This window comes from Flavivirga aquatica (genome assembly GCF_001747085.1).
Lineage (GTDB): Bacteria > Bacteroidota > Bacteroidia > Flavobacteriales > Flavobacteriaceae > Algibacter_C > Algibacter_C aquatica.
The window spans coordinates 115344-173014 of the sequence record NZ_MDJD01000007.1 but is presented as its reverse complement, the minus strand read 5'-3'; the positions used below and the strand labels follow the sequence as shown (position 1 = coordinate 173014).

The window sequence follows — 57671 nt, the reverse complement described above, 5'->3', positions numbered from 1 at the left end:
TAGCATCTTTTAATTGAGTTTCAGAAATATCAAATTTTTGAATTAATTTTTTATAATGCTTTTTTGTAAATTGATCAAAGGCATTATCAATAATATTAATAGCTAATTCTGTATCTGGTGTTTTATTTTTTCTGTGTAATTGTATACTTAAGCATTCTTGTAAATTTCTAGCTCCAACTCCAGCTGGATCTAATTGATGTACAATTTTTAAAACTTTATAGATGTTTTCTTCTGAGGTATAAACGTTTTGTGTGAATGCCAAATCGTCCATAATATCAATTAAGTCTCTGCGAATATATCCGCTTTCATCTACACTGCCAACTAAAAATTCAGCAATATCACGCTCTTCTTCAGATAATCTATAGGTGTTTAATTGATTTATTAAATGTTGCGTGAATGATGTACCCGCTGCATAAGGCATTGTTTTTTCTTCGTCATCATTGCTATAATTATTGGCTTGCGTTCTGTAATCCGGAATTTCATCATCACTTAAATATTCATCAACATTTATATCATCATTGCCTATAGATTCACTATCATCAAAATCATCAGTGGAGTTATCGAAATCCGAATCAAGTTCACTTTCGCTATTTTCTTTACCACCTTCAAGAGCTGGATTTTCTTCTAATTCTTGCTTTAAACGTTGTTCAAAAGCTTGTGTAGGCAACTGTATCAATTTCATTAATTGAATTTGTTGCGGTGACAGTTTTTGTGATAATTTAAATTGTAAATATTGTTTGAGCATAAATCAATTTTGTTGACTTTAAAATTAAAAAAAAACAATCTATATAAGTCATAAATATAGATGTTTTGGTAATATTGAGAGTTTATGAATCTATTTAATTATAGTAAAACAATTTATAAAAAATAAATCTTTTTATGCTTTCAAAACAATTAAAATTCTGCATTTTGAGGTGTTCTTGGAAAAGGAATAACATCCCTTATATTCCCCATTCCTGTTGCAAACATTACTAAACGCTCAAAACCTAAGCCAAAACCAGAATGTACGGCAGTTCCAAATTTACGTAAATCTAAATACCACCAAAGATCTTCTTCAGGAATATTAATAGCTGCCATTCTTTCTTTTAATATATCTAATCGTTCTTCACGTTGTGCTCCACCTACAATTTCGCCAATACCTGGGAATAAAATATCCATAGCACGAACTGTTTTTCCATCATCATTTAAACGCATATAAAAAGCCTTAATATTTGCAGGGTAATCAAATAAGATAACAGGACATTTAAAGTGTTTTTCAACAAGAAAACGTTCATGTTCACTTTGTAAATCTACTCCCCATTCATTAATTGGATATTTAAATTTCTTTTTCTTATTGGGTTTACAATTGCGTAAAATATCTATAGCTTCAGTATAACTAACACGTTTAAAATTATTATCAGTAACAAAATTCAACTTTTCAATTAAAGTCATTTCGCTTCTTTCTGCCTGCGGTTTAGTTTTTTCTTCATCTTGTAGACGTTTATCTAAAAACTCTAAATCGTCTCTATTATTGTCAAGAATATGTTTTATAACAGATTTCATAAAGTCTTCTGCTAAATCCATATTACCAGCCAAATCCATAAAAGCAACTTCTGGTTCTATCATCCAAAATTCAGCTAAATGACGTGAGGTATTAGAGTTTTCTGCTCTAAATGTAGGTCCAAACGTATATACTTTGCCTAAAGACATGGCATAAGTTTCAGCCTCTAATTGTCCAGAAACAGTTAAGTTAGTTTCTTTTCCGAAGAAATCTTTAGAATAATCTATTTTACCTTCATCGTTTAGAGGTGGCTTTTCTGTATCTAGATTTGTGACTTTAAACATTTCTCCGGCACCTTCGGCATCGCTTCCCGTGATGATTGGGGCATGCATGTAGTAAAATCCATTTTCATTAAAATACTTATGAATAGCGTAAGACAATGAAGAACGTAAGCGCATTATGGCACTAAATGTATTGGTTCTAGTACGTAAATGAGCATTTTCTCTTAAAAATTCAAATGAATGTTTTTTAGGTTGGATAGGGTAGGTTTCTGGATCTGAGTCACCCAATATATCTATTGAGTTTACTTGTATTTCGACTTTTTGACCTTTACCTTGGCTTTCAACTAATTCTCCTTTAATATGTACAGCAGCGCCTGTTGTTATGCGTTTTAAAAGTGCTTCATCAAAATTCTCAAAGTCGACAACACATTGAATATTATTTATAGTTGAACCATCGTTCAAAGCTATAAATCTGTTAGCTCTAAAAGTTCTTACCCAGCCTTTTATGTCTACTTCCGGAATGGTTATGTCTTCTGATAATAACTCTGAAACAGTTCGTAATTTCATGTATTTATATTTATTGTTTTATAAATCTATATACATTGTCTTAATTTCTGTTTTTTAGAAATGTTTCTTAGGGTTTGTATATAGAATAAAATTTACAGTGTAAATATAAAGTTTTCAATCATGAAAATTCAAATTCTAAATTGAATGATCTATAATTTTAACATCATTTAAAGATTTGAATCTTTACTCTCAGTATCATCTTCTTCAGGAATAATATTTATAGGTGGCTTTTTAAGTACTTCTTTATTCGCAATATTTCTTTCTAAAGATAAAAGTAAAGAAGGCAATAATAGTAGGTTCGAAAGCATTGCAAACAATAAAGTGGCAGATACTAATGCTCCTAAAGCTACAGTACCTCCGAAACTAGAAATGGTAAAGACAGAAAATCCAAAAAATAAAACAATTGATGTGTAGAACATACTAACACCGGTTTCTCGTAAAGCACCGTAAACAGAGACTTTAATTTTCCAATGATTTGCTTGTAATTCTTGTCTGTATTTTGCTAAAAAGTGAATAGTATCATCTACAGAAATACCAAAAGCGATACTAAATACTAATATGGTTGAAGGTTTTATAGGAACACCTAAATATCCCATTAAACCTGCAGTTATTATTAAGGGTAAAAGATTTGGTATTAATGATACTATTATCATACGTGCAGACCTAAACATATATGCCATAAATAGGGCTATTAAAAATATGGCTAAACTTAATGATATAGCTAAATTTTTAACAAGATATTTTGTGCCTTTTTGAAAAACTAAGGCTTTACCTGTCATGATAACATTGTACTTTTCTTTTGGAAATAATTTATCAATTTTAGCTTGAATATTCTCTTCTATACGTTCCATTTTATCTGTACCGACATCTTTCATAAAAGTTGTGATACGTGCATATTGTCCTGTACTATCTACAAAATTCTTAAGTAAATCGACATTAGATGATGAATTTTTAGCATAAGATAATATAAAACTGTTTTCCTGCGAAGTTGGTAATTGATAGTATTTGGTATTACCATTATAGTAAGCTTGTTTAGAGTATTTAACTAAGCCAACAACAGAAACTGGTTTTGATAACTCTGGAATTTCAATAATTAAATCTTCCAAAGCATCCATTCGTTTAAGAGTAGAAAGTTTCATAACACCTTTTTTACGTTTGGTATCAATCATGATTTCTAAAGGCATAATGCCATTAAATTCTTTTTCGAAAAAACGAATATCCTTAAAAAAATCTGTTTTTTTAGGCATGTCTTCAATCAAACTACCAGAAATCTTTATTTGGTAAATGCCAATAATACTAATAGTTAGTAATAAAATAGAAGAAGCGTAAATGGTAATACGGCGTTGTTTTACCATGCGCTCCATCCAATTTACAAAACCACCAATCCAGCGTTTATTTAGATGTTCTAAATGACGTTCTTGTGGGTAAGGTAAAAAGGTGTATATAATAGGGATTATAAGTAAGCATAAGATAAAAATGGCTAAAATACTTAACGAAGCAACTACTCCAAATTCTTTTAATAACTTACTTTCTGTAAGAATAAAAGTTGCAAAACCACAGGCTGTAGTAACATTAGTCATTAAGGTAGCATTACCAATTTTTGTGATAACACGTTGTAATGATTTTACTTTATTACCGTGTAATTTAACCTCGTGCTGGTATTTATTTATTAGAAAGATACAATTGGGTATTCCAATAACAATAATTAGGGGAGGAATTAGGGCTGTTAAAACAGTAATTTCATAGTTTAAAAAACCAATAATTCCAAGAGTCCACATAACTCCAATGCAAACAACAACAAGAGAAATAAAAGTGGCTCTAAACGATCTAAAAAATAAAAAGAAAATAAGAGATGTTACTAATAAGGCAGCTAGAATAAACTGACCAATTTCATCAACAATATTTTGAGCGTTTAAAGTTCGAATATATGGCATTCCAGATATGCGAACATTTATATTATTTTTTTCTTCAAAAATTTTAATGCGAGGCATTAATACATCAACAACAAAATCTTTTCTTTCAGATGTATTAACAATATCTTTTTTTAAATAAATAGCAGATCTAATTGTTCTAGTATCCTTATTAAACAAAAAGTTGTCATAAAAGGGGTATTTTTTAAAAAGCTCATTTTGTAATGATTCAATTTGAGATACAGAGGTAATAGAGTCTTTAATGAAAGGTTCTAAATTAAACTTTTCATTTTTAGTGTCTTTTACAAGTTTTTGTAGGTCTTTTATTGAAATAACAGTCTCAACAGCGTCACTTTTTTTAAAATCTTCTGAAAGTTTATTCCATGCATTTAACTTTTCAACAGTAAACAGCGTACTATCTTTTATTCCAAGAACAATAAGGTTTCCTTCTTCTCCAAAAGTGTTTAAAAACTCTTTATAGATTAAGTTGACTTTATGATCGTCTGGAAGTAAATTGGCTTCGGTATATGTAAAGCGCATATTTTTCCAATTTAGACTTAGAAAAAATGTAACTGCTACTATACCAATAAGAATAAGAATTTTATTACGTAAAATTAATCTAGCGGTAACGCCCCAAAAGGCGTTGGTGAAAAGTTTGAACATGCTTAATTTAAAAGATGTACAAAGGTAGAAAAAAGGAGCATATTACCTTATAATGATACATTAAATGTAAACTTTAATGCAACATTATCATTAAAATCAGGCAAATGGTAAGCGCCATAGCGATAAGTAAGGCTTAAACCAAAGCCAAATAGTAATTTATTGATTTCAAAACCAGATTCAGTATAGCCTTTTTTTAGAGAACCAAAAGTTACATTTTGATGTCTTTCTGGGTTTTTAATATCACCAATAGCATAACGTGTAATTAAAACAAGTTGTGGTTTATAACGTTGAGAAATATTAAAAGGTTTTAAAAAGTGTTTTAGTTGAAGTGTAGCAAATTTATCTGAAAAGAATTCATTAAAATACATTGTTTCAAAACTATTTAAGCCAGCAACAGAAAATCGTTGCATAACAGTTTCTTTGTTAATATTATTAGGGTAGGCATGATATAAATGAGTTAGAGGAGTATTACCATTTGTAATTCCTGAAACTAAGGTTATTATTGAGGGGTTAGAATGTTTCCCTTCAATTTTATAAATAGTTCTAAAATCCAATTTTGAAAAACTAAAATCACTTTTAAAAAGGTCATCAAAGCTTTTTGTATATTGAAGTGTAAATTTAGGATAGCCCTTTTTAATTTCTACTAATCTTTTTCTTGATGATTCATATTGGCTGAAAGGACTCCATTGTAAAGAAACTTTAGCAGTAGTTAGATGAAAAGATTTTATAGCATTATTATCATTTAAAATATATTCGTAGCTATAGGTAGGATCTGTATTACTAACAGCTAATTTAGTTTCTGTTAGTATCTTGGGAGTTAATTGATGTTCTATAGTAATTGCTTTTGTAACATGTTTGTGAAACAAATCAATATTTAATAACCGAGGTTCAAAAAATTGAAAAAAACGTTTATCTGTTAAGAATTTAGAACTCCCCGTTTCTTCTAAATCACTTGTGTAAGACAAATTAATCCAAGTATTTGTTCTTTTTGCTAACCTGAAACCTCCTCCAATACTATATTTAAAACGATGATCTCTAAACCCATAAACGCCATAACTATTTATTCTATATTTTTCAGAAAAGGCATTGTTGGTTATACCTCCAAGCCCAGTTCTTACACCTTCGTATTGGTTGTATTTAATTAAATATCTTAAATCAAAATTAAAATACTTAGTAGGTAAGTAGCCATTACCTAAATGTTTTAAGAACTCTGTCTTTTTAATAGAGTCTTGTTTGGGAGCCATTTCTTCTTTAGAAATGGATTGTGCATGAACAAAAATAGCACATAAAATAAAGAAGAGTAGAATAAAGTGTTTATGCATTTACGTATCCAAAATACTGTGAGTTTATAAAAAGAGCGACAATTTTTGTCGCTCTTCAATAAAATTATATTGTCATGATTTCTTTTTCTTTAATATCAAATACATTATCAACTTTTTTAACGTACGTATCTGTCATTTGTTGTACGTCAATTTCAGCATTCTTTTTTAAATCTTCAGAAACATCATCAGATTTTTTAATATCGTTATTAGCATCTTTACGAGCAGTTCTAATACTTACTTTAGCATCTTCAGCTTCAGCTTTAGCTTGTTTTACTAAATCACGTCTACGTTCTTCTGTTAAAGGAGGTACGTTAATAATAATGGTTTCACCATTATTCATAGGATTAAATCCTAAATTAGCATAAGCTATACCGCGCTCAATTTCTTGAAGCATATTTTTTTCCCAAGGCTGAACCGTAATAGTTCTACCATCTGGTGTATTTACATTTGCTACCTGGCTTAAAGGTGTTTGCGAACCATAATAGTCTACCATAACACTACCAAGCATTGCTGGACTAGCTTTTCCTGCTCTAATGTTAACGAATTGTTTTTCTAAATGCTTAATAGCATTATCCATTGATTCTTTTGCTGTGTCTAATATAAATTGGATGTCTTCGTTCATTTTTAAACTTTTTTATCAATCAATATGGTCTTAATAAATATAAATGATGTTACGAATTTGCTAATTCAAAACATAATTATAATGTATCATTTCAAAAATTACGCCAAGTTTTATACGTTTACTTCCGTTCCTATTTTCTCACCAGAAACTACTTTTAGTAAATTCCCTTTTTTGTTCATATCAAAAACAATAATAGGCAATTCATTTTCTTGACTAAGTGTAAAGGCTGTTGTATCCATAACTTTTAAGCCTTTTTGCAATACTTCTTCAAAAGATATAAAATTAAATTTAATAGCTTTATCATCTTTTTCGGGATCAGCATTATAAATGCCATCTACACGGGTTCCTTTTAAAATGACATCAGCTTCAACTTCTATAGCACGTAATACTGCTGCTGAATCTGTTGTAAAATAAGGATTTCCTGTGCCTCCACCAAAAATAACTACACGTCCTTTTTCTAGATGCCGCATGGCTTTTCTTCTAATAAAAGGTTCTGCAACTTCATTTATTTGAATAGCGGTTTGTAACCTAGTTGGTATGTCTGCATCTTCTAGGGCGCCTTGTAAGGCTAAACCATTAATAACGGTCGCAAGCATTCCCATATGATCCCCTTGCACACGATCCATGCCTTTGCTAGCACCAGAAACACCTCTAAAAATGTTTCCACCACCAATAACTATGGCAACTTCTACACCTTTATCTGTAATTGTTTTTATGTCTTGCGCATATTCAGCTAATCGTTCTGGGTCTATACCATATTGACGATCTCCCATTAATGCTTCGCCAGATAGTTTTAAAAGAATTCTTTTGTATTTCATAAATATTTGATGAGATTTCCGTCTAGACGGAAACAAGATTGTGCAAAACTAAACAATTTTTTGGTGTTTACCGAAGACCTGTTTGTCAAAAATAAAATGGATTTGGAGTTATAATAGATTTAAGCTGATGTTTTAAATAAAAAAACCACTATTCAATAAAGAATAGTGGTTTTTTTATAAGATTCCTACTTTAAAGGAATTGTATATTATCCTACGCTAGCTCTTTTGAAACCTGTAATTTCAACATCGCCATAAGATGCTACATATTTAGCAACATTTATTTTTTCATCTTTAATAAAGTTTTGATCTAATAAACATTTCTCTTGATCTAGAGTTGTATTATCAGAAACAAAACGTTCTATTTTTCCTGGTAAAATTTTATCCCAGATTTTTTCTGGTTTACCTTCTGCAGCTAATTGTGCTTTAGCATCTTCTTCAGCCTGAGCTAAAACTTCAGGAGTTAATTGCGCCATAGAAATATATTGAGGAACGTTTTTAAGTGTTTTTCCTAAACGTCCTAACTCAATGTTGTCTTTTTCAATAACAGCAATTCTAGCTTCAGTTTCTGATGCAACAAAAGCAGGGTCAAAATCTTTGTAAGATAATGTAGTAGCGCCCATAGAAGCTACTTGCATAGCTACATCTTTAACTAAAGTTTCAGCATTATCAACTTTAGCAGATAAACCAACTAAAGCAGCTATTTTGTTAATGTGTACGTAAGTACCAACAAAAGGAGCTTCTAATTTTTCAAAAGAAGTGATGTCTAATTTTTCACCAATAACACCAGTTTGTTCGATTAATTTATCTGCAACGGTCATACCTCCAAAATCTGCAGCTAAAAATTCTTCTTTAGTTTTGTTATTTAAAGCGATGTCTGCTAATTGGTTTGCTAAGCTTACAAAGTTTTCGTTTTTACCAACAAAATCAGTTTCACAACCTAAAACAATAGCAACACCTTCAGTTTGGTCTGCATTAATTTTAGAAATAGCTGCACCTTCAGACGAATCTCTGTCAGATCTTTTTTCTGCTACTTTTTGTCCTTTTTTACGTAAAACTTCGATTGCCTTATCAAAGTTACCTTCAGCTTCAACTAAAGCTTTTTTGCAGTCCATCATACCTGCACCTGTAGCTTTTCTTAATTTATTAACTTCAGCAGCTGTTACTTTTACTGTAGTACTCATAGTAATTATAATTTAAAAAAGTCGTTCAATATATTTTCAACAAAGAAAAGAATTAAACGACTTGTTTGTGTTTTGTTAATGTTATTTATTCTTCTTCTTCGGCAGCAACCTTTTTAGCTGGAGCAGCTTTTGCTTTAGGAGTTTCTTCCTTAGCAGATGCTGTAGCGTCTTTTTCAGCTTTACGTTCTGCTAATCCTTGAGAGATAGCAGCTGTTACGTGAGATAATATTTTATCTATCGATTTAGAAGCGTCATCATTTGCAGGGATAACATAATCAACTTGACGTGGGTCAGAGTTAGTATCTACCATTGCAAAAATAGGAATGTTTAATTTTTGAGCTTCTTTAATCGCGATATGCTCACGTTTAATATCTACAACAAATAAAGCACCTGGTAAACGAGTCATATCATTAATAGAACCTAAGTTTTTTTCTAACTTGGCTCTTAAACGATCTACTTGTAAACGCTCTTTCTTAGAAAGCGTCATGAAAGTACCATCTTTCTTCATTCTATCAATGGAAGCCATTTTTTTAACAGCTTTTCTAATAGTAACAAAGTTAGTTAACATACCACCTGGCCATCTTTCTGTGATGTAAGGCATGTTAATTGCACCCGCTTTTTCAGCTACAATATCTTTTGCTTGTTTTTTTGTTGCAACGAATAAGATTTTACGACCAGAATTAGCAATTTTGCTTAATGCAGCACCTGCTTCATCAATTTTAGCCGCTGTTTTATATAAGTTGATAATATGGATACCGTTACGTTCCATATATACGTAAGGAGCCATATTAGGGTCCCACTTACGAGTAAGGTGTCCAAAATGTACACCTGCTTCAAGTAATTCTTTTACTTCTACTGCCATTTTTGTAATAGTTTACGTTCTGTTGAATTAGCAATAATTAAGTGGTCATATTTAAATTCGCCTTAATCATTTAGATGCTAAACTAAATCCTGTTTTTATAAGCAGGACAACAATAACTGTTTTTTATATTGAATTTATTTCAGTATCTGTTTTAATTTAAATTTCAACAAGATTGAGATAACTGAGAAACAGATCCCCAATCGAGTTGAGGATGATATTAACGTTTCGAGAATTGGAATTTCTTACGCGCTTTCTTCTGTCCGAATTTTTTACGCTCAACCATTCTTGGATCTCTTGTTAATAAACCTTCTGGTTTTAAAGTTAATCTGTTTTCAGCATCAACCTCGCACATAGCGCGAGAAATAGCTAAACGAACAGCTTCTGCTTGACCAGTAATACCACCTCCATATACATTAACTGTAATATCAAAGTTGCCGTCATTGTTAGTCAAAACTAAAGGTTGCTTTACTTTGTACTGTAACGTAGCTGTAGTAAAGTAATTAGTTAAGTCTTTTTTATTAATCGTAATGCTACCTTTTCCTGGGGCAACATAAGCACGAGCAACAGCCGTCTTTCTACGGCCAATTTTGTGAATTACTTCCATTACTTGAATTCGTTTAAGTTAATTGTTTTTGGTTTTTGAGCTTCATGAGCATGTTTTGAACCAACAACAACTGTTAGATTACGGAATAAATCTGCACCTAATTTGTTTTTAGGTAACATTCCTTTAACTGATTTTTCTACTACTCTTGCAGGATCTTTTCCGTACAATTCTGTAGCAGTTAAACTTTTTTGACCACCTGGGTAACCTGTATGACGAATGTACGTTTTATCGTTCCATTTGTTTCCAGATAACGTAATTTTTTCTGCATTGATAATAATAACATTATCTCCGCAATCTACGTGAGGTGTGAAGTTTGGCTTGTGTTTTCCTCTTAAAAGTTTTGCAACTTTAGAAGCTAAACGACCAAGCGCTTGACCTTCAGCATCAACTAAAACCCACTGTTTATTCACAGTCGCTTTATTGGCTGAAATCGTTTTGTAGCTTAATGTATCCACACTAATTAATTTTTATTTATTAAACATTCCTCTCTTAAAAAGAGTTTGCAAATTTACGATTATATATTTGATTACCAAATAGAGTAAGAAGTTATTTTTATGCAGATTTACAGGGACTTACAAGAATGTTTTTTTTAAGGCTAACTTTATCATCGTTTTTTACTCTAATTATGTTTTGTTGTGCCTGCCTTTAATGTTAGTTTTGTGACCTTAATAAATTAGATATTATGATTTCAGTAGATGCTTTAGCGGTAGAATTTAGCGGAAATACACTTTTTAGTGATGTGTCATTCACTATTAATGCAAATGATAAAATTGCATTAATGGGTAAAAACGGTGCAGGTAAATCCACTATGATGAAAATTATAGCAGGTGCCCAAAAGCCAACAAAAGGACATGTTCGATTTCCAAAAGATGCCATAATAGCCTATTTACCTCAGCATTTATTAACAGAGGACAATATGACGGTTTTTGAAGAGGCTTCCAAAGCATTTGGTCATGTCTTTAAAATGCGTGATGAAATGGAAGCTATTAATAAAGCTTTAGAAACTAGAACCGATTATGAGTCTGATGAGTATATGAAACTTATTGAGCAAGTTTCAGATTTAGGTGAAAAATATTATGCACTAGAAGATGTTAATTACGATGCCGAAGTGGAAAAGGCTCTAAAAGGTTTAGGTTTTAAGCAAGAAGATTTTGCGAGGCAAACTAGCGAATTTAGTGGAGGTTGGCGTATGCGTATTGAACTGGCTAAGATATTACTTCAAAAACCAGATTTAATACTTTTAGATGAGCCTACAAACCATATCGATATAGAATCTGTAATTTGGTTAGAAGATTTTTTACTTAACAAAGCAAATGCAGTTGTGGTAATCTCTCATGATAAAGCCTTTATCGATAATATAACCAACAGAACCATTGAGGTAACTATGGGAAAAATTTACGATTATAAAGCAAATTACTCCCACTATTTACAATTACGCGAAGAGCGTCGTGCACACCAAATAAAAGCATACCAAGAACAACAAAAATTTATAGCCGATAACCAAGCATTTATAGACCGTTTTAAAGGGACATACTCCAAAACAAATCAAGTAAACTCTCGAGAACGCATGCTTGAAAAGTTAGAAATTATAGAAATTGATGATGTAGATACCTCAGCATTAAAATTACGTTTCCCAAAAACGGTACGTTCTGGAGATTATCCAGTAACGGTAAAAGAAGTATCAAAATCTTATGGCGAACATATAGTATTTAAAGATGCTAGTATGTCTATATCTAGAGGCGAAAAGGTGTGTTTTGTTGGTAGAAATGGAGAAGGGAAATCTACCATGATTAAAGCTATTTTAAATGAAATAGAAGTAGAAGGTGAATGTGCTTTGGGACATAACGTACAAGTTGGTTACTTTGCACAAAACCAAGCTGCGTTATTAGACGAAAACCTAACTATTTTTCAAACCATAGACGAAGTTGCACAAGGCGATGTTAGAAAGCAGATAAAAAATATCTTAGGACGCTTTATGTTTAAAGGCGATGCTATCGATAAAAAAGTAGGCGTGCTTTCTGGAGGTGAAAAAACCAGATTAGCTATGGTGAAGTTATTACTAGAACCTGTTAACTTATTAATTTTAGATGAGCCTACCAATCACTTAGATTTAAAATCTAAAGATGTTTTAAAAGAAGCCTTACAAAATTTTGATGGCACACTCATATTAGTATCTCACGATCGTGATTTTCTTCAAGGTTTATCAAAAAAAGTATTTGAATTTAAAGACCAACGTGTAATTGAGCATTTTGAAACTATCGATGCATTTCTAGAACGTAATCGTTTAGAGAGTATTAAAGCTATGGATTTATAGTTGGAGAGGATCTTTTAGATTGTTAGACTGAGCTTAATTGAAGGTTTTTTGTTGATTCTTTGAATTGTTTATCTGTTTTTGGGCGTTACCCAAGGGTCGGGCTATACGTTGCAAGTCCGCGCGTCGTACCTCCGCTGTGGGCTTTTCACTGCTATCCCTAACGCATATAGCTTTTAATTGAAAAAATGTTTTTATTTTGGGAGAGTATTTGTTTTATGTTTAACGGACTTTGTAAATAACCACAAACTTAAAATTTAGCACAAATACCATATGTTTTTTACAATGTTAGTACATGTTTTTTTATTCCAACTTTAATTGTATTTTTGTAACCAATGTGTAAGGTTGTGTAATATGGTTACAAAAGATTATTATTCGCTAAATGAGGTTTCTGAAATTTTAGGAAAAAGTAAAGAAACTCTCAGGCGTTGGGATAGAGATGGTAAATTTATTGCTATTCGAGAGCCTATTAGTCAATATCGGATTTATAAAAAAGAACAAATTAACTCATTGTTAGAACAATTATCTATCGATTACGAAGATACGGTAGATAATTCTGTTATTCCAATTAAAGAATTTAATGTTTTAGAATTATTTGCAGGAGCAGGTGGTTTAGCTGTCGGTTTAGAAAAAGCAGGTATTAAATGTGTCGCTTTAAATGAAATAGATAAATGGGCTTGTCAAACATTGAGAGAGAACAGACCAAATTGGAATGTTTTGGAGGGAGATATAAAGTCGTTTGATTTTACAGAATATAATAATAAAGTAGATATTGTTACTGGAGGATTTCCATGTCAAGCATTTAGCTATGCAGGAAAAAAACTAGGGCTTAAAGACGCTAGAGGAACTCTTTTTTATGAGTTTGCAAGAGTGGTAAAAGAAGTTAACCCGCCAATTTGCATTGGTGAAAACGTAAAAGGATTGTTGTCTCACGAAAAAGGTAAGACCATCGAAGGAATGATTTCTATTTTAGATGAAATTGGTTATAGTGTTATTCCTGTTCAAGTATTAAAAGCTATTAATTATAGAGTTCCTCAAAAAAGAGAACGAGTTATTTTAGTAGGAATAAGAAAAGACATTAATCTAAAATATGAATACCCAAAACCTCATAATAAAATTTATAACTTAGTTGACGCTCTTAAAAAAGGAGAATTATATGATTGCGATGTTCCAATATCTGAAGGTTCAAAATACCCGGAACATAAAAAAACCGTATTAGATTTAGTTCCACAAAAAGGATATTGGAGAAATTTACCTCTAGAGATTCAAAAAGAATATATGGGGAAGAGTTTTTATTTAGGGGGAGGGAAAACAGGAATTGCTCGAAGAATAGGTTGGGATGAACCTAGCTTAACACTTACTTGTAGTCCAGCTCAAAAGCAAACTGAAAGGTGTCACCCAGAAGAAACAAGGCCATTTACAGTTAGAGAATATGCTAGAATTCAGACTTTTCCAGATGATTGGAAGTTTATGGGGTCAGTTTCTCAAAGATATAAGCAAATAGGAAACGCAGTTCCTTGTAATTTAGGACAAGAAATAGGATATTCTATTATTAACTTTTTGAATGATTATTATTCGAGTTTGTCAAAACCTAAATAGTAACTATAGTTTTCAAAAGTAATTTCGTTTAAAATGCTCCTTTTTGATTTTTCAGAACTTTCAGAGATTTCTTCGAGAGCAGAATTACTTTGGTTTTTTTCGTTCTGTTGCTTACTTAAATAATCAGAAATTGCTTGAGGTAAAACTTGATACAATTCAAAAAGAGCATTTTCGTTACCTGAAAGTAATTTATAAAATTGGTCTCCTGAAATTTTATAAACTCTACTATGACTATACTCTTTTCCGTTAATTTCTCCAAACCATTTTTCATTGAAACTATTTTTTGCTAAAACTTGAACCCAGTAACAATTAGCTTTTTTATATGTGTCTGCATAATTTGCAAGTTTTTGAAATAAACTTTCAGCAGAGCTACTATTCATTGTGTTGTGCTTGTTTTTTATGTCAGCGAATAAAGTGTTATCTGTTGCTTTAATATCAAACCCACTTAATTTTCCCATTTCAAATCCAGTAATGCCACCTAAAATCTGTTCGTGAAAAGTGCCGATAGAATTATTTATAGATTTATCAATTTGACGGTTTATTTCAGTTTTAATAAGTGTTTCCTCATCCAAGTTATTAAATTTAGCATCAAAAGTTAATTTAATTGTATCGATTTTATTTTTGTAGAATTTCTTCTTACTCACATTAGCTTTTGCCTTTAGATATGATTTATGAAGATTTTCAATACAATTTAAAAGATGTTCGTCAGATATAAAACTTAGATATTTATTTGCCATTTTTGAATCCTGTTATAGGTGTAACGAATGTAAAGAATTTTAATGGGTTTTTGGAATTTTCCTCTAATGTGTATTAAGTTAAAGTAATACGAAATCATTTTAATCTTTTATATCCAAAGCAAAGGGCTATTTTAATTTACGGAAATTTAAAATAATCGAAAAAAAGAATTATTTTTTTGTTAAAATCATAAGGTTTAGTAATTGTTAGTGTTTCTAAATTTTAAAAGTGTAGAACTAACTATAATTTGTTACCACCAATTGCAGACAGATGCGTTAGGGATTGATGCGGCATCCTTTTTAAAACATAGAAACTGTAATTTAAGGATGACTAAAAGATTATAGATTGCCATGTCTTGCGGCTTTGTAATGATTATTTTTTAAAAAGATATAGAAGAAAGCCTGACCCTTGGGTAACGTCAATATATTTCCTCCAACCTTTTGATTACCTATAATATAATGGTTAAGCATTATTTTTTGACTATTTTTGCAGCGATATGCAAGAATTAAAACTTTCAGATTGGTTACCTACCACAAACAAAGAGGTTAAAATACGCGGTTGGGAAGCTCTAGACGTTATTTTATTTAGTGGAGATGCTTATGTGGATCATCCATCATTTGGTCCTGCTGTAATTGGCCGTATTTTAGAAAGTTATGGTTTGCGTGTTGCCATAGTGCCACAACCTAATGTGAATGATAATCTTCAAGATTTCGTGAAGTTAGGGGCTCCAAAATTATTTTTTGGGGTTACAGGAGGTTGTATGGATCCCATGATTAGTAATTATAATGCTAACAAAAAACGTCGAGATAAAGATGCCTATACACCTAATGGTGATATTGGTTTTCGACCAGATTATGCAACAACCGTTTATTCTAAAATTTTAAAAGAAAAATGGCCAGATGTTCCTGTATTAATAGGAGGCATTGAGGCATCGTTACGTCGTGTAACGCATTACGACTATTGGAGTGATAAACTTATGCCAACTATTTTAGAAAGTTCTAAAGCAGATATGTTGGTTTACGGTATGGGTGAGCAACCCTTGCGTGAAGTAGTACGTTTAATGCAAAAAGGAGTCCCTTTTAGTAGCATTACAACTATAAAACAAACGGCTGTTCTTGTTGATAAACATGCTAAAATACCTAAGAATAGTAATTGGGAAGATGTTGAAATAGTATCGCACGAAAAGTGTTTAAAGGATAAAAAGGCTTATGCATCTAACTTTAAAATAATAGAGCAGGAGTCTAATAAATTGGCTGCTCGACGTATTTTTCAGAAGGTAGGCGATCGAACATTGATGATTAATCCTCCTTATCCAACCATGACGGAAGACGAGATTGATGCGTCTTTCGATTTACCATATACACGTTTACCACATCCAAAATATAATAAACGAGGACCTATTCCTGCGTTTGAAATGATTAAGTTTTCTATAAATGTCCATCGTGGTTGTTTTGGAGGCTGTAGTTTTTGTACTATTTCGGCACATCAGGGAAAATTTATTGCATCTCGTAGTCAGGAATCAGTATTGCGTGAAGTAGATACAGTTGCTAATATGCCAGATTTTAAAGGCTATTTATCAGATATTGGTGGACCAAGTGCCAATATGTACAAAATGAAGGGGAAGGTGCAAGAGATTTGCGATAAATGTGTAGCGCCTTCATGTATTTCGCCTGTTATTTGTAGTAACTTAGATACCTCACATAAACCATTAACGGAATTATATCAAGCGGTAGATAGTCATCCAAAAGTGAAAAAATCTTTTATAGGTAGTGGAATTCGTCACGATATGTTAGTGCCAGAATTCAATAAAAATGCTGACCCTAAAGAATTAGACGACTATACCGAGGAAGTCATGACAAAACACGTGTCTGGTAGGCTTAAAGTAGCACCAGAACATACTAGTGATCCTGTTTTAAAACTGATGCGTAAACCATCGTTTAGTTACTTCCATAAATTTAAGGAGCGTTTTGATAAAATTAATATTAAGAAAGGATTGAAGTTGCAATTGATACCTTATTTTATATCGAATCACCCAGCATGCGAAGTCGAAGATATGGCAAATCTTGCTGCCGAAACCAAAGATATGGGGTTTCAGTTAGAGCAAGTACAAGGTTTTACGCCAACACCAATGACGGTTGCTACAGTAATTTATTATAGTGGTTACCATCCTTACACGCTTAAAAAAGTAAATACACCTATAACCCGAAAAGAAAAAGATGAGCAGCATCGTTTTTTCTTTTGGTATAAAGAGGAAAATAAAGCGTGGATTAAAAAGACTTTAAATAAATTGGGGCGTCAAGATTTATTGAAAGTGCTTTTACCAGAAAATAACAAATGGCGTAAAAATAAACCAAGCGGTAGTGCTAAGCATACTTTTGATGATGCAGTACCTTTTAATAAACGAAAAAACAAGGCTAAGTTTAAGAGTAAGAAGAAGCGATAGTATTCGAACTCCTTACTCATGCTTGCGCGTATACATAATAGATTAATGCGCCTCCAACCAATTATTACCAGTATCTAAATCAACATCTAAGGGAACTTCTAGTTTATAAGCATTTTCCATTTCGGTTTTTACTAATGTTTTGATGGTGTCTAATTCGGGTTTATAAACATCAAAAACCAATTCATCATGGACTTGTAATAACATCTTAGTTTTATAATTACCAGCTTCCAATTTATTATAAATATTAATCATGGCAAGTTTAATAATATCTGCAGCACTACCTTGTATAGGAGCATTTACAGCATTACGTTCTGCTGCACCTCTTACAACAGCATTCCTAGAGTTAATATCTTTTAAATATCTACGGCGTCCTAAAACGGTTTGTACATAACCATTATCACGAGCAAAATCTACTTGCTCACTCATAAATTTTCTAAGCTTAGGATAGGTTTCATAATATGTGTCTATCAATTCTTTGGCCTCACCTCGAGATAAGTTAGTTTGATTACTTAAACCAAATGCTGAAACACCATAAATAATTCCAAAATTTACTGTTTTAGCATTACTACGTTGTTCGCGAGTCACTTCGTTTAAAGGTACATCAAATACTTTTGAAGCTGTAGAGGCATGAATGTCTTCCCCATTTTTAAAGGCTTCAATCATGGTTTCTTCCTTGCTTAATGCAGCAATTATACGTAATTCTATTTGCGAGTAATCGGCAGCGAGTAAAGTATATTCTTCGTTACGCGGAATAAAGGCTTTTCTAACCTGTCTCCCACGTTCCGTACGTATAGGAATATTTTGAAGATTAGGGTTGTTGCTACTTAAGCGTCCAGTGGCAGCAACAGTTTGCATATAATCTGTATGTACTCTACCTGTTGATTCTTTAACCTGAGTTGGTAGGGCATCTACATAAGTACTTCTTAATTTTGATAAACCTCTAAAATCTAAAATGTTTTGAATAATTTCATGATCTTTAGCTAAGTAACTTAAGACATCTTCAGCTGTGGAATATTGCCCTGTTTTAGTTTTTTTAGGTTTATCTACCAATTTCATTTTATCAAATAGAATTTCACCTAATTGTTTAGGAGATGCTATATTAAACTCTTCACCAGCTTCGATGTATATTTTAGATTCTAGTGATTTTATATCGGTGTTTAAATCTTCAGATAGTGAATTTAAGAAGTCTTTATCTAAATTAATACCTTCCAATTCCATGGCAGCTAAAACACGAAGCAGAGGGATTTCAATCTCATCAAATAGTTTTTGTGTATTAGCTTCTCCTAATTCGTTTTTAAAGTGCTCTTTTAATTGAAGCGTTATGTCTGCATCTTCAACGGCATATTCAGTTTGTTTATCTAAAGGCACATCGCGCATTGATAATTGATTCTTTCCTTTTTTACCAATTAAGGTTTCTATAGAAATAGGGCTATAATTTAAATAAGTTTCAGCTAAAACATCCATATTATGACGCATATCTGCATTAATTAAATAATGCGCTAACATAGTGTCAAATAATTTCCCTTTAACATTAATATTATATTTTGCTAAAACTTTGATATCGTATTTTAAATTCTGACCAATTTTCTCAATATGTTCAGCTTCAAAAAACGGACGTAATTGTTCTATCAAAACTTGAGCTTCGTCTTTATCTTCAGGAAATGGTAAATAAAAGCCTTTATTAACTTTCCAAGAAAATGCAATACCAACTAGTTGTGCTGTTATAGGATCTATACCTGTGGTTTCTGTATCAAAACACACACTAGATTGATTCATTAAATTTTTAATAAATAGCTTGGTCGCCATTCCTGAGGCAATGCTTTGGTAAAAGTGAGAAGTTGTTTCAGCTGTTTTTCTACTAAATTCTGTGACGACTTCAGTTTTAGTTGTCGTTGAAGGATTTGCTCCAAATAATGAAAATTGACCAGCTCCAGCAGAGGTCTCTTCTTTAGGTATAACTTTAGTTTTTTGATCTTTTGAAGTCGTTTCGGTTTGGTTTGTTCCAGATTGTACAGCAAACGCTTTGTTGAAATTATCAATTAATCTACGAAACTCTAATTCTTGAAAAATAGCACTTACTTTTTCGGTGTCAGGTTCAGACATTTCAAAATCTTTAGCGTTAAATTCAACAGGAACATTTAGCATTATGGTTGCTAATTTTTTTGAAAGTAAACCTAATTCGCCATTAGCTTCAATTTTCTCTTTCATTTTACCTTTAAGCTCATGGGTGTTAGCTAAAAGGTTTTCCATACTGCCATACTGTGCTAAAAACTTTTTGGCTGTTTTTTCGCCTACTCCTGGTAATCCAGGGATATTATCACTGGAGTCCCCCATCATACCTAAAAAATCTATGACTTGAAGAGGATCTGTAACTTCAAATTTTTTCTGAACCTCAGGAATACCCCAAGTTTCGTAGCCGCCACCAAATACAGGGCGATACATAAAAATATTTTCGCTAACCAATTGTGCAAAATCTTTATCTGGGGTTACCATAAAAATTTTATATCCTTCTTTTTCCGCTTGTTTAGAAAGGGTTCCAATTACGTCATCAGCTTCATAACCTGCCTTTACCATAATAGGAATATGCATGGCCTTTAAAATATCTTGAATAATAGGCACTGCAATTTTTATAGCTTCTGGAGTTTCATCTCTGTTGGCTTTGTATTCAGTATACATTTCAACACGATCTGTACTCCCTCCTTTATCAAAGCAAACAGCTAAATGATCTGGACGTTCACGTTTTATAACATCTAATAGAGAATTCATAAAACCTAAAATAGCAGAGGTGTCTGTACCTTTAGAATTAATTCTTGGATTTTTTATAAAGGCATAATAACCACGGAAAATTAGCGCGAATGCATCGACTAGAAATACACGTTTTTGATCTGACATTTTATGAGTTTTGATAGAAACTCAAAACTACAAAAAGTTAGGCTTAAAATAAGCATAATTAATAAGGGCATTTTAAAATAGTAATATACCAATAATTATACATATGATATATTTGCATATGTTTTTCATTTAATTTTAATCGAAAGCATGCCCCAAAAATCAATCCTTACTTATCTTTTAGTTTATCATTTTTTTCTCAAAAATCTGCTGAATTTAAATTGAATCAAACTAGTACATCTTGTTTAACAAATTTGCAAAGAAAAGAGATTGTTCAAGAGCTAAAACAAATTGAAATTCTATTAAAGAGAGAAAATAAACTAATAAAAGAAAATAAAAGTATTCTTAATCCATTATTCATTTGGCCTGTTAAAAAAGTAAGTCATATAACTTATAATGAGATTTGGGCTATTTCAAATTATGTAGATCATAATGTTGCGTTCTCTGATGAAATTACAGATTTTAATGGAGGTGCGAAAAGTTATGATACATACAGTGGCTATAATCATCAAGGGGTAGATATTTTCATTTGGCCTTATTCATTGAATATGTTAGAGAATAATGGACTAGAGGTATAGTAGCATCAAGTGGGCAAATTATTTTTAAAAAAGATGTAGAATTTGATGGAAGTTGTGCTTTTAACAGTAATAGATGGAATGCGATTTATATTAGGTATAGTAATGGTAGTGTAGTTTGGTATGGATATATGAAAAAAGGACTGTTAACCACCAAAAATATTGGAGATATGGTTGCACAAGGAGAGTATTTAGGAGTTGTTGCTAGTTCTGGTAATTCATCTGGACCTCATTTACATTTTGAGGAGTATCAAGATAATAGTTATACCAAAGATAAGTTAATAGATCCTTATGCAGGACCAAGTAATAATTGGAACGCTAATTCTTGGTGGCTGTCTCAAAAACCATATAAAAATCCAACAATAAATGCATTAACCACAAATACAGCCAATCCAGATTTTCGGAAGTTGTCCAAACCTATCTGTTACTAATAAGAAAAATAACTTTGCTATTAATGAGCGTGCTTATTTTGTAACCTTTTTAAAAGATTAATTAGGGTTTTACCTTAATTTAAGGGCTTGTAAACTAGGTAATTATTTAGTTTATTAATGGGGTCGTAGTTTAATTCGAGATTTTTCAGCATCATGGAGGTCTTATAATGCAATTGTGGATGTTAATGGACAGTCGAGAGTAGAGGGGAAAAATATTGAAAATGTTAGTATATACCCAAACCCATTTAATAATGAGTTTTTTATAAAATCTAGTACTGCAATTAACACTGCTATTTTAACTGATGCTTTAGGTAAGTTAGTTCTTCATAAGAAATATAATAATACAGGAATTAATTCAATACAAATTGAAAACCGTTTTTAACGGATTATATTTTTTAGAACTCAAAACAGGAGTAAATAAGAGTGAAATAATTAAAGTTGCTAAGAATTAAATAGTTTTCCTGTGCATTTTTTAAGAAAAGAATATGTTTAAATCTTAAGTATTAGTTAAATAAAAATCTCTTATTAAGTATTAATTTAGAATACTGTTATATTTGATAAAAAATATATATGTTACGTTGGGTTATTGTTCTTATTGTTTTTGGAGGTGTAGACCTTTATGCATTTCAAGCTATAAAAACAATATCTAGGGGGCAGTGGTTACTCTGGCTTTATGTAATTATATCTGTATTGATTTATGGTTATATGACTTATGTTTTTTTTAACTATGACAGAAGTATTGGTCCTAATGCTGCAACATTACGTGCTATAGGGCTTTTTTTATTGATGTTTCTTCCCAAAGTAGTCCTTTTTGTTATTATGTTTGGAGAGGATATACTTCGTGTTTTTATTGGAGGATATAACTATTTAACAGACAATTTTTTCTCAGGAACTTCAGAAAAATATATACCTACTAGAAGGCTTTTTTTAAGTAAATTAGCTTTGGGCTTATCTGCTATTCCTTTTGCTTCGCTACTTTATGGAATATTTAAAGGAAAATATAACTATAAAGTTTTAAAGTATACTTTATATTTTGAAGATTTGCCAGAAGCTTTTGATGGTTTTAAGTTAACACAAATTAGTGATATACATTCTGGTAGTTTTGATGATAAAGACGCAATAGAATACGCTGTAGATTTAATTAACGATCAAGATACAGATGTGATTTTGTTTACTGGAGATATAGTTAATACAAAAGCTGAAGAAATGGATCCTTGGATTAATACATTTAAGCGTATTAAAACACCAGAATTTGGAAAGTACTCGGTTTTAGGAAATCATGATTATGGTGAATATGTGTCATGGCCAAGTAAAATTGAGAAAGAAGCTAATTTTGAAGCGATAAAAAATATCCATAATAAAATAGATTTTAAACTGTTATTAAATGAAAGTCGTTATATTGAAAAAAACGGACAGCGTTTAGCGCTTATAGGTGTTGAAAATTGGGGTAAAAGTTTTAAAAAGGCTGGGGATTTAGATTTGGCAACAAAACATATTTCAAGTGATGATTTTAAAATTTTAATGAGTCACGATCCTTCGCATTGGGAGTATGAGGTAAAGTCGCATAAAGAACATTATCATTTAACATTAAGTGGCCATACACATGGTTTACAGTTTGGTATAGAAATACCAGGTTTTTTCAAGTGGAGTCCAGTGCAATATGTTTACAAGCAGTGGGCAGGAATTTATAAAGAGGCAGGACAATATATTAATGTAAACAGAGGTTTTGGTTTTCATGCGTACCCTGGACGTGTTGGGATTTGGCCAGAAATATCAGTTATAGAGCTTAAAAAGGGTTCAGATAATGCATAATTGCTAAGAAATACTATATTTACTATAAAATTTTATACCTTTAGCTAGGGGCATGGTTAATCTACTTTTGCATAATTGGTAGAAAAACAAATAAAAATTGTAGGTTTGTGTAAGTATATTTGGCTAATAAATAATTAAAGTATGTCAAAATTTGGGAAACTAATAGATACAGATGTTCCTGTTTTGTTAGATTTTTATACAGAATGGAATGATGAAACTGAGTCAATGCATCTTACTTTAAGAGATGTAGCTGCTGCTCTGGGCGATAAAGCCAAAGTTATTAAAATTGATGTTGAGAAAAATAAAGAATTAGCTGGAGCTTTACGTGTTAAAGCATTACCAACTCTAATTATTTATAAAGATGGAGAGATGAAATGGAGGCAAAGTGGAGAGCTAGATGCTAATACACTTATAGCTATGATTCAAGAATACCTTTAATTAAAATAAATAATTGTTGTTTTTAGGAGTATAATTACTACTATTAAGAGATTTGAAAACATATCCTTTTTCACTAAAATATTCTAATACTTTTGGAAGTGAGTATTGCATGTTTTTTGAAGCTTTAATGCTGTCGTGAAATACAATAATACTTCCACGTGTTGTGTTTTTAATTACATTGCTTAAGCAAGTTTTTTTATCTACAGTTGCATCCCAATCAAAGGATAAAACATCCCACATAATTATTTTATAACCTAATTTTATTAAGCTTTTACCTTGTTTTGGGGTTATTTGTCCGTGCGGAGGGCGAAAAAAATTTGTAGGTTCACGATTAATAATATTAGAATTTGCTATTTGAAATTTACTATTTGATACTTGAGAATATATTATGTCTTGCGCCTTAGTAATACTTTTTATATAATCGTTAGTTTTTGTTTTCCAGCCTTTAGTATGATTGTGAGTGTGGTTTCCAATATTATGCCCATCTTTTAAGATGTTTTCAAAGATATCTGGGTACTTTTCAATATTGTTACCAATACAAAAAAAAGAGGCTTTAGCATTGTACTGTTTTAAGGTGTTTAAAGTCCAATTAGTAATTTCTGGTGTTGGACCGTCATCAAAGGTTAAATAAATAATTTTATCAGTTGTTTGAATGTCCCAAATATAATTTGGGAACATTCTCTTTACAACTTTAGGTGTTTTTATAGGTGTTAAGGTCATACCTTATACCAAATTAGTTCGTAGTATCATTAGTTATTGGTACGCCGCTATCTACAGGAATATCTTTATCTGTTTTAGGAGCTTGCTCTTCTTCATCTCCACCATAAAAACGTTTAAAAGATCTTAAGTGGTTATTAAATACATCACCTTCGCTTTTAGCAAATTCAATATCATATTCCACTAAGACATCAATCAAACCTTTATAACGTTGAATGTCTGTATAGATGTCTTCAAATAAACGTTCTTGATTGTTAATTTTTAAGCTGCTATAATAGCTAAGGTTTTCTTGATATTTTTTAGAAACGTCTTTAAACAAGCCTCTAGCTTTTTCTTTATTGCCTATTTCATAATAAGCACTAATATAAGGTTCTAGTAGTGTGTAAAAACCAAAATATTCAACAGGCATATTGTTCATGGCAATATCTGCTATTTCTTCAGCTTTGTCTAGTTTTTTCTCGTTAATTAATTGCTCTATTAATCGGGCTAAATTACCTCTATAACTTATTGAGTTTTTACGAGTTTCAACATCATGGTATATGTCTGGACTACCACTATTACCCCAATCCCAGCTTTTAACTTTTTCGTACATAAGGTCGCTATCAACACGTCCCATATCAAAAGGATTAGCTTTATCTACTGGAGTTTTAATAGGAACTAACTTATAGCACATACCGTCTAACTGTAGATAATCTTTCATCCAGATGTAGTCATCGTCTCCAAAGCTACCGCCTGTAAAATAAATAGGGCGATTCCAATCGTTATTTGCAACAATGTCGAGCATTAGTAACCTGTTTTTCATAAGTCCACCTCCTTTTATATTTAGATCAATATAAGGCACTATTTTATCGGCATCTTCAGGTTTTACAATACCAGATTTTAAAGCATTGTTTTTATTTACTGGAACTCTTAAATGTCTTGTAGGTAGGTAGGTCATTTTTAAATCTTGACTTCTTACTTGAGATAAATCGACTCCTTTTTGCTCTAAAATATATTTATATTTTGTTTTTGGATTATTACTTCCAACAAAATCTAAAAATTGTTTAAGGTTTAATGTGTCTCTAATAACTGGTTGTATTAGGATATAGTCATTGGTTCCATATTTATACGAATCATGTGTTAATTGAGATGGTATAGGATCGCTTTCATATGCTTTTCGTTTCATTTGATCGATGTACCAATCTGTTTGAAATAAGCTAGTATTTACTACTCTAACATCTGTCCTATAACCCTCAATTTCTTGCGCATACCAGAGAGCAAAAGTATCATTATCACCAATGGTGAATAAGATCCCATTTTCAGCACAAGAATCAAGATACATTTTGGCCATAGCATTGGCAGTATGTTTACCAGATCTATCATGGTCATCCCAATTGTTAGCCGCTAAAATACTTGGAACTAATATTAAGCAAGCTACAGTGATTATTGGAGCAGCTAATTTTTTGGGTAAGTGTTTTTTTAGGACATCATATATGCCGTAGACGCCTAAGCCAATCCAAAGGGCAAATACATAAAAAGAACCAACAACAGAATAATCACGCTCCCTAGGTTCAAAAGGCCGCACATTGGTGTAGACTTGTATAGCAATTCCTGTAAAAAGGAAAAATACAAGCATAATCCAAAATAGTTTTTTATCTGTATTAAATAAAAAGAAGAAACCAATAAGCCCTAAAATTAAAGGAAGAAAGTAGTAAGTGTTTCTTGCTTTGTTATTTTTAACATCGCTAGGTAAATTGTCTTGCGATTGATCTAAATGCCACTCATCAATGGGTTTTATTCCACTTAGCCAATTTCCATGATTATCATAACGGCCTTGAATGTCGTCTTGTTTGCCTGTGAAATTCCACATAAAATAACGCCAATACATATACCCCAATTGGTATTCAAACATATAGGCTATATTGCTTAGTAATGATGGTTTTTCAATATCAATATATTCTTTAAATTGTTTTAAAAAATTATTATAATCTTCATAATCAACATTGCCTTGTGCTACGTCATTTTTAAATTTGGAAACAGTAGAGCGCAATTCATTTTCCATTTGGTAGTCAGGCTTTAGTTTAAAATTTAAAAACCCAGAAAACATCATGTAATTTTCGGCATGCTCAGAACTCCACATACGCGGTAAAATAGAGGCGTGTTTAGAATTGTAATTTTGTTTGTTATTTTTGTAATCATTAACTATGACATACTCACCTTTGGTTTCGTTTTTTTCATATTTAGGTTTGTCATCGCTGTATGGATTGTTTTCATCAAGTCCAGAATATTGATCAGTAAATTGAGGACCATAAAACAAATGCGTTTCTGGGTACTGTTCTAAATTATAATATGCTAATAACTCTCTGGCGCTAGAAGGATTATTTTCATTAATAACCACATTAGCATTGGCACGTACAGGAAGCAAGAGCCATGACGAAAAGCCTATGATAACAAAAGTTAAGCATAAAACACCTGTATTTAGATGTTTGTATTGCTTTTCTTTTGTATATTTTAAACCATAATAGATTAGGGCTACTAATAAGATACCAGCAATAATAGATCCTGAGTTAAAAGGTAGTCCTATAGTATTCACAAAAAAGATTTCTAGAACACTAAAAATTTTAAGAATATTAGGAGCAAGTAGTTTAAAAACAAAAAGTAAAATACCAACAGAAACAATATTAGCTATAATAAAGTTTTTAATAGTAATGGTTTTGTAGTTTTTAAAGTAATATATAAGTCCAATAGCGGGTATAGTTAATAGCCCCATAAAATGTACTCCAAAAGATAGTCCAATAACAAAGGCAATTAAAATTAACCAACGATTACCTCTAGGTGTGTCCATCTCTTGTTCCCAGCGTAATCCAAGCCAAAACAAAACAGACATAATTAAGGTTGCCATAGCGTAAACCTCGGTTTCAACCGCGTTAAACCAAAAAGAATCAGTAAAAGCAAAAGCTAAACTACCTACTAAACTACTTCCTAAAATAGCCATAGACTTATCTTGGGAAAGTTCTTCATTGTTAGATACTAATTTCTTTAGTAATAAAGAGATAGTCCAGAACATAAAAAGAATAGTGAATGCACTAGCTATAGCACTCATCATGTTCATCATAAAACCAACTTGAGAAGGTTTAAAAGCAAACATAGAAAAGAAAGCTCCAAGCATTTGAAATAGTGGAGCTCCAGGAGGGTGTCCCACTTGTAGTTTGGCTGATGTTAAAATGTACTCACCAGCATCCCAAAAACTAACTGTGGGTTCAACCGTTAGACTGTAGGTGATAAGCGCTATTAAAAAAGAGAACCAACCTAAGATAGTATTCCATTTTTTATAGTTGAAATGTGACATGTATATGTGTATTTATTTGCTTTGGCGAATTTAACAATAAATATGAAATGAGGCGTAACTATTTAGTTAGTCTTAACACAAAAGTATGAAGCCAAAATAATATGTAAAAAAACTAATATAGTCAACTTGTTGATATTGTTACTGTTTTTTAAGTAAACGCTAAATATTTGAAAATATTTTCAAAAAACATTTGCGCAAATAGAAAAATGTTTTAAATTTGCCACCTCGTTACAAAGAATGGCCTATGGTGTAACTGGCAACACGTTGGTTTTTGGTACCAAAGAGTCTAGGTTCGAGCCCTAGTAGGCCAACTCTAATTCAATCCTGATTATGAAAATAGTCAGGATTTTTTATTGCACTAATTTTTGTTGTATGTGCTTTAAGAAAAAATTAAATTTTAAATGTTAGCACAGGACGTTTTGCATGATTAACTAAATCTTCACTTATACTGCCGTTAAAGAAATGAGAAATTCCTTGTCTGCCATGAGTGCTCATGGCAATTAAATCTGCTTGTATCGAGTTTGAGAAATTCATAATTCCTTTTTCGATATTAACATCATTGTAAATATTTATGGAGTAGTTGGAGAAATTGAATGCTCTTGCAAATTCTTTCATTCTGTGTTTAGCATGTGCTGAAGTTATAAATTTATTAGGAGTGTTTACCAATAGTAAATGGATTTTGGCATCTAACTTTTTTGCAAACTGAATAGCTTTTTGGTATGTTATTTTGTTCTCGTCTTTAAAATCTGATGCAAATACGAAGTTGTTGATATTAAATATTTTGTGTTTGTTTTTAATTACTAATACAGGTGTTTCAGAGGTGCGAACTACTTTTTCGGTATTACTTCCTATAAGCATTTCTTTTAAGCCGCTGGCACCATTAGAGCCCATGATAATTAAGTCAATATCATGTTTTTTGCAAGTATGAAAAACACCTTTAAAAATCTCATGAAAGTTAACGTCCTCAATTATCTTAATGTCTTTTAAGTAGTCTTTTTTCTTTAGTTCTTCAAATTGTTTGTGAGCTAGTTTCATAAAATAAACGGCTTCAGGTAAATTGTTGTAGGATTTTAAAGGATCAACTTCGTGAAGAGGTATTTCAAGTATATGTAATAAATAAATTTCACTATTGTGTTTTTTAGCTAACTGTGCTGCTACTTTTAAAGCATTTTCGGCTTGAGTAGAAAAATCTGTTGGGACAAGTATTTTTTTCATATATACAGTTAATTAGTGTTAGGTGTTATTGCGTAATATGGTTTAAATTATAATTTAGTATTTGGGCTATGCTCATCTTGAGATTTATAAGTGTTAAGTTGTATCTAAATTTATAAAATATTCCTTTAAAAATCAATAAAATATTATATATTTGCACTGTTGAAAGACAAAAATAAATAAATGAGGGGACGGAAAGTCCCCTCTTTTTATACTAAAAAATGTTTAAAACTACTGTTACAGATTTACTTGAAGCTGCTCTAAATGATAGGCCAGATTTATTTCTTATTGATTTTTCTATTCAAAGTGATAATCATATAAAGATAATTATAGATGGAGATAATGGACTTCTAGTTGAAGATTGTATGTTTATTAGTAGAGCTATAGAACATAATATAGATAGAGAAGAGTACGATTTTTCTTTGGAAGTTATGTCTGCGGGAGCAACAGCTCCTTTGGTTCATAAAAGGCAGTATAAAAAGAATATAGGCAGAACGTTTAAAGTAAAAACTGCTTCAGATAAAATTGAAGGCACACTTACTAAAGCAACTGACGATAATATTGTATTAGAATGGAAGGTTAGAGAACCTAAACCAATAGGGAAAGGTAAAGTAACTGTAAAAAAGGAAGCGAATATCGCTTACCAGGATATTGTTGAAGCAAAAGTTATGATTAAATTTTAATTTAAAGAGTTATGGAAAATATCGCGTTAATTGAATCTTTTTCAGAATTCAAAGATGATAAGCTTATTGATCGTGTCACGTTAATGGCAATTTTAGAAGACGTATTTAGAAGTGCTTTAAAAAAGAAATTTGGTGATGATGATAATTTTGATATTATTGTAAATCCAGATAAAGGTGATTTAGAAATATGGAGGAATAGAGTAGTAGTTGGAGACGGAGAAGTAGAAGAACCTAATCAAGAGATTTCATTATCAGAAGCGCGTAAAATTGAGCCAGATTTCGAAGTAGGTGAAGATGTATCGGAAGAAGTAAAATTTATTGATCTAGGGAGACGTGCTATTTTAGCATTGCGCCAAAACTTGATTTCTAAAATTCATGAGCACGATAATACTATAATATATAAGCAATTTAAGGATTTAGTAGGCGAAATATATACTGCTGAAGTTCATCATATTCGTCATAGAGCAGTAATTCTTTTAGATGATGAAGGCAATGAAATAGTGTTACCTAAAGATAGGCAAATACCTTCAGATTTCTTTAGAAAAGGAGATAATGTAAGAGGTGTTATTGATACGGTTGAGCTTAAAGGAGCAAAACCAACCATTATAATGTCCAGAAGTTCACCTAAGTTTTTAGAAAAATTATTTGAACAAGAAATACCAGAAGTTTTTGATGGTTTAATTACTATTAAAAATGTTGTAAGAATACCAGGTGAAAAAGCAAAAGTAGCTGTAGATTCTTATGATGATAGAATAGATCCAGTAGGGGCTTGTGTTGGTATGAAAGGTTCAAGAATTCATGGTATAGTTCGTGAGTTAGGTAATGAAAATATTGATGTTATTAATTATACAAATAACTTACAATTATTTATTACGAGATCATTAAGTCCTGCCCGAGTAACTTCAATAAAAATTAATGAAGAAACTAAACGTGCCGAAGTTATATTAAAGCCTGAAGAGGTAAGTAAAGCTATAGGTAGAGGAGGTCATAATATTCGTTTAGCTGGTCAATTAACTGGATATGAGATTGATGTGTTTAGAGAAGGAGCAGAAGAGGATGTAGAATTAAGAGAGTTCTCTGATGAAATTGAAGGATGGATTATAGAGGAGTTTAGTAAAGCTGGATTAGATACTGCTAAAAGTATTTTAGAGCAGGATGTGAAGGATTTAGTAAAAAGAACAGACCTAGAAGAAGAAACAATTAGTGATGTTCTTAGGATACTAAGAGAAGAATTTGAAGAGTAATATTAAAACTATTATGAAATAATATAAAAAATACTTGAATAGATTTTTTATATTTTATGATAGAATTAGTATAATATATATATTTGAGTATTTTAAAGGCAATTATGGCTGAAACAATTAGATTAAATAAAGTATTACGCGAGCTTAACATCTCTTTAGATCGTGCCGTAGAATTTTTAGATTCTAAAGGTGTTGAAATAGAGAAAAGACCCACTACAAAAATTTCAGAAAAGGTTTATGAAATCCTTTCTGATGAGTTCCAAACAGATGCTAGTAAAAAAGTAGCATCTAAAGAAGTTGGTCAGGCTAAGCTAAAAGAAAAAGAAGTGTTGCGTGTGCAACGCGAGCGTGAGCTTGAAGAAAAGCAGAAAATAGTAGAAGCCAAAAAAGAAGAAGTCGTTAAAGCTACTAAAGTACTCTCAGGACCAAAACAGGTTGGAAAAATTGATTTAGACTTTAAGAAGAAGTCTCAAGATAAGCCTGCTACAAAAGCAAAAGAGGTTTCTGTTGTTAAAGAAGAAGCTAAGAAGGAAGAGTTAGTAGAAGTTAAAGAGGTTGAAGTAGTTAAAGAAGTGAAAACTGAAAAGGTTACACCTAAAGTTGAAGAAGAACCTATTCTTAAAAAAGAAAAAGCAGAGATTAAAGAGCCTGTAAAAGAAGAGCCAAAGAAAACTGCACCTGTAAAAGAAGAACCTAAAAAGGAAATAGTAACTACTATTGATGAAGAAGGTAATGTTATTTCAGACGAAAAAGTAAAGACACAGTATAAAAAACTTACAGGCCCAAAAATAGCAGGTGATAAAATTGATTTATCTCAATTTAATAAGCCTAAAAAGAAAAAAGAAGAGAAGAAACCAGATGCGAAGCAAGGTGATTTAGCAAAGAAAAAGCGTCGTCGTATAAGTAAAGCTGGAGCTCCAAATACTGGCGGTCAAAATAGATCAGGAGGAGGGAGATCAGGAGGTAATGACAGGTTTAAAGGAAAACCAGGTCAAGGACAAGGACGTCGTAATATAGTTAAGGAAGAACCTAGTGAAGAAGATGTTAAGAAACAAGTGCGTGAAACACTTGAGAAACTCCAAGGCAAATCTAATAAAGGTAAAGGCGCTAAGTATAGAAGAGATAAAAGAGATCAGCATAGAGAACAATCTGAGATCGATCAGCAAATAGAAGCAGCAGAAAGTAAAATACTTAAAGTTACAGAATTTGTAACAGCAAGTGAAGTTGCAACCATGATGAATGTTGGAGTAACTCAAATTATATCAGCATGTATGTCACTTGGTATGATGGTAACAATGAATCAGCGTTTAGATGCAGAAACACTTTCTATTGTTGCAGAAGAATTTGGTTATAAAGTAGAATTCGTAACTGCCGATATTGAAGAATCTATTGAAGAGGTAGTAGATAAACCAGAAGATTTATTGCCAAGAGCACCTATTGTAACCGTAATGGGACACGTAGATCATGGTAAAACATCTCTTTTAGATTATATACGTCAAGAAAATGTAATAGCAGGTGAGTCTGGAGGAATTACACAACATATTGGAGCTTATGGTGTAGAGTTAGAAAATGGACAAAAAATAGCATTTTTAGATACACCAGGTCACGAGGCCTTTACGGCAATGCGTGCACGTGGAGCTCAAGTTACAGATATCGCAATTATTGTAGCTGCGGCAGATGATGATATTATGCCACAAACAAAAGAAGCAATCTCCCATGCACAAGCAGCAGGAGTACCAATAGTTTTTGCTATAAACAAAATTGATAAGCCAGATGCAAATCCAGATAAGATTAAAGAAGGATTAGCACAAATGAATTTGTTGGTAGAAGATTGGGGAGGTAAAATTCAGTCTCATGATATATCTGCAAAAGTGGGAACTGGTATAAAAGAATTATTAGAAAAAGTATTGCTTGAAGCTGAATTATTAGAGTTAAAAGCAAATCCAAATAAACCAGCTGTAGGTACAGTAGTAGAAGCATTCTTAGATAAAGGACGTGGTTATGTGTCAACTATATTAGTTCAAGCAGGAACTTTAAAAGTTGGAGACTATGTATTGGCAGGTCAACATAGTGGTAAGATTAAAGCGATGCATGATGAGCGTGGTAATGATGTTACTGCTGCAACACCATCAACGCCAGTATCTATATTAGGATTAGATGGTGCGCCACAAGCTGGAGATAAATTCAATGTCTTTGAGGATGAGCGTGAAGCTAAACAAATAGCAGCTAAACGAGCACAGTTACAACGAGAGCAATCAGTTAGAACGCAACGTCATATTACATTAGATGAGATTGGTCGTCGTATTGCACTTGGTGATTTCCAAGAACTAAATATTATTCTTAAAGGTGATGTTGATGGATCAGTAGAAGCATTAACAGACTCATTCCAAAAATTATCAACTGAAGAAATTCAAGTTAATATTTTACATAAAGGAGTAGGAGCCATTACTGAGAGTGATGTATTATTGGCATCAGCATCTGATGCTATTATTGTTGGATTTAATGTGCGTCCTGTAGGGAATGCAAGAATGATAGCAGATAAAGAAGAAATTGATATTAGAACTTATTCAATCATTTATGATGCTATAAACGATCTTAAAGATGCAATGGAAGGTATGTTGTCTCCAGAACTTAAAGAAGAGATCACAGGTACTGCCGAAATTAGAGAAATTTTTAAAGTATCTAAAATAGGAAGTATTGCAGGTTGTATGGTAACCAATGGTAAAATACTTAGATCATCTAGTATCCGCTTAATACGTGATGGTGTAGTTGTTTATACTGGTGAATTAACATCATTAAAACGTTTCAAAGATGATGTTAAAGAAGTAGCTAAAGGATACGATTGTGGTATGCAAGTTAAAAACTACAATGATATTAAAGAAGGAGATGTTATCGAAGCATTCCATGAAGTAGAAGTAAAGAAGAAATTGAAATAAGTATTTCTAAAACTATATTTAAAAGGCTTACTGCATGCAGTAAGCTTTTTTTGTTTTTAAATCATCTCTGTAAAGTTTAAAAGAGGTTTTATATTCAATGATTTTCTCTTAAGTGCTAATTTATGGTTGTTTTGAGAGAGATAGTTTACTATTAAATTAAACTGTCTAGATATAAATGCTCATTGTCGATAAGTAGTATTCTTGCACTTAATATAGCTTATATTTAGAGTATAAACTACTAATTAAATTTAATTAAAAACTCTCAATCATGAAAAAATCAATTACAGTTTTAAGCTTATTTATATTATTAGGTTTTAGTAATCTAGTCAATGCACAAGAACCATTTCTTGCAGAAATAAAAATGTTTGGTGGTAATTTTGCCCCTAGAGGATGGGCATTCTGTGATGGGCAATTATTGCCTATATCACAATATTCAGCACTTTTTTCTCTTTTAGGAACGACCTATGGAGGAGATGGTCGTACTACATTTGCTTTACCAGATTTAAGAGGTAGAGTTGCAATACACCCAGGTAATGGTCCTGGATTATCTTCTTATAGACAAGGACAAAAAGGTGGAGCAGAAACAAATACGCTTACAGTAAACCAAATGCCTTCTCATAGACATTCTGTTAATGCAGTCATGGAAGATGGAAATGAATCTGTTCCAACTAACAATGTGCCAGCTGGAACTAAGGTATTAGATAAAGAATATTCCAGTGATACACCAAATACAACAATGAAAAGTTCAATAATAGGGAATACCGGAGGTGGACAACCTATTAATAACATACAACCCTATGGTACGGTAAATTATATTATAGCATTACAAGGGATATTTCCATCAAGAAGTTAAATCATAATTATGAAAACATACATAGCCCTAGTTTTTTTTACAACATTTAGTTTATTTGGATGGTCTCAAATTACATTTAATGGAGCACATCCGTTATTTGATAATCAAAACTTCACGTTCAACTTTGATAGTGTAGATGGAACAGGAAGAAATATTTATACAACCTCGCCTATTGATGGGAATCAACCTTGTGGGGGTATAGGTGTTTGCGAATTAATGATTGCATGGAATGATATAGATAACCAATGGGAAATATTGGCAGATGATGGTAATGGAGACTTTTTATCAACATTTGTTATATTTAAAAACACAGAAGAATCGATACCTAATCCTCCAAGTATAATTTTAGGAACTTGGGAAGAGAATACAGATCTACTTATTTCTGGTCAAGCAGGAGGAAATTTAACAATGGCAAATACAATTCTAATAGGTGACGTTCAGGATTCCGCTTTAAATGTTTCTAATGAAAAATTTCTCGATTTAATTAGGATATATCCTAACCCTGTGGAAAATATTCTTAATATTAAGAGTAATCAAGTGCTTAAAACTATTGATATTTATGATGTAAGAGGTAAAACTGTTTTAAGTATCTCTAATAATTTAAATGCAATAGACATTTCTAAGTTATACAGGGGGCTTTATTTTCTAAAAATAAAATTTAAAAACTTTGTTATCACAAAAAAGATAATGATAAATTAATTTTAACGTTTGTATAAAATTAGAAGAATTTAAGATCCATTAGGTTAAGATTACGAATATAAACTAAACTACATATTATTTGTTTTAAGCAGAAAGAGCAACCTATATGGATTGCTCTTTTGTGTATATTTAAATAGTTTATCAAACTATTTTTTTTGCTTTTTAGGCTTAAAGATAAAAGCAGAAGGGAACTTTTCTTTAATCTTTTTTAATGCTCTATCCGCTTCTAAACGTGTTTTAAAATTACCAACCCAAATTTTAAAGTTTGGAGTTTCATATTGCATTGAAGGCTGCCAATCAGTAAATTCATTATCGAATTTTGTTTTAGCATTTTGTGCACCAGACCTGTGACCAGAATAAACCTGTATTTTATATCTATCAGAATTATTAACGTCCACTTGCATCTCTTTTTTAAGATCCAATAAAACGGCTATATTTTTATCTTGATTTATAATAACATTACCCTCTTGTGCAAAACAATATGAAGAAGTTAATACAAAACAAAAAAGGCTTAAAAAACTAATTTTCATATCTAATGGTTCTATTTTAATTTAATTTTATACAAATGTATATGTTATAAACTTAATTGAGTGACTTTTTATTATTTAGAATTTCTCTAAATTAGGAATTAACGCTTCTCTAACATTTCTAAAATCGACTTTAAGTATTACTTTTGCGAGAGATTTTTTTAAGTGTATTTTTTTCTATTATTAAATGAAAAAATCATACCAAAGTTTAGAAGTTAATTTAACCAACAATATGAGAAAGGTGATTCACCGAAAATTGAGCATAAACATTCTTCGTTTAGGCTTAATTATATTATTAGCATTTACAACATCGCTTTCGGCTCAGGAAGGAGATTCTGTAAAAGGAAAATCATTGTTTAATGCCAATTGTGCTGCTTGTCATAAATTAGATAAAAAAATGACAGGTCCTGCTTTACGTCATGTGGAAGTACGTTTAGCAAGTGAGGGCTTAGATAGAGAATGGATCTATGCATGGGTAAAGAATAGTTCTGCTGTTATTAAGTCTGGAGATGCTTACGGGAATAAGATATATAATGAGTATGGTAAGGCAGCTATGACGCCATTCCCTCAGTTATCTAATGCAGATATTGATAATATTTTAGCATATACTGCTGAAGAAAAGAAAGTGCCTGCTGTATCGGTTGATACTGCCGCGGTTAGTTCAAGTTCTTCAGATTCAAGTAGTGTTTCAAATGAAATTATTCTAGGTGCGTTAGCATTTTTATTTATGTTGCTTGTGATAGCTTTGTATTCAGTGAAGAAAACATTGCGTCGTTTTGCCGAAGTGCATAATATTGAATTAGAAAATTCTACAGAAAAAACTCCATTATGGAAAGTAATTATTAAGAATCAATTTTTAATGATTGTTGTTGCTATATTCTTTTTACTATCAAGTGCCTATTTTATTTATGGGTATTTATCTCAAATAGGTGTAGATCAGGGATATCAACCAGTGCAACCTATACATTTTTCACACAAGATTCATGCTGGTGATAATGGTATCGATTGTAAGTACTGTCACTCATCTGCTAGAGTTAGTAAGACTTCTGGAATTCCATCGTTGAATGTGTGTATGAACTGTCATAAGTCTGTTTCTGATTATAATGGAGAAACAACAATAGAGCATTCAAAAGAATTTTACGACGGAGAGATTCAAAAATTATATGCAGCCGCAGGTTGGGATGATGCTGACCAAAAGTATACAGGAGAATCACAACCAGTAAAATGGGTACGTATTCATAATCTTCCAGATTTCGCATATTTTAACCACTCACAACACGTTACTGTTGCAGGTGTAGAATGTCAAAAATGTCATGGTCCTGTAGAGGAAATGGAAGTTGTATATCAGCATGCTCCATTAACAATGGGATGGTGTATTAACTGTCATAGAGAAACAGATGTTAATGTGAAAGATAACGCGTACTACACAAAAATACATGAGGAATTGTCTAAAAAGTATGGTGTAGATAAATTAACAGCAGCTCAAATGGGTGGTCTAGAATGCGGTAAGTGTCACTACTAATTAAGTAGCTCTCTTTTCGTGAAAGCGGAAAATTTTAAAAAATAAAATAAGAAGTAATTCAATTATATAATATGTCATCAAACAAGAAATACTGGAAAAGTGTTGAGGAGCTAAACGAAAACAGCTCTATTGTTGAGACGCTAAAACAAAACGAGTTTGTTGAAGAAATCCCTACTGATGAATTTTTAGGAGATAAAGATACATTAGAGGCTACATCAACAACACGTCGCGATTTCTTAAAATATGTAGGGTTTAGTACTGCAGCTGCTTCTTTAGCAGCTTGTGAAGGACCTGTTAAAAAATCTATACCTTATGTAGTGCAGCCAACGGAAATAATTCCAGGGGTTGCTAACTATTATGCAACAACAATTGCAAACGGTTTTGATTTTGCAAGTGTTTTAGTAAAAACGCGTGAAGGTCGTCCAATTAAGATTGAAAACAACACATTAGCAGCCACTAGCGGTAGTGCAAATGCTAGAGTGAATGCTTCTGTTTTAGGATTATACGATAGTTTAAGGTTGCAAAGTCCAAGAAAACAAGGAGAGTCTCTTTCTTGGAATGCTTTTGATTCTGAAACAAATCAAAAGTTAACAGATATTGCTGCTACAAATAAACCTATTGTATTATTAACTCAAACTTTTGCTAGTCCATCAACAAGTAAGTTAATAGCTGAGTTTACCGAGAAGTATGGTAATGTTCGTCATGTTGTTTATGATGCAGTTTCAGAATCTGCAGCACTTGATGCATATCAAGCTAAATACGGAGAACGTGCATTAGCAAATTATGATTTCTCTAAAGCATTGTCTATTGTTTCTGTTGGAGCAGATTTCTTAGGAGATTGGCAAGGAGGAGGTTTCGATTCTGGATACTCTAAAAACAAAGTGCCAGTATATGGTAAGATGTCAAGACATATTCAGTTTGAATCTAATATGTCTCTTACAGGAGCTAATGCAGATAAACGTGTACCTTTAAAACCTAGTGAACAAAAATTAGTATTAGCTAAGTTATATAGTTTAGTTACTGGAGTTTCAGTTTCTACTGGGAAATTACCAGAGCATATAGAGAAAGCTGTTGAAAAAGCAGCTACGCAACTTAATAAAGCAGGTAGCAGCGGTGTTGTTGTTACAGGTATTCAAGATGTAAATGCGCAAACAGTTGTTTTAGAAATTAATGAAGCTTTAGCAAGTAAAGCTTTTGATAAAGCAACACCTATTAAAACAAGACAAGGTAACGATAAAGCAGTTCGTCAGTTAATAACTGATATGAAAGCGGGACGTATAGGGGCTATTATCATGAGTGGTGTTAATCCAGTATATACTTTAGCAAATGCTTCAGACTTCTTAGAAGGTCTAAAAAAGACAGATTTGTCTATTACCTTTTCGATGAAAGAAGATGAAACATCTTCTGAGTCACAATATATTGCTGCAGCACCTCATTACTTAGAGTCTTGGGGAGATGTTGAACTTAAAAAAGGACATTATGCGTTAACTCAACCAACTATCCGTCCTTTATTTGATACAAGACAATTTCAAGAAGCTTTATTAAAATGGACAGGAAACGATGTTTCCTACCATGATTATATAAAGGAAGCTTGGGGAACTGATATTTTAGGAGGTAGTTCTTTTAATAAAGCATTACATGATGGTGTTTATGTTGGTTCAATTTTAACAGAAATAGCTTCAGTAGATTCAGAAGAAATTGAAGAAAAAACTGAAGAACCAACTCAAGTAGTATCAGGTGATGCAGCTAGAGCTTTAGCTGCATCTGGAAAGTCTATAGGAAGTTTAGAATTGACATTATATACTAAAGTAGGTATGGGTGATGGTCAACAGGCCAATAATCCATGGTTACAAGAGTTTCCAGATCCAATTACAAGAGCATCTTGGGATAACTATTTAACGATTTCTAAGGCCGATGCAGATGCGTTAGGTTTAATGAATAAACATGTTGCTACAGGAGCCTTAAATGGTAGTTATGCAAATGTTACAGTTAATGGAGTTACTATAAAAGCTCCAGTAATGATTCAACCAGGACAAGCTAAAGGTTCTGTTGGATTAGCATTAGGTTATGGAAAAACAAAAGGTTTAAAAACAGAAATGCAAACAGGTGTTAATGCTTATGCATTATACCAAAACTTTAATAGTGTTCAAAAGGTTACAGTAGAAGCTGTTTCTGGAGAACATGAATTCGCTTCAGTACAGTTGCATAATACTTTAATGGGGCGTGGTGATATTATTAAAGAAACAACATTAGAAGTTTTTAATACTAAAGATAAAAAGTATTGGAATGCCATTCCAGTAGTATCTTTAAATCATGAAGAAACACCAGTAACATCTCCAGAAGTTGATTTATGGGATGAATTTGATCGTTCTATAGGACATCATTTTAACTTATCTATCGATTTAAATTCATGTACAGGATGTGGGGCTTGTGTAATTGCATGTCATGCAGAAAATAATGTACCTGTTGTTGGTAAAGAAGAAGTTAGAAGAAGTAGAGATATGCATTGGTTGCGTATAGATAGATACTATTCATCAGATGAGACTTTTGAAGAAGATAATTCTAAGAAAGAAGGATTCTCAGGTTTATTTGGAGATAACGGTTCTTTAGGTGGATTTGGTGAAATGGAAAATGCTTCAGATAATCCTCAAGTAGCATTCCAACCAGTAATGTGTCAACATTGTAATCACGCACCTTGTGAAACAGTTTGTCCAGTAGCAGCAACATCACATGGTCGTCAAGGTCAAAACCATATGGCATATAACCGTTGTGTGGGTACACGTTACTGTGCAAACAACTGTCCTTATAAAGTGCGTCGTTTTAATTGGTTCCTATATAATGGAAATGATGAGTTCGATTATCATATGAATGATGATTTAGGACGCATGGTATTAAATCCAGACGTTGTAGTGCGTTCTCGTGGTGTTATGGAAAAATGTTCTATGTGTATTCAAATGACACAAAAAACAATCCTTGATGCTAAACGTGACGGGCGTGTTATTAAAGATGGTGAATTTCAAACAGCATGTTCTGCAGCTTGTAGTAGTGGAGCAATGACATTTGGAGATATCAATGATAAAGAAAGTCAAGTTGCAAAACTTAAAGAAGATAATCGTATGTATCACTTGTTAGAGCATGTAGGCACAAAGCCAAACGTAATGTACCAGACAAAAGTGAGAAATACAACTGAAGCATAATAATTAATTAAGAAACACTTATAAAAGGATTATGGCGTCTCATTACGAAGCACCTATTAGAAGACCTTTAGTTACAGGCGAAAAATCATACCATGACGTAACTCTGGATGTAGCAAAGCCTGTAGAAGGAAAAGCCAATAAGCAATGGTGGATAGTTTTTTCTATATCACTAGTCGCATTTCTTTGGGGAATTGGATGTATATTATATACTATATCAACAGGTATTGGAACCTGGGGTTTAAATAAAACCGTAGGTTGGGCTTGGGATATTACCAACTTTGTTTGGTGGGTAGGTATTGGTCATGCAGGAACACTTATTTCTGCGGTACTATTATTATTCCGTCAAAAATGGAGAATGGCAATTAACCGTTCTGCAGAAGCAATGACAATTTTCTCTGTAGTACAAGCAGGTTTATTCCCAATTATTCACATGGGACGACCATGGTTAGGATACTGGGTATTACCTATACCAAATCAATTTGGATCACTATGGGTAAACTTTAACTCCCCATTACTATGGGATGTATTTGCAATTTCTACTTATTTATCTGTATCATTAGTATTTTGGTGGACAGGTTTATTACCAGATTTTGCAATGCTTAGAGATAGAGCAATTAAACCTTTTCAAAAGAAAATTTATGCATTATTAAGTTTTGGTTGGTCTGGTAGAGCAAAAGATTGGCAACGTTTTGAAGAAGTATCTTTAGTTCTAGCTGGTTTAGCAACACCTTTAGTGCTTTCTGTACATACTATTGTATCATTTGATTTTGCAACATCTGTTATTCCGGGTTGGCATACTACAATATTCCCTCCTTATTTTGTTGCAGGGGCTGTATTTTCAGGATTTGCTATGGTAAACACACTGCTTATTATCATGCGTAAAGTATGTAATCTTGAGGATTATATTACAGTACAACATATAGAGTTAATGAACATTGTAATTATGATTACAGGTTCTATAGTAGGTGTAGCATATATTACAGAGTTGTTTATTGCATGGTACTCTGGTGTAGAATATGAACAATATGCATTCTTAAATAGAGCAACAGGGCCTTACGCTTGGGCATATTGGATGATGATGTCATGTAACGTATTTTCCCCACAATTTATGTGGTTTAAGAAACTAAGAACAAGTATTATGTTCTCATTCTTTATATCTATTGTAGTAAATGTAGGAATGTGGTTTGAGCGTTTTGTAATTATAGTAACATCATTACACAGAGATTACTTACCGTCATCATGGACTATGTTCTCTCCAACATTTGTAGATATAGGTATATTTATAGGAACTATAGGCTTCTTCTTTGTATTATTCTTATTGTATTCAAGAACATTCCCTGTAATAGCACAGGCAGAGGTTAAGACGATTTTAAAATCTTCTGGAGAACGATATAAGAAAATTAGAGAAGCTGGTGATAGTTTAGTTGGTACTGGCGCAGATGAAAGAACATCTGGAAATAATAATAAAGAAACAAAAAACTAAAAGTAGCATATGGAAGCTTCAAAAGTAATTCACGCTATTTATACCGATGATGATGTATTAATGTCTGCTGTTAAAAAGGTAAAAGCAGAAAGACATCATATCGAAGAGATATATACACCGTTTCCGGTTCACGGACTAGATAAAGCTATGGGATTAGCTCCAACACGTATAGCTATAACAGCATTTATGTATGGTTTAGTTGGTTTAACTGTAGCAATAACTATGATGAATTTTATCATGATAGAAGACTGGCCTCAAAATATAGGTGGTAAACCAAGCTTTAGTTATATTGAGAATATGCCAGCATTTGTACCTATTATGTTTGAGTTAACTGTATTTTTTGCAGCCCATTTAATGGTAATTACATTTTACTTGCGTAGTAGAATGTGGCCTTTTAAAGAAGCTGAAAATCCAGATCCAAGAACAACAGATGATCATTTTTTAATGGAAATAGCGGTTCATGGTAACGAAAGTGAATTAGAAAATTTACTTAAAGAAACAGGAGCAGTTGAAATTAATTTAGTTGATAAAGCCCATTAATATAACAGATGAAAAGCTTAATTAAAATATTAGCAATAGCAGTCGTTTTAGTTGTAGTATCATGTAAAAAAGATACAGCACCAAATTATCAATTCATGCCTAATATGTATGAGTCTGCTGGATATGAAACCTATGGAGAAGCAGCATTTCCTAATGGAGTAGAAGCACAATTACCTGCTCAAGGTTCTATAGCAAGAGGCTTTATTCCTTTTGATATAGATAACACAACCGAAGGGTATAACTTAGCAAAGGAAACTTTAAAAAGCCCTTTAGATTCAACTCAAGTTGATTTAGTAACTGGTAAAGAACTATACAATATTTATTGTGGCATATGTCATGGTAATAAAGGAAATGGACAAGGTAATTTAGTAAAACGTGAAAAAATACTAGGTATACCAAGTTATGATGATGCAGGAAGAGCAATAACAGAAGGAAGTATTTACCATACTATTTATCATGGTAAAAATGCAATGGGTTCTTATGCAAACCAATTAAATGAAGAAGAACGTTGGCAAGTAGTATCATACGTGCTAAAGTTAAAAGCAGATTTAGAAAAGTAAGATTGATAAGATTATTATAGATATGTATACATTTTCAAAAAAATTAAAGACATTTTCTATCATTTTAATGGTTTTAGGATTATTAGGTGTAGGATTTGGTTTTATAACATCTCATAAATCTTTTGAACAAGTTGAGCACTTACTTGCAGAAGAGGAATCACATCATGGTGGTGGACATGGAGCAGCATCTCATGAAGCAACTTCAAATCATGATACACATGCTGTCGATACTCACGCAAAATCAGGACATGCTGATGCAGGAGTAGATACTCATAAAAAACATGTGGAGCACGTACAACACCAAATAGCAAATAGACCATGGTCTGCACTTTATGTTGCAGCATTTTTCTTTATGATGATTGCTTTAGGAGTATTAGCTTTTTATGCAATTCAGATAGCATCCCAAGCAGGTTGGTCTCCAGTATTATTTAGGGTAATGGAAGGTATAACAGCTTATTTATTACCAGGAGCCTTGATAGTGTTGGCTATAGCCGTTGCTTCGGGAACAATAGGTCATTATAATATATTTATTTGGATGGATCCTGAGGTCGTTGCAGATGATAAATTAATACAAGGTAAATCGGCATGGTTAAATATCTGGGGTTTTACAATTAGAGGTTTAATCTTCATCGGAGGTTGGAGTTTATATCGTCACTTTGCTAGAAAGTTTTCCATTGCTCAAGATACAGCTGAAGATAAAAGTAATTTCAAGAAGTCATTCCGAATTACAGCAGGTTTTTTAGTATTCTTTATTTATACAGAGTCAATGATGTCTTGGGATTGGATAATGAGTGTTGATCCACACTGGTTCTCTACATTATTTGGATGGTATGTTTTTGCTAGTATGTTTGTAAGTGGAATTACAGTTATAGCTTTAGTGACCATATACTTAAAATCTAAAGGACACTTAGAGTTTGTTAATGAGAATCACTTACATGACGTTGCTAAATTTATGTTTGCAATAAGTATTTTCTGGACTTACCTTTGGTTTTCACAGTTTATGCTTATTTGGTATTCAAATATTCCAGAAGAAGTAACTTATTTTGTAACGCGTTTCCAAGCGTATAAATTACCGTTCTTAGGTATGGTAGTTATGAACTTTGTATTCCCATTACTACTTTTAATGAATGCAGATTATAAGCGTATTCCATGGTTTGTTGTTATGGCAGGTTTAGTAATATTATTTGGACATTACATTGATATATTTAACATGATTATGCCAGCAACAGTAGGAGACAGATGGTTTATTGGTATACCTGAAATAAGTTCAATATTACTTTTTGCAGGCTTATTCATATTTGTAGTGTTTACAGCTTTAACAAAAGCACCATTACTTGTAAAAGGGTACCCTTTTAGAAAAGAAAGTGAAGATTTTCATTATTAATCAAGATATAAATAAAGACGAACGACAACAATGACTGCTTTATTAACAATTATAATTCTAGTATTTATTTCGGTAGCCATTTGGCAAATGGTAAAGATTTTTGATTTAGCTCAAGCTAAAGGCGAAAATTTAGAAGTTGCCACAGATAAAGATAATACCATAAACGGGTATTTAATGATGGGCTTTTTAGCATTCATTTATATCATAACTATTGTATGTTTTGTTAAATGGGGGGACTTACCTTTAATGTCCAATTCGGCATCAGAGCACGGTTCAACTATTGATAACTTGATGATTATTTCAATGGTCATTATCTTTATAGTTCAAGTTATAACACAATTTTTATTACACTATTTTGCATTTAAATATAAAGGTGAAAAAGGTAAAAAAGCATTATTCTTTGCAGATAACAATAAACTTGAAGCAATTTGGACTATTATTCCAGTTATTGTTTTAGCAGGTTTAATTATATATGGATTGAGTACTTGGATAAACATTATGGGGGTTGATGAAAGTGATGATCCTTTAGTTGTCGAGTTATATGCACAGCAGTTTAACTGGAAGGCACGTTATGCTGGAGCAGATAACACATTAGGTAAAGCTAATGTTCGTTTAATTGATATTGATCGTGCTAATATATTAGGTTTAGATGAAGCTGACCCTAATGCACAAGATGATATGATTACAACTGAATTACATTTACCTGTAGGGAAACCTGTATTATTTAAAATGCGTTCCCAAGACGTACTACACTCAGCATATATGCCTCACTTTAGAGCACAAATGAACTGTGTACCTGGTATGATAACGCAATTTGGTTTTACTCCAACAGTAACAACAGCAGATATGAGAGAAACACCTCAAATGCTTGAAAAGGTTGCAAGAATCAATGATATTAGAGTAGAAAAAAGTAAAGTATTAGCTACTAAAGGAGAAGATGCTTTAGAGCCTTATGAGTTTGACTATTTACTATTATGTAATAAAATTTGTGGTAAATCTCACTACAATATGCAAATGAAAATTGTAGTAGAAACTCAAGAAGAATATGATGCTTGGATTAAAGAGCAAAAAGAATTCAAGAACTCTCTAATTAACTAATTTAAAAGATAAACACGATATAAGATTATGTCAGCACACGCAGATACTCACGCTCACGAAGACGACCACGGACATCATCATAAAGAAACGTTTGTAACTAAATATATATTTAGTCAAGACCATAAAATGATTGCTAAGCAGTACCTAGTTACAGGGACTATAATGGGAGTTATTGGGGTTTTAATGTCTATTATGTTCCGTATGCAAATCGCATGGCCAGAGGAACCTAATGTATTGTTTGAAGCATTATTAGGGAAATGGGCACCAGATGGTGTTATGGATGCAGATATTTACTTAGCATTAGTTACTATACATGGTACAATCATGGTATTCTTTGTACTAACTGCTGGTTTAAGTGGTACATTTAGTAATTTATTAATTCCATTACAGATTGGTGCTCGTGATATGGCATCTGGTTTTTTAAATATGGTTTCTTATTGGTTATTCTTTTTATCAAGTATAATCATGGTTATTTCGTTATTTGTTGAAGCTGGACCTGCAGCAGCAGGATGGACAATTTATCCTCCATTAAGTGCATTACCAATGGCACAAGGTGGTTCTGGTATGGGTATGACTTTATGGTTAGTATCTATGGCTATATTTATTGCTTCTTCATTATTAGGATCATTAAACTATGTTGTAACAGTAATTAACTTAAGAACTAAGGGGATGTCTATGACTAGATTACCTTTAACAATATGGGCGTTTTTTGTAACAGCTATAATTGGTATTATATCATTTCCAGTATTATTATCAGCTGCATTATTATTAATAATGGATAGAAGTTTTGGAACATCATTCTTCTTATCAGATATATTCATACAAGGTGAAGTATTACATTATCAAGGAGGTTCACCTGTATTATTTGAGCATTTATTTTGGTTCTTAGGACATCCAGAGGTGTATATTGTAATATTACCAGCGATGGGATTAGTTTCAGAGATTATGGCATCAAATTCACGTAAACCTATATTTGGTTACCGTGCAATGATTGCTTCGATATTAGCAATTGCATTCTTATCAACAATAGTATGGGGACACCATATGTTTATTTCGGGAATGAATCCATTTTTAGGATCTGTATTTACATTTACGACATTATTGATAGCAATACCATCTGCTGTAAAAGCATTTAACTGGATAACAACATTGTGGAAAGGTAATTTGCAAATGAATCCAGCTATGTTATTTTCTATTGGTTTTGTTTCTACCTTCATTACAGGAGGATTAACTGGGATTATTCTTGGAGATAGCGCTCTAGATATTAATGTACATGACACATATTTTGTAGTAGCTCACTTTCACTTAGTAATGGGAATATCTGCTCTTTATGGTATGTTTGCTGGTATTTATCATTGGTTCCCTAAAATGTTTGGACGTATGTTAAATAAAAACTTAGGTTATATTCATTTTTGGTTAACAGCGATTTGTGCTTATGGTGTGTTTTTCCCAATGCATTTCATTGGTATGGCAGGTTTACCGCGTCGTTATTATACAAATAGTAACTTTCCATTATTTGATGATTTAGCTAACGTTAATGTTATCATTACCATATTTGCTATAATAGGTGGAATAGTTCAAATATTATATTTATACAATTTTTTTAGTAGTATATTCTTTGGAAATAAAGCAACGCAAAATCCTTGGAAATCTACTACACTAGAGTGGACAACACCTGTTGAACATATCCACGGAAACTGGCCAGGAGAAATTCCTCATGTTCACCGTTGGGCTTATGATTATAGTAAACCAGGACATGATGTTGATTTTGTACCACAGAATATTCCTTTAAAAGATGGTGAAGAAGAACTTCAACATTAAAATAATATAAATAAATTATAGATTTAAAAACCCACCTATTAAGGTGGGTTTTTTTGTTTACATATAAAACACATTTTGTTTTGTAACTATGTTTTATTTGTAGTACATTGCTTACAATTATTTAAATGCATTTTACTCCTCCTTAAAGCTTAGTATTACCAATTGAAGATGCTTTTTTTATAAAGTCATACATGAAAAAACATCTGTGAAATGCATATTTTATCGATAAAATGAAAAATAAATGAAAATAAATCGATGAAATACAAAAAAATCAGTTAAATTGCTGAAATTGTGAATAACATGTTAATAAGTTTGTTACTGATAAAGTGTCATTCTTGTTTTTATTTTATATAACCAATTTGTCAATTATGAAAACTAAACTAACGTCAAAAAATACATTGTTCAATGTATTTTACATTTTGTTATTATTAGTTGTGGAAAATGAAGCTTCAGCTCAATGTCCAACAATAGCAGACCCAAGTCCACCACCAATATGCGATGCGTCTGGATTTACTTTTAATGACTTAAATGCTTATGCTACGGAAAATGGCGGCGGTATCAAGTGGTACACTAGTCAAATAGGAGGAACTTCATTTACAGGAACACAATTAATTTTGCATGAAGGAACCTATTATGCAGATGATGATTTAGGTTCATGTCTTATAAGACCTTCTATAACTATAAGTTTTGAAGTAGGCGCCTCTAATCAGGTACTAGATGGTATTTATTGTAGTAATGAAGGTCCTTTAGTGCAAGATTATATAAATGAAGTCTTGTTACCTAATGTAACACCTGGTGGATCTGTAGAGCTCTATGTCGATCCTGATTTAACAATTTTGGCAAATAGTTTAGATTTAATCCCTAGTGTCCCTACTAATTATTATGCTGTGTTTATTGATAGTGGCGGCGTGTGTAAAAGTCAAACAGAGATAGGAAGCGTAGCGATTTTCACTTCGCCTAGTGATCCTACACCATCTAATCCACAAATGTTTTGCTCAGATACAAATCCGACTATAGCAGATCTTGACCCTGGAGTGGTAACATCTTTTTTATGGTATCAAAATATTGATGGCTTTGGTAATCCAATACCCCCAGCTTTAATGCCATCGACACCTTTAGTCGATGGTAGTACTTATTATATTCAAGTAACTGTTGGTTTTTGTGAGAGTAACCCAATTCCCGTTACAGTTGCTATTGATACTCCTGTGAATTCCGGAAGATCGGGAACTTTACAATATTGTAATGATAGCTTACCAGTATTAGATTTTAATTTATTTGATGAATTGGGAGGTGTGAAAGATATAAATGGCGTTTGGACAGGACCTGCAGGAATAACAATATCTAATGGGAGCACTGGTACGGTAAATATTTCATCATTAACAAGAGCAGGAACTTATACTTTTAGGTATACTGTTCCAGGAAATGGAGCTTGTTCATCTGCAAGTTCAACAGTAATTATTACAGTTTATGAAACATTAACTTCGGGAATACCTTCTATAGTAGAGCAGTCTTCGTTTTGCGAATCTATACTGCCTTCAACTTTCGATTTGTTTGCTTTATTAGATAACGAGGATCCTGGTGGCCAATGGACACAAGGAACTACGAGTTTAGATCCAGTAATAACATCACCAATTAGCTTGTCCGGGTTAATTCCAGGAGTTTATAATTATACATATACTCAGAATTTATTACCAAACCCTTGTGTAGAAGAATCTACTACAGTACAAGTAACTATTTTAGATGATCCAAATGCTGGACTTGCGGTGAATCAAATATTTTGTGAGAATGATTTAATTGTAAATTCACCTTTTAATTTATTTGATGCTTTAGATGGTTCTCAAGATAATAATGCAGGAACTTGGACAGATGGAAGCAATATATCAATTCCTAATTTTGTAGATATAACAAACTTTACTGTATCGGGAAGTCCATATAGTTTTGCTTATACAGTTGATAATGGCATTTGTTTTGACGTAGAAATAATAACAATAACTATATTACAAACACCAGAATCTGGTATTGTAAATGTACCTGCTGAGTTTTGTGAAGGAGTATCTCCTGTTAGTTTTAACTTATTTGATTTATTAGATGGCGAAGATCAAACCGGATCTTGGTATTTAGGTATAGACAATACAGGTGCAATAGTTACTAATCCAGTAGACCTATCTGTATTAACGGCAGGAATTCATAATTTTACTTTCGATGTTGATGCAATTGGGGTGTGTGATGATGAGTTGGTAACGGTGCAAGTATTGATTAATCCATTGCCTAACACTGGCATAGCAAATAATCCAGCTCCGTTTTGCGAAAATGATCCTGTACTTAATAATTCAACTTTTGATTTATTTACATTATTAAATGCTCCAGTAGATTCACGTGGTAATTGGAATGATGATAATGCTTCAGGAGCTTTAACGGCTAATATTTTAGATTTATCATTATTGGCAATTGGAAATTATAATTTTACTTATAGTATTACAAATGCTAATAACTGTGAAAATAGTACGACAGTTACAATTACTATAGACGATGCCCCAGAGTCTGGGGCAGTAAATAGTCCCGCAGAATTTTGTATAATTGATATAACAACTGCGCAAACAGTTAATTTATTCGACTTATTGGATGATGAAGACCAAACAGGAACTTGGAGTGACGATAATGGGTCTGGAGGATTGTTAGGTAATATAGTTACAATTGAAGGTCTATCAGCGGGTGTTTATAATTTTACATATAATGTTAATGCAATAGGAGCTTGTGACGATGTAGATGTAACTGTAAATATTATAATAAATGATATACCTCCTCCAACAATTTCCTCTCCTCAAGAGTTTTGTGATACTGCAATGATATCAGATTTAATAGTAACAGGAGCTAATACTATTCAATGGTATAATAGTGCCACAGGTGGTATTCCCATAACAGAATCAACAGCTTTAGTAAATGGAGAAACCTATTATGTAACTCAAATAGATGCAATAACAAATTGTGAATCATCATTAAGAACAGATGTGCAGGTGATAATTCACCAATCACCTAATGCAGGTAATCCAAATACAACCTCAATTTTGACTTGTAATGATGTTAATAATATAAATTTAACTCAAGGTTTAGATGGAACACAAGATACAGGGGGCATATGGGAGGATACAGATGCTACAGGAGCTTTAATAGGGAATATTTTTGATGCGACAGGAATTGCTGCTGGAACCTATCGTTTTACATACTTAGTAACAGCTAATACTCCTTGTTTAGATGCGAGTACAACAATAATGGTTACAATAAATAACCCATTAAATGCAGGTACAAATAATACTTTAGGTATATGTAGTAATAATGGAATCGTAGATTTATTTACCCTTTTAGGAACTGCAGATATAGGAGGTACATGGTCTCCAACATTATCTAGTGGCACAGGAGTTTTTGATCCTCTAATAGATACAGAAGGTGTTTACAGGTATACATTATCTAATGCTTGCGGAAATCCAAGTAGTGAGGTTGTTGTAAATGTAACTCAAGCACCAAATGCAGGAATAGATAATTCAGTTTCAATTTGTGTTATAGATGGTCAAACAGATTTGTTTTCTTTTTTAGGTACAGACGCACAAAGCGGTGGAACATGGTTTCCTGCACTAGTTAGTGGTACAGGAATATTTGATCCTGCTAATGATTTAGCAGGGATTTATACCTATACTGTAATAGCAACAGCTCCATGTACTACAGATTCAATTGCTCAAATAACAGTAGCAGTAAATGATACTCCGCCCATAGTTGTATTAGAAACAAACCCATCATTTTGTTTAGCAGATAATCCAAAAGTATCAGATCTAATTAATACTATAAGACCAACAGGTACTGTTACTTGGTATGATGATATTACTTTAACATTGCCATTAAACAATTCTGAAAATTTAGTAGATGGAAAAGATTATTATGCAACCCAAACTAATAGTACAGGTTGTGAATCTTCAATAAGCATTCGTGTTAATGCAATTGTTAATGATGTATTAACACCTACATTAGATGATGTTACTATAGATTATTGTATCAAAGATAGGCCAACAATTAATGATCTATTGATGAATATTACTGAATATGACTCGTTATTAGATAATGTTATTTGGTACGATGAAGAAACAAGTGGTTCCATTATGGGAAAAAATACAATTTTAAGCCATGCTACAACATACTATGCTGTTTTAGTCGATGCTGTAACAGGTTGCGAAAGTAGTGTGCGTTTAGCAGTAAATCCAGACATAACAGCTTGTGGTAAGTTGATAATTCCAGATGGATTTTCTCCAAATGGAGATGGCGTAAATGATACATTTGATATTGATTATTTAGATATTTTACATCCAAATTTTGATATTGAAATTTATAATCGCTATGGTAATATTGTTTATAAAGGGAGAGCGGATACACCGCCATTCGATGGTCAATCAAATCAATCTCGAATACTAGGAAAAGGAGATTTACCTGTAGGTGTATACTTTTATATTTTTAGTTTTAACGATGGAGAAAATAAACCAGAACAAGGACGTTTATATTTAAGCAGATAATTTATAGATGCAATAAAATTTAAGACAATGAAAAAATTAAATATATACCATAAAATAGCTGCTTTGTTAAGTTTGACTCTTATGTCATTACAAGGTTTTGCACAACAGGATCCTCTATTTACACAATACATGTATAATATGAGCGTAATTAATCCTGCTTATGCAACAACAGAACAAGGGATTTTAAACTTAGGAGGGTTATATAGAACGCAATGGGTTGGAGTGGAAGGAGCTCCAAAAACAGGTAGTTTTTTTGCTCATACACCAATAAATGAAAAGATAGAAATAGGAATATCTTTTACTAATGATAATATAGGTGATATTGTAAACGAAAATAATGTATATGCAGATTTTGCTTATGTACTACCTGTAGGTATAGAAAGTAAAATATCATTTGGATTAAAGGCTGGACTTACCTTTTTTGATACGATTTTTAATGGTTTTGTGTTACAATCTGGTAATACAACAACCGATATTGCTTTTAATGAAAATATTAGTGAAGTCTTCCCTAATTTAGGTATTGGCACTTTCTTTTTTACAGATCATTACTATTTAGGTATATCTGTTCCAAATATGCTATCAACAAAACATCTAGAAAGTGAAAGTGGTGTAAAAGCAACAGGAGTTCAAAGTGTTCATTATTTTTTTACAGGAGGCTATGTTTTTGATATTAATAGCAAGTTAAAATTAAAACCAGCTTTTATGTCTAAAGCAGTAAAAGGTGCTCCGTTAGCTTTAGATATTACAGCGAATGCTTTAATTAATAAAAAGTTAGAAGCTGGTCTTGGCTATAGGTTTGGAGATGGTATAAATGCTTTAGTAAATTTTAAAATAACATCAGGATTAAGAATTGGTTATGCTTACGATTATACTACGACGAACTTAGGCGTTTTTAATTCTGGTTCTCACGAAATATTTATTTTGTTTGATATTGATTTATTTGGGTTTAAAGGTGGGTATGATCGCTCTCCAAGGTTCTTCTAAAATTTTAATAATATGAAAAAATATACATACATACTTATATGCCTTTTATTTATTAGTGGAATAACACTGGCACAAAAAAGAAAATTAAAACGTGCAAATAAGCTTTTCGAAATGAGAGCTTATACTGAAGCTGCAGAAGTTTACGAAAATAAAGAGCGTAATCAAGAAGTGCTTCAAAATTTAGCAGATAGTTATTATTATAATACAAGTCTGCAAAAAGCAATAAAAACTTATAGAGAGTTGTTTCTTACTTACGGAGATTCCATTGATGTTGAATATTACTTTAGATATGGACAAGCTTTAAAAGGTATTAAAAATTATAAAGTAGCAGATAAGCATTTAAGCATATATTACAATAAAAGAGTAAATACTAATGCTTTCATTGAAGCCTTAGAAAAAATAACACCTCATACATTCAAATTAGAGCAAATTGATAATGAGAATTCTAGTAATGATTTTGGGTTATCATTTTATGGTAATAATAAAGTAGCTTTTGCTTCGGCAAGAAATACTAAAAACCCATCTTATTCATGGAACAAACTGCCTTATTTAGATTTATATAGTGCAACTTTGACACCTGAAAATGTTTTAGAAGACATAAAGGAGTTTTCAGAAGCTATAAATACAAGTTCGCATGAAAGTAATGCTATTTTTACTAAAGACGGTAAAACAATGTATTTTAATAGGACTAATACAACTCGTAAAAAAACGGATGCAATAAAAATAGCCCATGTTAAAATATATAAAGCAGAATTTGTAGATGGGAATTGGTCAAATGTAACAGCATTACCGTTTACATCTAATGTTTATAGTACAGAGCATCCAGCATTGAGTAAAGATGAAAAAACGTTATACTTTGCTAGTGATATGCCTGGGACATTAGGGAGTTTTGATATTTATAAAGTAGCAATAAATGATAATGGAACATATGGAGAACCAGAAAATTTAGGAACAACAATAAATACAAAACATAGAGAACAATTTCCGTTTATTAGTGAATTTAATGTGCTATATTTTTCATCAATTGGACATGAAGGCTACGGAGGATTGGATATTTTTAGAAGTAATATGGTTAATGATGGTTTTGATAAACCTGTTAACTTAGGAGGTTCAATTAATAGTAATTTGGATGACTTCGCCTATGTGGTAAAAGAGAAAGAAAATAAAGGTTTTTTATCCTCTAACAGAGCAGGGTATGATAGATTGTTTGGTTTTTATAGAGAAGAAAATATGTTAACTAAGTATCAAGTTGAAGGCATTGTACAAGATAAAAATAATGAAGAATTGCTAACAGGCTCTTTAGTAACATTATTTGATGAATCTGGGGCGGTAATTCAAGACACTATAGTAGGAGATGAAGCATATTATCTATTCAAAATAGAACCTAACAAAAAGTATAAGGTTAGAGGATCGCGTAAAGCGTATATTCCTCAAGATGTTGAATTCTCAACAGATAGTAAAGGTAAAGTACGGCATAATATTTATCTGTCTTTAGAGTCTTTTTCAGATGTTGAAGAACGTGTAAAAGAAAATGAAAAAGGAGATGTTAAAGTACAGTTGGATAAGATTTACTTTGATTTCGATAAGTCTAATATTCGTGAAGATGCAGCTGAGACTTTAAATGTGTTGGTAGATTTAATGAAAAAATATCCATCAATGGAAATAGAAGTATCAGCCCATACAGATGCAAGAGGGGCAGATCAGTATAATTTAGATTTATCTAAAAGTAGAGCAGCTTCAACTTTAGAATATTTAGTAAGTCAGGGTATAGATGGAAACCGATTAAAAAGTATTGGTTATGGCGAAATGCAACCCCTTAACAAGTGTGTGAAAGAAGGCATTTGTAATGATGAAGAATATGATATTAATAGACGTTGCGAGTTTACTATTATAAATTAATTAAATTCTTATTAAAGTAAAAACCTTGCTATAAATTTATAGTAAATTTTAAATAATCCTACCATTAATATTAAAAAGTCTTTCTGTTAGAGAAAGGCTTTTTCTTTATATTTGCTTGTATAGATTTATATCATTCCTACAAGACAACTAAAATTGAAACGAAATGTCTCCCTGATCACAATCGAAGGGCTTTAATATGAACGAAAACCTAGATCCAACAGACAATAATTTTTCACCAGAAGAATTAGATGTAGAAAAAAAATTAAGACCCCTAACGTTTAATGATTTTACGGGGCAGGATCAAGTATTGGAAAATCTTCAAATATTTGTTCAAGCAGCCAATTTACGTAGTGAAGCTTTAGATCATACCCTGTTTCATGGACCTCCAGGATTAGGAAAAACGACATTAGCAAACATTTTGGCTAATGAACTAAGTGTTGGTATAAAAATAACATCTGGACCTGTTTTAGATAAGCCAGGAGATTTAGCAGGGTTACTTACTAACCTTGAAGAACGAGATGTCTTGTTTATAGATGAAATACATCGATTAAGTCCAATAGTAGAAGAGTATTTGTATTCTGCTATGGAAGATTATAAAATCGACATCATGATTGAGTCTGGACCAAATGCTAGAACAGTACAGATTAATTTAAATCCATTTACATTAGTAGGAGCCACTACACGATCAGGGTTACTAACAGCCCCTATGCGTGCACGTTTTGGAATTCAAAGCAGGCTACAATATTATAAAACAGATTTACTAACAACTATTGTACAGAGAAGTGCTTCTATTTTAGAAGTACCAATTACAATGGAAGCAGCTATTGAAATAGCAGGACGAAGCCGAGGGACTCCTAGAATAGCAAATGCATTGTTGCGTCGTGTTCGGGATTTTGCTCAAATAAAAGGAAATGGAAGCATAGATATTAAAATATCTAAGTATGCACTTGAGGCACTAAATGTAGATGCTCATGGGTTAGATGAAATGGATAACAAAATTCTAACAACCATTATAGAAAAATTTAAAGGTGGACCAGTAGGAGTTTCAACCATAGCAACAGCAGTAAGCGAAAGCCCAGAAACTATTGAAGAGGTTTATGAGCCTTTTTTAATACAGCAAGGGTTTATTATGCGAACACCAAGAGGAAGAGAAGTGACAGAAGCGGCTTATAAACATTTAGGCAAAGTAAAAGGACCAACACAAGGCGGTTTATTTTAACATTTGTATAGTTTTTTAGGTTTAGAATCTTATAAATAAGGTGTATGACAAAGTATAAATATCCAAATAAACTTCCTTTTTATAAGTTCTTAAAAAAATCAACAGCCATTGCTAAAAACCCCATTCCGTTTCATAATAAATGGTTCAATGAAATAGGAGATACCTTTGCTATTAAATCTCCTTTTTATGGGCATATTATTTTAACGAGAGACGCAAAAATCACGAAGCATATTCTTCAAAAGAAACATAAAAGTTATTATAAATCTAAAATACAAACTACATATTTATCTAAATACGTAGGCTATGGTTTACTAACGTCTAGTGGTGATTATTGGTTAAAACAACGTAGATTAATTCAGCCAGCTTTTCATAAAGAAAAGATTCAGAATTTAGTAGAAATAATAGATAATACTATTAAAAATCAAGTAAACGAGATTAAAGATAACGGGCTTATAGATTTGTATCCAATAATGAATGAACTAGCTTTTGAGGTGGTAGCAAAATCATTATTTAATTTTTCAACCAATACAGACACCTTAAAAAGGCTCCAGTTTATTATTGAAAAACTACAGTTATTTATAGTCAAAGAATTAAGAATGCCTTATAAAAAATTATGGTATATTCTTAAAGGTGATATAAGATATCACATGAAATTGGTAAAAGAAAGTAGAATAATTATCAATACAATAATAAATCAAAGAAGAGATTCTAAAGGTACGCATGATGATTTATTAGATATGTTATTGCATGCTCAATATGAAGATGGCACAACCATGACTAATGAGCAATTAATAGATGAAATACTTATTCTATTTGTAGCAGGACATGAAACAACAGCAAATGCTCTAACATTTACATTAAAATTATTAGCTCAAAACAAGGCAGCTTTATCGAAGGTAGAAGAAGAAATTAGTGTTGTTAGTACTAAAAAAGTAACTCCATTAGAAGAGGTTAGTCAATTAAATTATATAAAATGCTGTGTCGAAGAAAGTTTACGTTTGTATCCGCCAGCTTGGATAACAGATAGAGTGAATATTGAAGATGATGTAATGGAAGAATATAGTTTAAAAAAAGGAACTATAATTGGAGCTTCTATATACGAGTTACACCGTAATAAAAAGTACTGGGAATCGCCAGATGAATTTATTCCAGAACGATTTTTGGAGGAAAATAGAAAGCAGATTATGTCATATTATATGCCATTTGGAGCAGGTCCAAGAATGTGTATTGGTAACAATTTTGCGATATATGAAATGATTTTAACAGTGGCTTCTATTATTAAAAAATTTAATATTTCCACTACAAATGAGGTTATAAAAGTAAACCCTTTAATTACTTTAAAACCAGTTGATGTGAAACTGAAATTTGTAGAAAAGGTATCATGATAAATTCTAAAAGTGATAATGCAAAACTTATAAAAGAGGAAGCTAAACGGCTTGGTTTTTTGTCCTGTGGTATAAGTAAATCACAATTTTTAGAAGAAGAAGCTCCGCGTTTAGAAAAGTGGTTAAATAAAAACATGAATGGGCAAATGCAATACATGGAAAACCATTTTGATAAACGTTTAGATCCAACAAAACTAGTTGAAGATTCCAAAAGTGTGATATCATTATTGCTAAATTATTATCCGCAAGAAAAACAACAAGATATAACAGCTCCAAAAATT

43 protein-coding genes and 1 tRNA gene (2 of these 44 cut by a window edge) are annotated in these 57671 nt (G+C 32.0%); 28 read left to right on the top strand and 16 right to left on the bottom strand.

Going from position 1 to position 57671, the window contains the following annotated elements; genetic code table 11:
• From rpoN to rplM, 10 genes are all read right to left on the bottom strand, one after another.
• Positions 1 to 745: the 5' portion of an RNA polymerase factor sigma-54 gene (gene rpoN, locus A8C32_RS01485; protein ID WP_069828680.1), read on the bottom strand. Its footprint begins 716 nt before the window's first position; the window shows 745 of its 1461 coding nt (coding positions 1-745); its start codon is at positions 743 to 745; the stop codon falls past the left edge of the window.
• A gap of 149 nt (positions 746 to 894) precedes the next feature.
• Complete coding sequence (gene asnS / locus A8C32_RS01480) at positions 895 to 2328, bottom strand: asparagine--tRNA ligase (protein WP_069828679.1); 1434 nt, start codon at positions 2326 to 2328, stop codon at positions 895 to 897.
• 167 nt (positions 2329 to 2495) lie between these two features.
• Positions 2496 to 4901, bottom strand: coding sequence for an efflux RND transporter permease subunit (locus A8C32_RS01475; RefSeq protein ID WP_069828678.1), 2406 nt, complete (start codon positions 4899 to 4901; stop codon positions 2496 to 2498).
• 47 nt (positions 4902 to 4948) lie between these two features.
• A complete protein-coding gene (locus A8C32_RS01470) occupies positions 4949 to 6223 on the bottom strand; it encodes a DUF5686 family C-terminal domain-containing protein (protein ID WP_069828677.1) in 1275 nt (424 codons plus the stop codon).
• A 64-nt stretch (positions 6224 to 6287) separates the two neighbouring features.
• Positions 6288 to 6845: a ribosome recycling factor gene (gene frr, locus A8C32_RS01465; protein WP_069828676.1), complete on the bottom strand. Its 558-nt coding sequence runs from the start codon at positions 6843 to 6845 to the stop codon at positions 6288 to 6290.
• Positions 6846 to 6955: 110 nt separating this feature from the next.
• Positions 6956 to 7663 carry a UMP kinase gene (gene pyrH / locus A8C32_RS01460; protein ID WP_069828675.1) on the bottom strand — a complete coding sequence of 236 codons (708 nt, stop codon included), beginning with the start codon at positions 7661 to 7663 and terminating at the stop codon, positions 6956 to 6958.
• A gap of 206 nt (positions 7664 to 7869) precedes the next feature.
• Positions 7870 to 8844: a translation elongation factor Ts gene (gene tsf / locus A8C32_RS01455; protein ID WP_069828674.1), complete on the bottom strand. Its 975-nt coding sequence runs from the start codon at positions 8842 to 8844 to the stop codon at positions 7870 to 7872.
• Between the two features lie 85 nt (positions 8845 to 8929).
• Positions 8930 to 9706 (bottom strand): 30S ribosomal protein S2, encoded by a 777-nt coding sequence (gene rpsB / locus A8C32_RS01450; RefSeq protein WP_069828673.1) that lies wholly within the window; start codon positions 9704 to 9706, stop codon positions 8930 to 8932.
• 217 nt (positions 9707 to 9923) lie between these two features.
• Positions 9924 to 10310: a 30S ribosomal protein S9 gene (rpsI, locus tag A8C32_RS01445; RefSeq protein WP_069828672.1), complete on the bottom strand. Its 387-nt coding sequence runs from the start codon at positions 10308 to 10310 to the stop codon at positions 9924 to 9926.
• The gene (rplM, locus tag A8C32_RS01440) at positions 10310 to 10765 is read right to left on the bottom strand and encodes a 50S ribosomal protein L13 (RefSeq protein ID WP_069828671.1); all 456 of its coding nucleotides are present in this window, start codon (positions 10763 to 10765) and stop codon (positions 10310 to 10312) included. Before rplM ends, rpsI begins: the two co-directional genes overlap by 1 nt.
• Before the next feature lie 227 nt (positions 10766 to 10992).
• On the opposite strand from rplM, the gene A8C32_RS01435 reads away from it, so the two are divergent.
• Both A8C32_RS01435 and dcm read left to right on the top strand, forming a co-directional pair.
• The gene (locus A8C32_RS01435; protein WP_069828670.1) at positions 10993 to 12624 is read left to right on the top strand and encodes an ABC-F family ATP-binding cassette domain-containing protein; all 1632 of its coding nucleotides are present in this window, start codon (positions 10993 to 10995) and stop codon (positions 12622 to 12624) included.
• Positions 12625 to 12975: 351 nt separating this feature from the next.
• Positions 12976 to 14220 (top strand): DNA (cytosine-5-)-methyltransferase, encoded by a 1245-nt coding sequence (dcm, locus tag A8C32_RS01430; RefSeq protein ID WP_069828669.1) that lies wholly within the window; start codon positions 12976 to 12978, stop codon positions 14218 to 14220.
• Here the strand turns inward: dcm and A8C32_RS01425 are convergent.
• Complete coding sequence (locus A8C32_RS01425; protein ID WP_069828668.1) at positions 14193 to 14957, bottom strand: Eco47II family restriction endonuclease; 765 nt, start codon at positions 14955 to 14957, stop codon at positions 14193 to 14195. The two genes, dcm and A8C32_RS01425, sit on opposite strands and share 28 nt — an antisense overlap.
• Before the next feature lie 494 nt (positions 14958 to 15451).
• Between A8C32_RS01425 and A8C32_RS01420 the strand changes: the two genes are divergently transcribed.
• Complete coding sequence (locus A8C32_RS01420; RefSeq protein WP_069828667.1) at positions 15452 to 17398, top strand: YgiQ family radical SAM protein; 1947 nt, start codon at positions 15452 to 15454, stop codon at positions 17396 to 17398.
• A 42-nt stretch (positions 17399 to 17440) separates the two neighbouring features.
• Here the strand turns inward: A8C32_RS01420 and polA are convergent, their stop codons facing one another.
• Positions 17441 to 20290 (bottom strand): DNA polymerase I, encoded by a 2850-nt coding sequence (gene polA, locus A8C32_RS01415; RefSeq protein ID WP_069828666.1) that lies wholly within the window; start codon positions 20288 to 20290, stop codon positions 17441 to 17443.
• A gap of 251 nt (positions 20291 to 20541) precedes the next feature.
• On the opposite strand from polA, the gene A8C32_RS01410 reads away from it, so the two are divergent.
• From A8C32_RS01410 to A8C32_RS01390, 5 genes are all read left to right on the top strand, one after another.
• Positions 20542 to 20865 carry a hypothetical protein gene (locus A8C32_RS01410; protein ID WP_123803296.1) on the top strand — a complete coding sequence of 108 codons (324 nt, stop codon included), beginning with the start codon at positions 20542 to 20544 and terminating at the stop codon, positions 20863 to 20865.
• A complete protein-coding gene (locus A8C32_RS01405) occupies positions 20862 to 21293 on the top strand; it encodes a peptidoglycan DD-metalloendopeptidase family protein (RefSeq protein ID WP_083253204.1) in 432 nt (143 codons plus the stop codon). Before A8C32_RS01410 ends, A8C32_RS01405 begins: the two co-directional genes overlap by 4 nt.
• Before the next feature lie 175 nt (positions 21294 to 21468).
• Entirely contained in the window at positions 21469 to 21675 is a 207-nt protein-coding gene (locus A8C32_RS01400) for a T9SS type A sorting domain-containing protein (RefSeq protein WP_069828663.1), read from the top strand.
• Positions 21676 to 21863: 188 nt separating this feature from the next.
• Positions 21864 to 23105, top strand: a complete 1242-nt coding sequence (locus A8C32_RS01395; protein ID WP_069828662.1) for a metallophosphoesterase — start codon at positions 21864 to 21866, stop codon at positions 23103 to 23105.
• 141 nt (positions 23106 to 23246) lie between these two features.
• A complete protein-coding gene (locus A8C32_RS01390; RefSeq protein ID WP_069828661.1) occupies positions 23247 to 23543 on the top strand; it encodes a thioredoxin family protein in 297 nt (98 codons plus the stop codon).
• Here A8C32_RS01390 and A8C32_RS01385 read toward each other — a convergent pair whose 3' ends face one another.
• Both A8C32_RS01385 and A8C32_RS01380 read right to left on the bottom strand, forming a co-directional pair.
• Complete coding sequence (locus A8C32_RS01385) at positions 23544 to 24263, bottom strand: polysaccharide deacetylase family protein (protein ID WP_069828660.1); 720 nt, start codon at positions 24261 to 24263, stop codon at positions 23544 to 23546.
• A gap of 13 nt (positions 24264 to 24276) precedes the next feature.
• Positions 24277 to 27588, bottom strand: coding sequence for a glycosyltransferase family 117 protein (locus tag A8C32_RS01380; RefSeq protein ID WP_069828659.1), 3312 nt, complete (start codon positions 27586 to 27588; stop codon positions 24277 to 24279).
• 238 nt (positions 27589 to 27826) lie between these two features.
• Between A8C32_RS01380 and A8C32_RS01375 the strand changes: the two genes are divergently transcribed.
• Positions 27827 to 27899, top strand: a tRNA-Gln gene (locus A8C32_RS01375).
• 79 nt (positions 27900 to 27978) lie between these two features.
• On the opposite strand, the gene A8C32_RS01370 is transcribed toward A8C32_RS01375, so the two are convergent.
• On the bottom strand, positions 27979 to 28803 hold the full coding sequence (locus tag A8C32_RS01370) for a universal stress protein (protein ID WP_069828658.1): 825 nt from the start codon (positions 28801 to 28803) through the stop codon (positions 27979 to 27981).
• Positions 28804 to 29021: 218 nt separating this feature from the next.
• On the opposite strand from A8C32_RS01370, the gene rimP reads away from it, so the two are divergent.
• The 5 genes from rimP to A8C32_RS01345 all read left to right on the top strand — a co-directional run bounded on the left by rimP (position 29022) and on the right by A8C32_RS01345 (position 35215).
• The gene (rimP, locus tag A8C32_RS01365) at positions 29022 to 29483 is read left to right on the top strand and encodes a ribosome assembly cofactor RimP (RefSeq protein ID WP_069828657.1); all 462 of its coding nucleotides are present in this window, start codon (positions 29022 to 29024) and stop codon (positions 29481 to 29483) included.
• A gap of 11 nt (positions 29484 to 29494) precedes the next feature.
• On the top strand, positions 29495 to 30727 hold the full coding sequence (gene nusA / locus A8C32_RS01360; protein ID WP_069828656.1) for a transcription termination factor NusA: 1233 nt from the start codon (positions 29495 to 29497) through the stop codon (positions 30725 to 30727).
• A 104-nt stretch (positions 30728 to 30831) separates the two neighbouring features.
• The gene (gene infB / locus A8C32_RS01355; protein WP_069828655.1) at positions 30832 to 33663 is read left to right on the top strand and encodes a translation initiation factor IF-2; all 2832 of its coding nucleotides are present in this window, start codon (positions 30832 to 30834) and stop codon (positions 33661 to 33663) included.
• A 268-nt stretch (positions 33664 to 33931) separates the two neighbouring features.
• Positions 33932 to 34516: a tail fiber protein gene (locus tag A8C32_RS01350; RefSeq protein WP_165605770.1), complete on the top strand. Its 585-nt coding sequence runs from the start codon at positions 33932 to 33934 to the stop codon at positions 34514 to 34516.
• Between the two features lie 9 nt (positions 34517 to 34525).
• The gene (locus A8C32_RS01345) at positions 34526 to 35215 is read left to right on the top strand and encodes a T9SS type A sorting domain-containing protein (protein WP_069828654.1); all 690 of its coding nucleotides are present in this window, start codon (positions 34526 to 34528) and stop codon (positions 35213 to 35215) included.
• Positions 35216 to 35361: 146 nt separating this feature from the next.
• Here A8C32_RS01345 and A8C32_RS01340 read toward each other — a convergent pair whose 3' ends face one another.
• A complete protein-coding gene (locus tag A8C32_RS01340; RefSeq protein ID WP_069828653.1) occupies positions 35362 to 35745 on the bottom strand; it encodes an SPOR domain-containing protein in 384 nt (127 codons plus the stop codon).
• Positions 35746 to 35974: 229 nt separating this feature from the next.
• Between A8C32_RS01340 and A8C32_RS01335 the strand changes: the two genes are divergently transcribed.
• From A8C32_RS01335 to queG, 14 genes are all read left to right on the top strand, one after another.
• Positions 35975 to 37264 (top strand): c-type cytochrome, encoded by a 1290-nt coding sequence (locus tag A8C32_RS01335; protein ID WP_069829149.1) that lies wholly within the window; start codon positions 35975 to 35977, stop codon positions 37262 to 37264.
• 71 nt (positions 37265 to 37335) lie between these two features.
• The gene (locus A8C32_RS01330) at positions 37336 to 40461 is read left to right on the top strand and encodes a TAT-variant-translocated molybdopterin oxidoreductase (RefSeq protein ID WP_069828652.1); all 3126 of its coding nucleotides are present in this window, start codon (positions 37336 to 37338) and stop codon (positions 40459 to 40461) included.
• A 31-nt stretch (positions 40462 to 40492) separates the two neighbouring features.
• Entirely contained in the window at positions 40493 to 41944 is a 1452-nt protein-coding gene (nrfD, locus tag A8C32_RS01325) for an NrfD/PsrC family molybdoenzyme membrane anchor subunit (RefSeq protein WP_069828651.1), read from the top strand.
• Between the two features lie 9 nt (positions 41945 to 41953).
• A complete protein-coding gene (locus tag A8C32_RS01320) occupies positions 41954 to 42484 on the top strand; it encodes a DUF3341 domain-containing protein (protein WP_069828650.1) in 531 nt (176 codons plus the stop codon).
• 8 nt (positions 42485 to 42492) lie between these two features.
• On the top strand, positions 42493 to 43044 hold the full coding sequence (locus A8C32_RS01315) for a c-type cytochrome (protein WP_069828649.1): 552 nt from the start codon (positions 42493 to 42495) through the stop codon (positions 43042 to 43044).
• Positions 43045 to 43066: 22 nt separating this feature from the next.
• Positions 43067 to 44428 carry a quinol:cytochrome C oxidoreductase gene (locus A8C32_RS01310; RefSeq protein ID WP_069828648.1) on the top strand — a complete coding sequence of 454 codons (1362 nt, stop codon included), beginning with the start codon at positions 43067 to 43069 and terminating at the stop codon, positions 44426 to 44428.
• Positions 44429 to 44458: 30 nt separating this feature from the next.
• The gene (locus tag A8C32_RS01305) at positions 44459 to 45526 is read left to right on the top strand and encodes a cytochrome c oxidase subunit II (RefSeq protein WP_069828647.1); all 1068 of its coding nucleotides are present in this window, start codon (positions 44459 to 44461) and stop codon (positions 45524 to 45526) included.
• A 27-nt stretch (positions 45527 to 45553) separates the two neighbouring features.
• Positions 45554 to 47347: a cytochrome c oxidase subunit I gene (locus tag A8C32_RS01300; RefSeq protein ID WP_069828646.1), complete on the top strand. Its 1794-nt coding sequence runs from the start codon at positions 45554 to 45556 to the stop codon at positions 47345 to 47347.
• Positions 47348 to 47715: 368 nt separating this feature from the next.
• On the top strand, positions 47716 to 51903 hold the full coding sequence (locus A8C32_RS01295) for a T9SS type B sorting domain-containing protein (protein WP_069828645.1): 4188 nt from the start codon (positions 47716 to 47718) through the stop codon (positions 51901 to 51903).
• Between the two features lie 27 nt (positions 51904 to 51930).
• Positions 51931 to 52887, top strand: a complete 957-nt coding sequence (locus tag A8C32_RS01290; RefSeq protein WP_069828644.1) for a PorP/SprF family type IX secretion system membrane protein — start codon at positions 51931 to 51933, stop codon at positions 52885 to 52887.
• A 12-nt stretch (positions 52888 to 52899) separates the two neighbouring features.
• On the top strand, positions 52900 to 54786 hold the full coding sequence (locus tag A8C32_RS01285) for an OmpA family protein (RefSeq protein WP_069828643.1): 1887 nt from the start codon (positions 52900 to 52902) through the stop codon (positions 54784 to 54786).
• Between the two features lie 196 nt (positions 54787 to 54982).
• Complete coding sequence (ruvB, locus tag A8C32_RS01280) at positions 54983 to 56005, top strand: Holliday junction branch migration DNA helicase RuvB (RefSeq protein WP_069828642.1); 1023 nt, start codon at positions 54983 to 54985, stop codon at positions 56003 to 56005.
• A gap of 44 nt (positions 56006 to 56049) precedes the next feature.
• Positions 56050 to 57390 (top strand): cytochrome P450, encoded by a 1341-nt coding sequence (locus tag A8C32_RS01275; protein ID WP_069828641.1) that lies wholly within the window; start codon positions 56050 to 56052, stop codon positions 57388 to 57390.
• Positions 57387 to 57671, top strand: the start of a protein-coding gene (queG, locus tag A8C32_RS01270) for a tRNA epoxyqueuosine(34) reductase QueG (protein WP_069828640.1). The gene runs 645 nt beyond the window's last position; 285 of the gene's 930 nt are visible here — the first part of the coding sequence; the start codon lies at positions 57387 to 57389; its stop codon lies beyond the right edge, outside the window. Before A8C32_RS01275 ends, queG begins: the two co-directional genes overlap by 4 nt.

Bases quoted from the DNA above. Each gene is read 5' to 3' on its own strand.
- A8C32_RS01300 (WP_069828646.1), top strand. From the start codon at position 45,554: ATGTCAGCACACGCAGATACTCACGCTCACGAAGACGACCACGGACAT.
- A8C32_RS01310 (WP_069828648.1), top strand. From the start codon at position 43,067: ATGTATACATTTTCAAAAAAATTAAAGACATTTTCTATCATTTTAATG.
- A8C32_RS01275 (WP_069828641.1), top strand. From the start codon at position 56,050: ATGACAAAGTATAAATATCCAAATAAACTTCCTTTTTATAAGTTCTTA.
- A8C32_RS01305 (WP_069828647.1), top strand. From the start codon at position 44,459: ATGACTGCTTTATTAACAATTATAATTCTAGTATTTATTTCGGTAGCC.
- rpsB (WP_069828673.1), bottom strand. From the start codon at position 9,706: ATGGCAGTAGAAGTAAAAGAATTACTTGAAGCAGGTGTACATTTTGGA.
- A8C32_RS01335 (WP_069829149.1), top strand. From the start codon at position 35,975: ATGAGAAAGGTGATTCACCGAAAATTGAGCATAAACATTCTTCGTTTA.
- A8C32_RS01385 (WP_069828660.1), bottom strand. From the start codon at position 24,263: ATGACCTTAACACCTATAAAAACACCTAAAGTTGTAAAGAGAATGTTC.
- A8C32_RS01380 (WP_069828659.1), bottom strand. From the start codon at position 27,588: ATGTCACATTTCAACTATAAAAAATGGAATACTATCTTAGGTTGGTTC.
- tsf (WP_069828674.1), bottom strand. From the start codon at position 8,844: ATGAGTACTACAGTAAAAGTAACAGCTGCTGAAGTTAATAAATTAAGA.
- A8C32_RS01320 (WP_069828650.1), top strand. From the start codon at position 41,954: ATGGAAGCTTCAAAAGTAATTCACGCTATTTATACCGATGATGATGTA.
- A8C32_RS01285 (WP_069828643.1), top strand. From the start codon at position 52,900: ATGAAAAAATATACATACATACTTATATGCCTTTTATTTATTAGTGGA.
- ruvB (WP_069828642.1), top strand. From the start codon at position 54,983: ATGAACGAAAACCTAGATCCAACAGACAATAATTTTTCACCAGAAGAA.
- A8C32_RS01345 (WP_069828654.1), top strand. From the start codon at position 34,526: ATGAAAACATACATAGCCCTAGTTTTTTTTACAACATTTAGTTTATTT.
- A8C32_RS01395 (WP_069828662.1), top strand. From the start codon at position 21,864: ATGTTACGTTGGGTTATTGTTCTTATTGTTTTTGGAGGTGTAGACCTT.
- A8C32_RS01420 (WP_069828667.1), top strand. From the start codon at position 15,452: ATGCAAGAATTAAAACTTTCAGATTGGTTACCTACCACAAACAAAGAG.
- rimP (WP_069828657.1), top strand. From the start codon at position 29,022: ATGTTTAAAACTACTGTTACAGATTTACTTGAAGCTGCTCTAAATGAT.
- A8C32_RS01330 (WP_069828652.1), top strand. From the start codon at position 37,336: ATGTCATCAAACAAGAAATACTGGAAAAGTGTTGAGGAGCTAAACGAA.
- A8C32_RS01295 (WP_069828645.1), top strand. From the start codon at position 47,716: ATGAAAACTAAACTAACGTCAAAAAATACATTGTTCAATGTATTTTAC.
- nusA (WP_069828656.1), top strand. From the start codon at position 29,495: ATGGAAAATATCGCGTTAATTGAATCTTTTTCAGAATTCAAAGATGAT.
- A8C32_RS01390 (WP_069828661.1), top strand. From the start codon at position 23,247: ATGTCAAAATTTGGGAAACTAATAGATACAGATGTTCCTGTTTTGTTA.
- dcm (WP_069828669.1), top strand. From the start codon at position 12,976: ATGGTTACAAAAGATTATTATTCGCTAAATGAGGTTTCTGAAATTTTA.
- pyrH (WP_069828675.1), bottom strand. From the start codon at position 7,663: ATGAAATACAAAAGAATTCTTTTAAAACTATCTGGCGAAGCATTAATG.
- A8C32_RS01340 (WP_069828653.1), bottom strand. From the start codon at position 35,745: ATGAAAATTAGTTTTTTAAGCCTTTTTTGTTTTGTATTAACTTCTTCA.
- frr (WP_069828676.1), bottom strand. From the start codon at position 6,845: ATGAACGAAGACATCCAATTTATATTAGACACAGCAAAAGAATCAATG.
- polA (WP_069828666.1), bottom strand. From the start codon at position 20,290: ATGTCAGATCAAAAACGTGTATTTCTAGTCGATGCATTCGCGCTAATT.
- A8C32_RS01425 (WP_069828668.1), bottom strand. From the start codon at position 14,957: ATGGCAAATAAATATCTAAGTTTTATATCTGACGAACATCTTTTAAAT.
- A8C32_RS01350 (WP_165605770.1), top strand. From the start codon at position 33,932: ATGAAAAAATCAATTACAGTTTTAAGCTTATTTATATTATTAGGTTTT.
- A8C32_RS01470 (WP_069828677.1), bottom strand. From the start codon at position 6,223: ATGCATAAACACTTTATTCTACTCTTCTTTATTTTATGTGCTATTTTT.
- nrfD (WP_069828651.1), top strand. From the start codon at position 40,493: ATGGCGTCTCATTACGAAGCACCTATTAGAAGACCTTTAGTTACAGGC.
- A8C32_RS01290 (WP_069828644.1), top strand. From the start codon at position 51,931: ATGAAAAAATTAAATATATACCATAAAATAGCTGCTTTGTTAAGTTTG.
- A8C32_RS01475 (WP_069828678.1), bottom strand. From the start codon at position 4,901: ATGTTCAAACTTTTCACCAACGCCTTTTGGGGCGTTACCGCTAGATTA.
- A8C32_RS01370 (WP_069828658.1), bottom strand. From the start codon at position 28,803: ATGAAAAAAATACTTGTCCCAACAGATTTTTCTACTCAAGCCGAAAAT.
- asnS (WP_069828679.1), bottom strand. From the start codon at position 2,328: ATGAAATTACGAACTGTTTCAGAGTTATTATCAGAAGACATAACCATT.
- rpsI (WP_069828672.1), bottom strand. From the start codon at position 10,310: ATGGAAGTAATTCACAAAATTGGCCGTAGAAAGACGGCTGTTGCTCGT.
- A8C32_RS01435 (WP_069828670.1), top strand. From the start codon at position 10,993: ATGATTTCAGTAGATGCTTTAGCGGTAGAATTTAGCGGAAATACACTT.
- A8C32_RS01315 (WP_069828649.1), top strand. From the start codon at position 42,493: ATGAAAAGCTTAATTAAAATATTAGCAATAGCAGTCGTTTTAGTTGTA.
- infB (WP_069828655.1), top strand. From the start codon at position 30,832: ATGGCTGAAACAATTAGATTAAATAAAGTATTACGCGAGCTTAACATC.